We start from the raw sequence: 57,671 nt of genomic DNA, 5'->3' as shown, positions 1-57,671 counted from the left end.
TATTTCAACGGTGTTCTCTTCATGGACAATCTGAGTAGCTCCTTTGTTTTGTGTCTCTTCAGGGCCATATACAGGTAATTCAGGGTATTGTTTGAGTAGCCCGGGAACACCGCCAACGTGATCATCATGGTGGTGTGTCAGTAGAATCGCAGCCGGAATAAGTTGATTTGCTGCTAGAATATCAATCACAGGTCGTGATTCAGCAGGATCGATAATGGCACAATGTTTGTTTTCATCACAAAGTAACCAAATGTAGTTATCTGAAAGGGCGGGTATCCTGATAAGATCCATTATATGCCTCATTTTTATAGTAGGTTTATAAGTAGGTTGAAAGGAAGATGACATGCGATCAGCACGTTCAATTAAGCAAATAACCCTCCCTGTTTCTTGGGCCGCATTACCGTGGGGAGAATATTACCGCGTCGCTCTGGAACGTCAATTGGAACCGTGGTGGCCCAAAATCTTTGGTTTTCATTTAGTGAAAATCGGCAACTTAAGTGCCGAAATTGATACTCGTTCCTGTTTGGTCAGCCATCAAGTCAATATAGGGTTACAAGGGCAAAATATGAATGTCATTACTGATCCCAGTTACCTCCCTTTTGCAACTAAATCTGTCGATGCTTGTTTGTTGGCGCATATGTTGACTTATAGTATTGATCCACATTGGCTTTTGAGAGAAGTCGATAGGATCATGATAGATGATGGTTGGTTGGTTATCAGTGGTTTTAATCCAATGAGTATATTAGGTTTCAAGAAAATGATTGCTCCGGTATATCGTCGGCAATCTTGTAAAGCTCAAATGTTTTCAACGCTGCGTCAATTGGATTGGCTGCGTCTTCTTAATTATGAAGTTATCCATCATGCCAACTTCCATGTTTTACCGTGGCAAAGCGGAACGCGTTTTGATAACTCCTGCATGTCAATATTGGGTTGTCTGAATGTAATTATTGCCCGCAAACGGACAATACCGTTGACATTAAACCCCATGCGGGCAACATTGATGAAACCAAGATTCAGTAATGCACTGGGGGCGGCGAAAAATATTCACCGACACGATGAGTGGGGGGGTTAATTTTCGCTTTCGATATAGCCATCATCCGTTTGAGTAGGGTTATTCGCGGCTGTGCGAGCCAGCTCATCACACCGTTCATTTTCCCGATGTCCGGCGTGGCCTTTGACCCAGCGCCAATCAATGTCATGCCGCGAGATAGTATTATCGAGCCGCTGCCAGAGATCGACATTGACGACGGGAGATTTGTCTGCTTTTTTCCAGCCGCGTTTTTTCCAGTTATGGATCCATTGAGTGATCCCTTGACGCACATACTGGCTGTCTGTCGTCAAGATTACGGTACAGGGACGTTTGAGCGCTTCCAATCCTATTATGGCTGCCATTAATTCCATGCGGTTATTGGTTGTGTGAAAATAACCGCCACTCAACGTTTTTTCTTGCTGTTGGTAGCGGAGTAAAACGCCATATCCGCCAGGACCAGGATTGCCGAGGCAAGAACCATCGGTGAAAATTTCTACCTGTTTGTTCATTTTTGGTAGACTCTTCCTATATTATCTTTAATCAAAAATCTAAGTCTGACACAAAAAAACATTATGAGCACTGCTATTACCCGCCAAATAGTCCTCGATACCGAAACAACCGGTATGAACAAGTTAGGTGTTCACTATGAGGGACACAACATCATTGAAATTGGTGCCGTGGAGGTTATCAATCGTCGTCTGACAGGACGCCATTTTCATATTTATATCAAGCCAGAACGCTTAGTTGATCCCGAAGCGTTTGAAATTCACGGTATTAGTGATGAATTTTTGCAGGATAAACCGAAATTTGCTGATATCGCTGATGAATTTATTGAGTTTATCCGTGGTGCTGAGTTGATTATTCATAACGCAACGTTTGATATCGGCTTTATGGATTATGAATTCAGTAAATTGAATCGAGATATTCCACCCACTGCTGAGTTTTGTACCATTACAGATAGCTTGGTCTTGGCGAGGAAACTTTTCCCTGGTAAGCGTAATAATCTCGATGCGTTATGTGACCGTTACCATATCGATAATTCAAAACGTACTCTCCACGGGGCATTACTCGATGCCGAAATTCTGGCTGATGTTTATCTGTCAATGACAGGTGGTCAGACATCATTGGCTTTTTCGATGGAAGGAGAAACGTCAGGCAGTACGCAGGTTGCAGAAATCCAAAAGATTACTCGCCCACAGGCAGGGCTGAAAATTGTTTATGCTTCCGATGAAGAATTAATTCAGCATGAATCTCGTTTGGATTTGGTGGAAAAGAAGGGGGGAAGCTGTCTTTGGCGTATAAAACCTGAGCAGATACATTGATAAACTGCGGCAAAATGGTGGTAAATGCATAGTTGAGGCTAAAAAACGTGCAAGCAAACTATTTTGTTATAAAAAGCGATTGACGGATTTTATCGTAACCCGTATTATCCACCCCGTTCTCAACCAGAACACCACGCGGTGCGGTAGTTCAGTTGGTTAGAATACCGGCCTGTCACGCCGGGGGTCGCGGGTTCGAGTCCCGTCCGCACCGCCAGAATTTATAAGCCCTGAGTTTTTGACTCGGGGCTTTTTGTTTTTTTTATAATGATTATTAGCTGTTATTTTTTATCTACAAAAGTAGATTTATAATATTTTTATGGTTTTATTTTTGGTGTTATACCAATTCAACTTCAAGATGCGTGTTATATTTCCCCGCGAAGCGGGGAAATATAAGGCCTCGCGTCGTCTTGCGGATTGCAACTTGAAGTTTATCGCGTATAGTACTTAATTAAACTAACTTTGATCTTTAGGTTTATTTCCTGATCTTTATTTTAATTGTTAATGACTTGATCCTCTTTATTATAAGTAAAAGTAGCATCTTGAGAGTAATCGGCAGGAAGATCTATCTGTATTATCGGTATTATTTTTCCAGTGACATTATAAAATTCCTTTTGATCATGTTGCGCACCGTTAAGCCCTCCTGGAAGATAAAAAAAGGCTTCGATGGGTAATTCATTGGGAATATTTTGGGACCAGGTCGCCAATATTAACTCATTATTTATTGCTAGCGAGAGCTGTAAACGCGCCTGAACTCCCTGTATGAAGGCATCAGCATGATTTTCCCCTGACTTAATGCTCACATCAAAACCACACTGACTCTCTTCATCGCTTCCATTTTTTATCCACTGTTGGGCAGTAGTAATTCCAAGTTGTTGACAAGGAGCACTGCGGGGAATACCCGGAGTAGCGCCACATCCTTTGTCATCTCTGTCGGCAGAAACTGCATTGATAGGGAAGTAGCAAAGAGCTTCGGGATGTTTTTTATTATTTGCCGATGCGGATAAATAAGGAGCAAAAATGAAACCATTTGTGTAACCAGCATCTAATGTAATAAGTTTAGAATCAGTTCTCAAATAAGAAAATGAGACACCACCGCTACTTTGTGAGTGTGGACTTGGATTCCAAGAATAATAGTAATCTGAAGGGACTGTTCCTCTCAATAAAATCCCGGAGCATAAAAATGCCGGATGATCTCCATCTCCACAGTTATTTCCAGTATCGTTGTATCTTTGGGTTAATTCTGTTGCGAGATTATAACCAGAGTTTGTATTTATTGAATTAACGTCAGCAAAAGCTATTTGCAATCCCAATAAATATAAAGAAATAAAAATTATTATTTTCCTCATGTTATTCCCTTAATATTTTTTAGTGTCATGAAATGATGGTGAATCTATAACCTCACCTTTTTATAGTATTAATTCAAATTACTTTTTTTTATCATCTAATAATTTAATTTTATTGAGCTGATGACCTATTTTTATGGGTTATTTTTATATTTTGTGATAATTTTTTTAAAATAAAAAATAGAATAATGATAGCTATCCATGAATGGTTTATTTATAAGTTTTTATTTTGTTTTTTTATTTTTTATAGAAGAATTATCTATTCCCAATAGACTGTCAATCTATGGCATGTAAGCAAGAGAATGTATCCCTGGAACAGAGATATCACCAAAATTGCTGTTGACATCAAAATATATTACAAGTGAATTTTGTTCGTTATTCTCATCTTAATTTGGCTGAAGAACTCGCCTTTTTGACCTTGATTAACCTATTGGGTATCGTGTCTAATACGTAGTTTTTTATTGCGCAAGTCACGCTGGGAAATCATTCCTTATTTGCGCAATAACACCTTCAGTTGTCCGCTTTATCTCGATAGAGCACCAAAGCAACGAGGTAAATCAAAGAATTATTGTCAAGGAGAAATTAAGATAGTTCTCCTTATCATCTGGCATTAATTTCTGGTATTAATGATTGCGGTTTGTATGCTGCGCTGCGAAAATTAGTTCTTAGTTCACTAACGCTTTTATCCGACTTGGAGTAAAGAATGACCACTCGTAAAACCCTTGCTAATGCTATCCGCTTCTTGAGCATGGACGCTGTGCAGAAAGCAAAATCAGGGCATCCTGGCGCACCAATGGGAATGGCTGATATTGCCGAAGTGCTGTGGCGTGATTATTTAAACCATAACCCTTCTCATCCTGGCTGGGTTGATCGTGACCGTTTCGTGTTATCCAATGGTCACGGCTCCATGCTGATATACAGTCTTCTGCACTTGACGGGTTATGATGTTTCTATTGACGATTTGAAGAATTTCCGTCAACTACACTCTAAAACTCCAGGCCACCCAGAATATGGTTATACTCCGGGCGTAGAAACTACGACTGGCCCATTGGGACAGGGTATTGCCAATGCCGTCGGTTTTGCGATTGCAGAACGCACACTGGCAGCGCAGTTCAATCGTCCGGGGCATGATATCGTCGATCACTATACTTATGTATTCATGGGTGACGGCTGTATGATGGAAGGCATCTCCCATGAAGTTTGCTCTTTGGCGGGTACACTGAAACTGGGCAAATTGATCGCATTTTATGATGACAACGGCATTTCTATCGATGGTGAGGTAGAAGGTTGGTTCACCGATGATACCGCAGCACGTTTTGAAGCCTATGGCTGGCATGTTATCCGTGGCGTAGACGGCCATGATTCTGACGCGATTGCGGCGGCTATTGAAGCAGCCCGCAAAGAGACAGGCAAGCCATCCCTGTTGATGTGCAAAACCATCATCGGCTTTGGCTCACCAAACAAAGCAGGCAAAGAAGAATGTCACGGTGCCCCGCTGGGGGATGCTGAAATTGAAGCAACCCGTAAGGCACTGGGGTGGGAATATCCTGCGTTTGACATTCCTCAGGACATTTACGCTGGCTGGAACGCCCAGGAAGCAGGCAAGGTTAAAGAAGCCACTTGGGAAGAGAAATTTGCTGCCTATGCACACGCTTATCCAGAACTGGCTGCTGAATTTAACCGGCGTACCCGCAGTGAGTTGCCAGCGAACTGGGAAGCTGAGTCCAAGGCATTCATTGAAAAGCTGCAACAGAACCCGGCTTCTATTGCGAGCCGTAAGGCATCACAAAATGCACTGGAAGCCTTCGGTAAAGTTCTGCCAGAATTCATGGGTGGCTCTGCTGACTTAGCACCAAGTAATCTGACCATATGGTCTGGTTCTAAGCCTTTGAACGATGTGCAGGACGGTAATTACATTCACTATGGTGTGCGTGAATTCGGTATGTCTGCCATCATGAACGGTATCGCATTACATGGTGGTTTTGTGCCTTATGGCGCAACATTCCTGATGTTCGTGGAATATGCCCGTAATGCTGTACGCATGGCGGCTTTGATGAAAGTGCGTAGCATCTTCGTTTATACCCACGATTCCATCGGGCTGGGTGAAGATGGCCCAACTCACCAACCCGTCGAACAAATTGCCAGCCTGCGCGTAACGCCAAATATGAGCACATGGCGTCCATGTGATCAGGTTGAATCTGCGGTGGCATGGAAATATGCCATTGAGCGCAAAGATGGTCCAACGGCATTGATCTTCTCCCGTCAAAACCTGGCACAACAGGATCGTACTACTGAGCAATTAGCGAATATCGAGAAAGGGGCTTACATCCTGAAGGATTGTGCAGGCCAGCCTGAATTGATCCTGATTGCTACGGGTTCCGAAGTGGAATTGGCGGTGAAAGCGGCTGAGCAACTGACCGCTGAAGGTCGTCAGGTTCGTGTGGTTTCTATGCCATCAACCGATGCTTTCGATAAGCAAGAGGCTGCATATCGTGAAGCCGTATTACCAGCGGCCGTTTCTGCCCGTATTGCCATCGAAGCGGGTATCTCTGATTACTGGTTCAAATATGTTGGTATCAATGGTGCTATCGTCGGTATGAATACTTTCGGTGAATCTGCACCTGCTGATATTCTGCTCAAAGAATTTGGCTTCACGGTTGAAAATGTAGTAGCCAAGGCAACGAGTTTGTTGAAATAACCGGCAAATAACCCATATTAAGCGCATTCGTATCAATTTTAGAGCGAATGCGCTCTTTTTTTGTTCGATTTTTCCTCCATCATGTGACGAATGACGCTTGCCATCACTCTTGTTTTCTCGTAATCTGCTTCCATAGTGGCTGAACCGTTTCAGTTAACTGTGTGATTTAGTTTATAAAATGTCTTGTATGTCACAATCTGGTTAATTTTGTGATGAATTATCAGTACAAGCAGACATTGCTCAGTTATCCTAAGCGGTTGCGTAACTACAGAGAAATTCAGGGAGTAACATGACTATCAGGGTAGCGATTAACGGTTTCGGGAGAGTTGGGCGCAGCGTGTTGCGTGCTCTTTACGAATCCGGGCGTCAAGCTGAAATTTCAGTGATCGCTATCAATGAGTTGGCAGATGCACAAGGCATTGCTCACTTATTGAAATACGATTCCAGTCATGGGCGTTTTGCATGGGATGTACGCCTGAATAATGATTTACTGCAAGTAGGAGAAAACAGTATTCGGTTATTTCATCAACCGAATATCTCAGCCCTGCCGTGGAAAGCGCTGGATATTGATATTGTACTTGACTGCACGGGTAAATATGGTGAGCGGGCAGACGGAGAGTCTCATATCGCGAGTGGGGCTAAAAAAGTCCTGTTTTCACATCCAGGGGGAAATAATCTGGATGCGACTGTGGTATATGGTGTCAATCACCATTCATTGGTTGCCGAAGATCGTATTGTTTCTAATGCATCCTGTACAACAAACTGCATTATTCCAATCATCAAAGTGTTGGATGATGCGTTCAATATTGAATCAGGTACGGTGACAACCATCCACGCATCAATGAATGATCAACCCGTGATTGATGCTTATCACTGTGATTTACGTCGAACCCGGGCGGCTAGTCAATCCATTATTCCTGTTGATACAAAACTGGCTGCGGGGATCACACGTGTTTTTCCTAAATTCAATGATCGGTTTGAGGCGATTTCTGTTCGGGTGCCCACTATCAATGTGACGGCCATTGATTTAAGTGTCACCGTCCGCTCGGCAGTGAATGTTGAAGATGTGAACCAGATCCTGCAAAAATCAGCGGTCAGGGAGTTTCGTGGTATAGTGAATTACACGGATTTGCCGTTGGTTTCAACGGATTTTAACCACGATCCCCACAGTGCTATTGTGGATGGCACACAAACGAGGGTGAGCGGGAAACACCTGATTAAAACCCTGATGTGGTGTGACAATGAGTGGGGCTTTGCCAATCGTATGATTGATACGACGCTGGCAATGGCCGCAACCGGTTTCAAATAATCATTTGTTGTGTCACAAACGGCACACAGCAGAAGATTGAGTAATTTTATAAAGAATCAATGAGAGGATTCACCATGTCTGTAATTAAGATGACTGATTTAGATCTGGCGGGTAAACGTGTCTTGATCCGTTCTGATCTGAATGTGCCTGTAAAAGATGGCAAAGTTACCTCTGATGCACGTATCCGTGCATCTTTGCCGACGATTGAGGCTGCGTTGAGTCAGGGAGCCAAGGTCATGGTTACTTCTCACCTGGGACGTCCGACTGAGGGGGAATACAACGAAGCGTTCTCACTGCAACCTGTCGTTGATTATCTGAAAGAAGCACTTTCTTCTCCTGTTCGTCTGGAAAAAAACTATCTGGATGGTGTTGACGTGGCGGAAGGCGAACTCGTTGTTCTGGAAAACGTTCGCTTCAACAAAGGTGAGAAAAAAGACGATGAAATGTTGTCGAAGCAGTATGCTGCACTGTGTGATGTGTATGTAATGGATGCTTTTGGTACTGCACATCGTGCTCAGGCATCCACTCACGGCGTTGCCAAGTTTGCTCCAATTGCTTGTGCTGGTCCGCTGCTGTCTGGTGAGCTGGAAGCGTTGGGTAAGGCACTGCACAATCCTGCTCGTCCAATGGTGGCGATTGTGGGTGGCTCTAAGGTTTCAACCAAACTGACTGTTCTTGATTCACTGACCAAAATTGCCGATCAGCTGATCGTCGGTGGTGGGATTGCCAATACGTTTGTTGCCGCAGAAGGGCATAATGTTGGCCGTTCACTGTACGAAGATGATTTGATTCCTGAAGCGAAAAAACTGATGGAAAGCTGTGACATCCCGGTTCCTACCGATGTTCGTGTTGCGACAGAATTCTCTGAGACTGCGCAAGCGACGCTGAAATCGACCAGCGAAATTAAAGATGAAGAGCAGATCCTTGACCTGGGTGATGCTTCTGCCGAACGTCTGGCTGAAATCCTGAAAAGCGCCAGGACCATTTTGTGGAATGGCCCGGTCGGTGTGTTTGAATTTCCTAACTTCCGTAAAGGAACCGAAATTATTGCCCGTGCAATTGCTGAAAGTGATGCTTTCTCAATCGCAGGTGGCGGTGATACCTTGGCGGCAATCGATCTGTTCGAAATTGCTGACAAGATCTCTTACATCTCTACTGGTGGTGGTGCTTTCCTTGAGTTCGTTGAAGGCAAAAAACTGCCAGCCGTTGTGATGCTGGAAGAACGTGCTAAAAGTAATTAAGTTGTGATAACAGGCAGCATTGGCTGCCTGTTCAATGTCAATACAGGACCACGTAACATGTCTAAAATTTTTGATTTCGTAAAACCGGGTGTCATCACTGGTGATGATGTTCAAAAAGTCTTTGCCATCGCTAAAGAAAACAATTTCGCGTTGCCAGCGGTTAACTGCGTTGGTACTGATTCCATCAACGCAGTGTTGGAAACGGCGGCAAAAGTACGTGCTCCGGTCATTATCCAGTTTTCCAACGGTGGTGCCTCTTTCATTGCCGGTAAGGGGCTGAAAGCAGAAGGTCAGCAAGCGGCGATTATTGGTGCTATTTCGGGTGCTCACCACGTTCACCAGATGGCAGAACATTATGGTGTGCCGGTTATCCTGCATACCGATCATTGTGCCCGTAAACTGCTGCCATGGATCGACGGGCTGCTGGATGCGGGTGAGAAACACTACGCACAAACTGGCAAACCGCTGTTCTCCTCTCATATGATCGACCTGTCAGAAGAATCTCTGGAAGAAAATATCGAGATTTGCAGTCAATATCTGGCACGCATGGCAAAAATCGACATGACACTGGAAATCGAACTGGGTTGTACTGGTGGTGAAGAAGATGGTGTTGATAACTCCCATCTGGACAGTTCTTCCCTGTACACCCAGCCGGAAGATGTGGCTTATGCGTATGAGAAACTGAACGCTATCAGCCCACGTTTCACCATCGCGGCTTCTTTCGGTAATGTTCACGGTGTATACAAACCAGGCAACGTTAAACTGACGCCAAAAATCCTGCGCAACTCACAGGATTACGTTTCTGAAAAATTCAACCTGCCACACAACAGCCTGGACTTTGTCTTCCACGGTGGCTCAGGCTCTACCGCAGAAGAGATTCAGGAAGCCGTGAGCTACGGTGTAGTGAAAATGAATATCGATACCGATACCCAGTGGGCAACTTGGGAAGGTATTCTGAATTACTACAAAAAGAACGAAGGTTACCTACAAGGCCAGTTGGGTAACCCAGAAGGCGCAGATAAGCCTAACAAGAAATTCTACGACCCACGGGTTTGGCTGCGTTCTGCTCAGGCTTCTATGGTTATTCGTCTGGAGCAGGCCTTTAAAGAACTGAATGCGGTTGATGTGCTGTAATAAATTGTTATTTATATGAAATTTATTATTTATACTCGATGAACTTCAAGTTGCAATCCGCAAGACGACGCGAGGCCTTATATTTCCCCGCGCAGCGGAGAAATATAACACGCATCTTGAAGTTGAATTGGTATAGTTCATGTAAAAGCTGGCTAAGTTCTTTTTGAATTAGCCAGCTCAACTGGATATTTCCCCACCTGTTATTTGACTTATTAACGTGCAGAACATTTGTTTAATCAAGCAGGGTTAGGCAAGTTACGCTTTCATAATCTTGTTCAACCACGGCACCATAAAGGCCATAATCACGGCGACAATCAGTGTGGCAATCCCAATTTTGCCAAATACACCCGTATAAATTGGCAGGGTTTGAAGTGGGTCCGTCACGCCTTCCGGTGCGGCAGTAAAGGTTGCTACATAACTCCCCAATACTGATGCCGTAGCTTGTGACAGGAACCACATGCCCAGGATAAAACCAGTCAGGTAGCTAGGAACAAACGTTGCTACCATTGCCAATCCCAATGCACTAATCATTAACTCCCCGATGCTCTGGAACAGATACACCAGTACGATAATCCATGGGGATGTAATACCACTCTCATCGGCAAATAAACCAGAGGCGGCGGCGGTCAGGAAGCCCAGGGAGCATAAGAACATGCCGAAGGTGAATTTTGTTGGCATGGAAAAATCTTTACCTTTGTTACCCAGTTTAGTGTAAACCACGGCCAGGATAGGGCTGACGATGATGATCCAGAATGGATTCAGTGCTTGAAAACTAATGGGATTGATATTAAAACCCAGAATCTGGTGGTGAACATTATTGATGGCGAAGAAATTGAGGGAGGTTGGCATCTGGTTATACAGGATAAAGAACACGATAGCCTGAAGCATCAGAATAAATGCCACAAACATTTTATTGCGACCGACTCTGTCTTGTTTGAATGCCTGCCAGAAGAAAATCACCACAACAATGGTGGAGATCGTCATGAGGGCAATATTGGCAATTTTGATGTTGTGCAATAACCATGTACAAATGCCAATCATAGTGACTGTACCAATCAAGACCAAAAATAAGGTGGTATAGCGCAAAGGGGCATGGTCTGGCTCTGAACCGATGTTATGTACTATACGACGGCAGGCGATATAAACCAGCAGGGCAGTAATCAGACCGATACCACAGATATTGTAGGTGACTGCATAACCATATTTTTCGGCAATAACGGGGGCAAAAGAGAGGGAAACCAGAGAGCCAAGATTGATGGACATATAAAATAGCGTGAATGCACCATCCAAACGTGGGTCTTGCGGCTGGTAACATTTTGCCAGCAGACTGGCAGGGTTAGCTTTGAAAAGGCCATTACCGACAGCGACGGTTCCCAAGGCATAAAAAATCAGCTCAGGATTTATGATGGAAAGGCCAATCATAAAATAGCCTATTGCCAGTATGATAGTCCCTAAAACAATGGTACGTTTTGTCCCCAGTAAGTGATCACCAACATAACCACCGATGGAAATCAGGCCGTAGACCAGCGCAGTAAATGCACCAAAAGTGATAAATGATTGTGCTTCTGAAAAACCGAGCTGTTGAACGAAGTAAACAGCCAAAATGCCTTGAACACCGTAGTAGCCAAATCGTTCCCACAGTTCTACAAAAAATATCATGAAGAAAGGTTTGGGTTGATCCCATAAACCGATCGGCGCGGTTTTACTCATAGTGATGCCTCTGTTTGCTATCATTAGATGGGCAATACACTCAGATAAAAATATATTCAGATAATTATACTGCTGTTAACATATTTGTAACTTAAATGTATCACTTAGGTTGTGATTTTGTTTATTTATTCAAGGTGATCGTAAAACAAGGGAGGTTAATGTACTGGTATGACATCTTCTCAACGATTGATCACAATAACTAAAAAGAGTAATACCAGATCTGGCAGAATATTCACCAAATTAATATCAAAAGTTATTAATAAGGGAGTTTTGTGCTCGCAAATAAATCAATTTGCTTGTCATTCAATCTCTGTTGTTTGTTATTTGTTTAAGCGAGGTAGATGAAATAAAAATGATTATGAAATTGAATTTCTTTTATTTATATAAAAAGTTTTAATTATGTATTTTGAGGTGGGATTGAGGATTTTCAGACTGAAATTTTTGGCCAATATTCAGTGCTAAGTCTATATCAATCCAACTTCAAGATACGTGTCATATTTCCCCGCACAGCGGGGAAATATAAGGCCTCGCGTCGTCTGGCGGATTGCAACTTGAAGTTTATCGAGTCTATTAAATATCCATTAAAAAGATATTGATAAGAATTGAGAGATGAAAGCTCTTTGTTAAGGAGCCTTCATGTCGGGAGGTTGTGTTAAGAATATTTCTGTTTTAATGCGCTGTTTTTAAACAACGGCTGCCATATTTTTATCCATCACTGGGTGAAAATTACGCTTAAAGTAAATAAGGCCATGACCTTCTTCACGAACAAGGATCTGTTTTATTTCCACCAGATAGACATAGTGAGTACCGACTTCCTGTACTTGCTTAATACATCCCTCTAAATTGGCGAGTGCCCCTTGTAGCAAGGGTTGTCCCAGTATGCCAGTTTTCCAGATATCCCAATTAAAGCGCTCTTCCATGCTGATACCCGTCATGCCCGCGAAATGGCGTGCCATCAATTCCTGTTCATGATCCAGGATATTGACACACAGATGACCATTTTCCTGAAATACCGGATTCATGGCGCTATCGCGATTAATACATACCATCAGAGTCGGAGGCGTATCTGTCACTGAGCACACCGCCGTTGCAGTCATACCGCAACGTCCCGCAGGACCATCCGTGGTGATGATATTCACCGCAGCGGAAAGGCTTGCCATCGCATCCCTGAAACGCAAGCGATGTTTATTTTCTACAGACATACTAGCTCCTGCTCCTGATTTATTTCAGCAGCTTATCTAACAGGTTAATATCACAGTTATTGTGTAAGTGGGGACGGGTCCAACCCTTCACATCATAGTCAGAAAGGCAGCGATCGACCAATGCCATCATTTTCTTCATATTGCCGGAACCATGGGCGTGACGCAGGCATTGCAGGCGAATTTCGTCCTGACTGCCGGCATAATTAATTTCGTATAATTCATGGCGACCACCGAACTCACTGCCAATGGCATCCCACATTAATTTCAAGATTTTGATCCGTTCCACATGATCAATACCATTTGAGCCACGGACATATTTTTCAAGATACTTATTGATCTCAGGATTATTCATGTCACGCACACTGGATGGCAAATAAATCAAGCCGCTGGTGACATTGCTTTCAATGATATTCTTGATTTTTGTGTAAGCCATGGGAGCCATCACGCGATAAGTCTGAATTGCTTGAGTATCAGGCAAATAAGCGCCATTTTCCCACGGCTTGGCTTCTGCCCACATCGCATCGGTCAGTGACCAGAACAGATTGCGCCATGCAACGACTTCTCCCAAATCAGCCTGAACACCGCGGAATTCCACCACGCCAGTGCATTCAAGGCTTTTTTGCAACAGTGCCGTCATGAAATCGAGCTTAACGGCAAGACGTACACAGGCTTGCATGGGGAACAGCCGTGCAAAACCACTTTGCACCGCCCAATTACGGGCGCGATCAAAATCGCGATAAATTAACACGTTTTCCCACGGAATTAATACCTTATCCATGACCAGAATGGCGTCATTTTCATCAAACCGACTGGAAAGGGGGTAATCAAAGGGGGAGCCAGTCGCACCGGCCACCAATTCATAAGAGGCGCGGGAGATTAATTTCACGCCATCGGCATCCATTGGTGCAACAAACATAAGGGCAAAATCAGGATTATCTCCCATAACTTGTGCAGAGCCAAAACCGATAAAATTATAGTGCGTCAGGGCTGAATTGGTGGCAACGACTTTGGCACCACTGACAATAATTCCGGCATCTGTCTCTTTTTCTATCTGGATAAAAACATCTTTGACCTGATCTGCGGGTTTATGGCGATCAATCGGTGGATTAACAATCGCATGATTGAAATAGACACAGCTTTCCTGAATGCGCTTATACCAGATACGGGCATTGTCAGCGAATTGTCCATAATATTCAGGATAAGCACCCAGTGAGCAGCAGAATGCCGCTTTATAATCGGGTGAACGCCCCATCCAGCCATAATTTAGGCGTGACCATTCAGCAATAGCATCGCGCTGCTGGCGGATATCATCAGCGCTGGTGGCGAAACGGAAGAATTTGTGCGTGTAGCCACCACTACCGGTATCGGTATCCCAGCAGAGTACATCGTGGGTTTCCGGGGCATGAAGGGCATCATACAGTTGACCGATTGAAGCAGCCGCATTGCGGAAAGCCGGGTGTGTTGTGACATCTTTGACCCGTTCACCATAGATGTAAATCTCGCGGCTATCCTGAAGTGAATTCAGGTATTCTTTACTGGTAAATGGGCGTTTATGATCAGCACGCAAATTTTCTAGTCTCATAGCAACCTCATGCTCCAAAAAATCCCCTTATTTTGATTTGTTATCCATATGGGGGGTGGTTGTTAATTTTATGTTTGTTTCACTGTTTGATTGAAGCGATTAAACGGCTCTTTTAGAAGAGACTTTCGGAGGATTTACTGGTACTTTTCGATAAAAGCAGAGAGTTTGTTGCGTAAATGTGACCGGCTTTGTGTTTTGGTAATCATTATTTTTTGCTTGCTTATCCCGGTTTATTCCCCAATTACATTTCTCTCCCGCCAGACACTCGGTGAACACCCCACTAACCGATTAAAAAATCGGGTGAAGTAAGCAGGATCTTTAAACCCAAGCTGATACGCTATCTCAAATACGGGACTATCACTAAACAGCAATAACCGTTTTGCTTCCCGCAGTAGTCGGTCAAAGATCAGCTTTTTTGGTGGTCGATTGGCAAAGCGTCGGCACATATCCTTTAGGCGTGATTCTGTAATTCCCAATTTTTCTGCATATTCTGGCACGGCAAGATGCTGGTGATAGTGTTGATCAATCAATCGGTTAAAGCGCTGAAACAGTTTCAATTCTCCTCTGACACCACCGCAGTGATGATCGTCAAGGGGAATACTACGTAGCAAAAAGGTAAACAGAGATTGAGCCAGGAAAGTTAGTGCTTGTTCTCGTCCGGTGAATGGGTTGGCAGACTCACGCCCAATCAGTGCCCAATAATGGTTGAATGTTTCCAATTCATCATATTTATCCGCGACGGAAAGACAGATAGCCGGAATATCAACCAGTTCTCGATGGGTGGGATAAAGTGAACCGAGCAATGGAGTGATCAGCTCCTGACGGACGGTCAGTACATAACCGTCCGTATCTTCCTGCGTAAAAAAGGCGTGGGGAACAGAAGGTGGCGTCAGGATAAACAGAGGGGCTTGTACGGAATAATGCTGTGCGTCTAATTGCAGTTCGATTCGTCCTGTCACCAGATAATGGAGTTGGAAAAAACCGTTATGGCGATGCGCCTGCATATTACGCCCGAAAAATGCCGCCATACGACCAAAAGTTTGGTAGTGAACATCATCCGATCCCCGAGTTTCGTCATAGTCCTTGCTGATATCGATATTAGTGATGATGGATTTATTGGCTTTGGGCACATTGGATACAGTCATCAATTTCCTCCTGTATCTTATTGTTGGCTAAGGTATCAATGGTTGCTCATTATTTATGCGCTTGCCTGTGGCCGTGAATGTTTCATCGGGATCAGAAAAACGATTAATGCACCGATGATGAGTAATCCGGCTACGAAATAAAGCCCGGTGTTAAAATGCCCTGTTTGATCTTTTAACCAGCCGATCAGTAAAGGACTGACGGCAGACCCCACATTACCCGTAGCATTGATCACCGCGATCCCCACGGCGCGGGCACGCAAGCTAATCGATTGATCTGGCGTTGTCCAGAATACCGCCATAGCGGTAAACGATCCGGTGGAAGCCATAATGATCCCCAACAGTTGCACTATGCTGTTATTAGTCAGTGAAGTTAAAATCCAACCTGCGGCGGCAAACAGGTAGGGTAAGGCTGTGTGCATTCTGCGTTCTTGCCGGCGGTCTGAGCGGCGGCTCCAGTAAACCATGCCCAAGATCGTGCAGAATTGTGGAATGGCAGTCAAAATGCCGATCATCACATGGCTGCTGCCCTGATTGAAACTTTGCATAATCTGTGGCGTCCAGATATTAATGGCACTTAAGGTGTTGGTCAGGCAGAAATAAGCGAAGGTGTACATCAATACCATTGGGGTAAAAACTTCGCGCCATAAGCGGTTTTTTTGTGGTTGAATCTGTTCATTGGGCTGGGTTATAGAAAGCTTATCGTTTTCTATCATCTCGTGAAGGCACTGCTTATCTTCACGAGTTAACCATTTGGCCTTTTCTGGTGAATCATCCAGATAACACCAGACAGCAAAACCAAGTAAAACAGAAGGGAAGCCTTCCAGCAAAAACAACCACTGCCAACCACGCAGATCCCAGATGCCATCCATTGCCAGAATATAACCGGAAATGAGTGAACCAAACGCCATCGTTACGGGCATGGCAACCATAAACAGCGCATTGGCACGTGCGCGATAATAGGCCGGAAACCAATAAGTCAGATAAACCAAAATCCCCGGCAAAAAGCCTGCTTCCGCAATGCCCACCAGCATCCGCAGGATATACAGGCTCGTGGGACCCGTGGCAAACATTGTGGCGGTGGAAGCGATCCCCCATAACACCATGATGGTCGCAATCCAGCGACGAGCTCCCACAATACTCAACATCACATTGCTGGGAATGCCGAAAATAACGTAAGTGGCGTAAAACAGCGTAGCAGCCAAACCGAACATGGTGGATGTTAAACCGAGATCTTTTCCCATCGTCAAACCAGCAAACCCAATATTGATACGATCCAAAAAAGAGAAAACAAACAGGACAAAGAGAAAGAGGATCAGGCGGCGGAATAATTTATTGATGACACTTTGCTGTTGGGCGGTCAGTTTTTTAGGTTGATGGGGGGGATTTTCGGATTTTGGTATAGTATCAGGTGAAATGCTCATCGCTGTTTCCTTGTTTTGTGAGTGGCTTGATTTTCCTTTGGGCGGGGATTTGAAATCTATTAGTTATATGTGCTTGTTTGCTCAGAGATTAGGAACTTCAATTGCTATGGCTGGTGTCGTGATCAACATCAGCCATTCCGGGGCATTGTTTTTTGTCGATGATTGGCTGATTATTTGCCGAAATGCTTTGCCAAAGCATGGGCTGCTCCGGTTAATAGGATGGTATCAACCCCTACGGCAACGAACAGCGCCCCCAAATTAAGATAATGTTTAGCTGCATCGACATTGGTCATCAAAATGCCGGCAGCCTTGCCGGCAGACTGGATCTGAACAATGGCTTGGTCGATAGCAGCCTGAACTTCAGGATGTTGCGGGTTACCGATGTGGCCCATATCCGCACTGAGATCGGCCGGGCCGATAAACACACCATCAACGCCTTCGACAGCCGCTATCTCCGGTAGGTTTTGCAGGGCCTCACGGGTTTCTGCCTGTACTAATACACAAATTTCGTCATTGGCACGAGACAGATAGTCAGGAATGCGGTTCCAGCGGGAAGCGCGTGCCAGAGCACTGCCTACGCCACGAATACCCGTGGGGGGATAGCGAGTCGCCCTGACCGCGTCACGCGCTTGCGCCGCATTTTGAATCATCGGGAACAATAACGTCTGGGCACCAATATCCAGCAACGGTTTGACGATCACTGGATCATTCCATGCCGGACGAACAACCGGCTGGCTTGGGTAAGGAGCCATGCCTTGTAATTGGGCAAGAATGGTGGAAATCTCATTGGGCGCGTGTTCACCATCAATCAACAGCCAATCAAATCCTGTTCCTGCCAGTATTTCCGCGCTATACCCGCTGCATAACCCAAGCCATAATCCGATTTGTGGGTGCCCTGCTTTCAGGGCATGTTTAAATTTATTTGTTAGCTGATCCATGGTGTTACCTCGACAGATTTAAACAAAGTGACAGCTAATTGACCCTAACACGCCATAATCCACATGAAAGGTATCACCTTTACGTGCCGGGACTGGACGGGTAAAAGATCCAGCCAGAATAATCTGGCCTGCTTCAAGTTGAACACCATGTGGTGCCAGTTTATTGGCAAGCCATGCCACACCATTGGCGGGATGATTGAGAACTGCGGCTGCCACGCCGGATTCTTCAATCACACCATTACGGTAGAGCAGGGCACTAACCCAGCGCAGATCCAGTTCATCTGGCTTGATCGGCCGCCCCCCGATAATCACCCCACCATTGGCGGCATTGTCAGAAATCGTATCGAATACCTTGCGTGGACGCTGCGTTTCGGGATCGATGTTGTGACAACGGGCATCAATCAGTTCCAGGGCGGGAATGACGTAATCTGTTGCGTTATACACATCAAACAGCGTACAGTTCGGGCCTCGCAAGGGTTTTGCCAGCACAAAAGCCAGTTCGGTCTCAATACGGGGCACAATAAAGCGTTCACAAGGAATATCACCGCCGTCTTGAAAAAACATATCATCCAGCAGGGCACCATAATCCGGTTCATTAATCTGTGAACTGGCTTGCATGGCTTTTGAGGTCAGACCAATCTTATGTCCCTTGAGAATTCGGCCCTCCTTGATTTTTAAATTCACCCATTCACGTTGAATGGCGTAAGCATCCTCAATTGTTATCTCTGGATAGTCCAATGAGATTTGTCGGATTTGCTCACGGCTTTGCTCTGCCTGATGTAAACGGCGTGCGGCGCGTGATACGATTTCTTGCTGTAGCATAGGGGTTAAGCTCCTTTCGCTTCCAACCCGCCAAAACAGAGGTATTTCACTTCCAGATAATCCTCAATACCGTAACGTGAACCCTCACGTCCCAGCCCCGATTGCTTGATACCGCCAAATGGCGCGATTTCGTTGGAAATCAAACCTTCATTGATACCTACCATGCCACTTTCCAACGCTTCCGCCACACGGTAAATTCGGCCAATGTCACGGGAATAGAAATAAGCAGCCAGGCCAAATTCAGTACTGTTAGCAATGCGGATAGCCTCGTCTTCATCACGGAATTTGAACAGTGGAGCCAGAGGGCCGAAGGTTTCTTCGTGAGCAACTAACATGAATTCAGTAACATCTGTCAGTACCGTTGGCTCAAAGAACAACCCCCCCAGCGTGTGGGATTTTCCTCCCGTCAGGATGCGTGCGCCGTTGGAAACGGCATCACTGATATGCGCCCGTACTTTTTCTACAGCCGCCTGATTAATCAGCGGGCCTTGCTGTGATGCGCTATCAGTGGCTGGCCCCACCCGAAGCTGTTTGACTGCATGAGCCAGACGTTCGGCAAAAGCCTCATAAATACCTTCCTGTACCAAAATACGGTTGGCACACACACAGGTTTGCCCGCTGTTACGGAATTTCGCCGCCATTGCGCCCGCTACCGCCGCATCAAGATCGGCATCATCAAACACGATAAAAGGCGCATTGCCACCCAGTTCGAGGGAGAGTTTTTTCACCGTATCGGCGCTTTGTGCCATTAATAACTTGCCAACCCGCGTAGAGCCGGTGAACGAAAGTTTGCGCACGATAGGGCTTGAGGTCAGCACTTCACCAATGGCTTTGGCATCCATTCCCGTGACGATATTGAAGACGCCAGCCGGAATGCCTGCCTGTTCCGCCAGGACGACTAAAGCCAGCGCAGAAAGGGGCGTTTCAGCCGCAGGTTTCAGAACCACCGTACATCCCGCCGCCAGTGCAGGGGCCACTTTACGGGTGATCATCGCATTGGGGAAATTCCACGGTGTAATAGCCGCAACGACGCCAATCGGTTGTTTGATGGTGGCGAGACGGCGGCCCGGCATTGGCGAAGGCAATGTTTCGCCATACATGCGTTTGCCTTCTTCCGCAAACCATTCGATAAAACTGGCACCGTAAGCAATTTCGCCCATTGCCTCGGTGTGGGATTTGCCTTGTTCCATGCTCAGTATTTCTGCTAAGGCGGTTTGGTTTTCCATCACCAGATGGAACCATTGCTTGAGCTTTTGGCTACGCTGTTTTGCTGTCAACGACCGCCATGCAGGCAGGGCATTATGGGCGGCTTCAATGGCAGACTGTGTCTCTTTGGCGCCCAGGTCACTGACATTGGCAATGACTTTACCATTGGCAGGGTTAATGACTTCAAAAGTTGCTTTATTTTCCGCGTCAACCCATTGACCGTTGATATAGGCCTGTTGACGCAGCAATGGTATATCCAGATGATTCGTCATAGTTTCTTCTTCTCACTAAAATCGTTACTTTTTTGTTTTAAACAGGCTATGAACATTATTGGATTTATAATTCAGCACCGGATCAAGTTCTTCCATCGTGAAAGAGAGGCCCAGATAACGCAGTGCCATCAATTCACTGAAATGCGCCTTGATTAAGTCAAACAACATTTCTCCGACTTTTTGTTGATCCTCAAGGTTGCGTCCGGCACCTATTTTCAGTGTCATATGAACGAAGGCGTAATCCTGCTCACCATCCGCCATTTGCCAGGTATCCAACCAAATGGCACGGCTGCGGATACCGCCCAGCGGAAAAATGCCTGTATCCGCCAGCGCCTGATTCACTTTAGCAAATAATGCCGGCAATCTGGCTTCATCACGGATATTTTCAGTACATTCAGCATAAAAATGTGGCACGGTTTTCTCCTGTCAGGCATCCGTTTTCTTTTGGTTAACAAAATAATCCGGCAGCGGGAAAACCGCGTTAACCTGCCCCGTCCCGGAACTGGCAAACAATTCCGTCAAAAATTCCACCTTGCCGTCATACTTGTCCCATCCGAGCAGTCCCAGCAACATCACGGTATCATGCATGTTGCCTTCTCCCCGGCAATATTGCGCATATTCCGGTAACATTTTGCAAAATTCTTCGAACTTGCCTTCTTTCCAAAGCTGCACGACCCGGCGATCCATCTGCTCATCGAACTCACGGGTATAGCTGTTCATGCCTTCTTCGGCCCGTTGATCGTCAATGAAACTGTGTGACAGCGAACCGCTTGCCAGTACCGCAACCGTGCCATTGTATTTCTCAATCGCCCGTAAAATCGCTTCTCCCAGTTTACGGCTGTCGTCAAACGCATGGACAGTACAAAAGGCAGAAATTGAAATGACCTTGAAATGGCGGTCGCTGTTCATATAACGCATGGGCACCAGCGTGCCATATTCCAGTTTCAGGCTTGGGATCTCGTGTGACTGAGCGCGAACACCCATCTGGCGTGCTTCTTCTGCAATCATTCTGCCTAACGCCGGGTTGCCGTCATACTCATAGGTCATATCGCGGATAAAATGTGGCAACTCATTACTGGTATAAATGCCGGAAAAATGGTCGGAACAGTTAATATGATAGGCGCTGTTAACCAGCCAATGCGTATCGAAAATAATAATCGTATCAACGCCCATCTCACGGCAGCGCCGGCTGATCTCTTTGTGCCCGTCAATAGCGCTTTGTCGGCAACCGTGATGCTTGCCTGGCAATTCAGACAGGTACATAGAAGGGACATGTGTAATTTTCGCTGCTAACGCTAACTTTCCCATAAACCCTCACCTGGTATCAGGATGGCAGTTATTCAAGCACCCCAACGAGGAATTGGGTGCTTTCCCATTGAGATACAAACGTTTTTCACTTCGGCAAACACGTCGAAACTGTATTCCCCGCCTTCACGCCCCACACCGGAAGCTTTTATGCCGCCAAATGGTTGACGCAGATCTCGAACGTTCTGGGAATTGACAAACACCATGCCGGCCTCAATATTACGTGCCAGACGCAAAACCTTGCTGACATCCTGTGTCCAGATATAAGAGGCCAGGCCATATTCCACATCATTAGCCATGCGCAGCCCGTCTTCTTCGCTCTTAAACGGCAGCAGACAAGCGACAGGGCCGAAAATCTCTTCCTGTGCCACCCGCATACGGTTATCCACATCCGCCAATACGGTAGGGCGCAAGAAGTGGCCATTTTTTAGAGGGGCAGGTAAATCGGCAGGTTTATCGGGACCTCCGGCCAGCAGTGTGGCACCTTCTTCGATCCCCAACCGAATATAATTGGAGACTTTTTCCCAGTGTGGCTGGCTTATCAGGCTGCCAACCTGGGTTTGCGGATCCTGGGGATCACCGACACGTAGCTGATTAGCGCGTTCAGCAAAGCGTTTGACGAATTCGGGGTAGATACTTTCCTGGATAAAAATGCGGGAACCCGCCGTACAGCGTTCACCATTGAGAGAGAAAATGGTGAACAGGGCGGCATCCAGTGCGCGTTCAATATCTGCATCCTCAAAAATGAGGACAGGGGATTTTCCGCCTAATTCCATAGAGTATTTTTTCAGTCCGGCATTTTGCATGATCAGGCGACCCGTTGCGGTCCCGCCGGTGAAAGAGACCGCGCGCACATCATGATTTTTTACCAGCGCATCGCCTGCGGTGTTACCGTAGCCCTGTACCACATTTAACACCCCGGCCGGAATGCCGGCTTCCAACGCCAGTTCGCCCAGACGGTTGGCTGTCAACGGGGAAAGTTCGGACATCTTCAAAACCGCCGTATTTCCCAGCGCCAGACAGGGTGCGACTTTCCACGTCGCCGTCATAAAAGGCACGTTCCACGGGGAAATCAGTGCGCAAACGCCAACAGGCTGGATTAATGTATAGTTGAGCATGGTGTCATCGACGGGATAAGTGCGCCCGTTCATCTGCTGACAAATTTCAGCGAAAAAACTGAAATTCTGCGAAGCCCGTGGGATCAAGACATTTTGTGTCTGATGGATGGGAAGACCCGTATCCTTGGTTTCCAGCGCAGAAATAGCGGGAACATTTTGGTCGATTAATTCACCCAAACGGCGCATCAAACGAGCGCGTTCTTTCATTGGGGTATTTGCCCACTTGGGGAACGCTTCTTTGGCCGCCGCAACGGCTTGGGTAATCTCTTCCTGCCCGCCGGATGCAACCTCAGCCAGCACCTCACCTGTTGCAGGATTAGTCGTTGTGAAATAGGTTTTGCTGCCGATATTCTTGCCATTGATCCAATGGTTAATCATGGTCATGACAAACGCTCCTCATATTCTTGCGGGCTGACAATGCGATTAACTAAGCGTCCAACACCTTCGACTTCCACGATAACTTCATCCCCGGGAACAACGTTGGACAACCCTTTGGGGGTTCCGGTGGCGATCATGTCGCCGGGTTGCAATGTCATAAAATCACTGAGATAGGTGATTAAGAAAGGAATGTCGAAGATCAAATCGGCGGTTGTGCCTTGTTGACGGAGTTCACCGTTTACCCATGTTTTCAAGGTCAGATTATGCGGATCAGCGATCTGCTGTTTATCTATGATCCACGGACCGATTGGGGTGAGCGTATCGCGGCTTTTTACCCGCAGGTTTGGCCGATAGTAATTTTCCAGATAATCACGAATGGCGTAATCGTTACAAACGGTATAACCCGCAACGTAGTTCATGGACTCTTCTCTGGAAACTTTGTGAGCAGGTTTACCCATCACGACAACCAATTCTGCTTCATAATGCATATATGCCACATTATCAGGACGGACAGAAACCTGCCGGTGTCCGGTTAAGCTATTGGCTGCTTTGATAAATACCAGTGGCTCTTCTGGTGGCTTAAATTCCAGCTCTGTTGCGTGATCGGCATAATTTAGCCCCAATGCGAACAGTGTGCCGCTGGCGGGGGGAAGCCATATAACCGCTTCACCGCTGACCGTATTTCCATCTGGCAAGAAGACATTTTCCTGTGCGTCAACGGTAACAGTGAGATCCTGACCCTGATAATGAATTTTGGCGTATCTCATACCTGACCTCCTGACAATACAACCGTATTTTCTAAGTCAGGGAAGCCTTTGGCCTTGACCGTGACCTTATCGGCAGGATGAAGAGTAACGCGCTGATGAGGCGTTCCCAATAGAATTGCATCGCTTTCGTTTAAGGTGGCGAATTCGCTTAATGCTGCCAATAATTCAGCGGCTGAACGGACGAGATCTTGAGTAGACCAACGATCAACTTCCTGGCCGTTGATTTCAGTCACAATATCGAGTGATGCTACCGAGTTGATCCTGGTCATTTGGCCTATCGGACAAAAACCGTCCCGACATTTTGCTTTAATGGCAGGGCGGTAGAATGACGTTTCAGGCAGGCTAACTTCGTTTGCCAATGCGTAACCAGCAATATACTGTTCGGCATCCTGAACAGAAACTTTGCGGGCTGTTTTTCCAATCAACAGCGCTAGAGTTGCGCCGCTTTGTACCGTTTCCCCGACAGGATGCGGAATAATATCCCCTGAATTAATCACGGTATTGCGGGGTTTGATAAACCAAATAGGCGTTTTGGGGGGTGTTTTATAAGGTTCTTGGTTAAATGCCTCATGCCAGAAACGGATCTGGCTACTATGATTGAGGGCAACGGCAAAAACAGTGCCTTTCATGGACAGCTCCTTGAAACCTGAATGACGTGTTGCAAAATCACTTGTTAATATATTAATAAGACATGTGTTGGCAATCTTCAATATGTTAAGGGGATTGTTAGTTTTAATTGTGATCTATGTAACAACACTTTATTGTTGATCATTTTTACTACATAAAGATCAGCCTGTTATATTTTTAATCAAGGTCATTTGGGATTGGATTTAACTTTTAATTAACTTTTTGCGGATGGGATGATTTTATTTATTTGTTAATGTTGAAATCTTTCCCCTTTGTGGATGATTTTGAGCGTGTTAGGCTTTTTGGTGTTCATGTTGTCTGTAATACATAGCATGGGCGTTAAACTTATAAAGAATGACTGGCGATTAACTAAAGAGTCACTTTTACTTATGCATGAATCCTTGACAATTGCATTGCTTCAAGCGAGAGAAACCGCTATGGGTTTTTTTCGGCCTATTTTGAAGAGCTATAATTTAACTGAACAACAATGGCGTATTATTCGTGTACTTGCGAGTAGCCGTTCTATTGATTTTCATGACTTAGCTTGTCTTACTTGTATCTTGCGTCCAAGCCTGACAGGTATTTTGACACGTATGGAGCGTGATGGACTTATCTTCCGCATGAAGCCTATGAATGATCAGCGTAAGCTGTATGTTTCTTTGACTCCGGCAGGCCAGGAACTCTATGAGCAGGCAAAAGGGCAGATCGCTGAGGGATATAAGGCGATTGAGAACGCTTTTTCTCCAGAAAAATTGGCCCAACTTTTAGGGCTATTGGATGAATTTATTACTATCGGGAACCTCTCTCAAGCAGATTTGGATGAAGAATGCAAACTGTAGGTTGAAGGTTTATTAATAAGTTAACAAAGCAAGAAATCAAGCGCAGTGCCAAGTACAGTATAAAGGCCGCCGTAATGAATTGCATAAGCGCATTGATGCAGTATATTGCGGCGGCTTTTCTGTATCAGTCGAATGGCAGTGTCATCATTTAGCTGGAAGAATTGTCTCCTGTTATACCCACTATGCCGACAAAACAATTTTCAGTGCTTTCTCTTGAGCTGCATTACCAACTATTTCATAAGCGGTCTCTATTTCACTCAATGGATAATGGTGAGTGACCAGCTTTTCAGGTGCAATTTTGCCGGATTGAACACTTTTCAGCAGCATGGGAGTACTGCTTGTGTTTACCAGTCCAGTCGTAATGGTAATGTTTTTTATCCAGAGGCTTTCCAGATGCAGGTCAACAGATTTGCCGTGGACACCAACATTAGCAATGAATCCACCCGCTGCAATGATGTCCTGACATATTTTGAAAGTTGCGGGAATACCCACACACTCAATGGCGACGTCTACACCAATACCGTCAGTCAGTTTATTGATAGCTTCTACGACGTTTTGTTTTGCCGGGTTGATAACCGTGTTAGCCCCAAGCTGCCGGGCAACACTGAGGCGGTTATCATCAGTATCGATCATGATGATATGTGCCGGAGAGTAAAATTGTGAGGCCAGTAATGCTGATAGCCCGACGGGACCCGCACCAATTAGGGCGATGGTCTGGCCCGGCTGGACCTTGCCATTGATAACACCCATTTCAAGACCTGTTGGCAGGATGTCACTGAGCATTAATGCCGCGTTTTCATCGACACCGTCTGGCAGACGATGCAGGCTATTATCAGCATGAGGAATACGCACTTTTTCTGCCTGAGTACCATCAATTTTATGCCCCAGGATCCAGCCACCCTCTTTACAGTGCGCATAAAGCTGGCGTTTACAATAGTTGCAACTCCCGCAGACGGTGATACAGGAAATAATGACCTTATCACCGACTTTGATATTGCGAACCGATTCCCCAATTGATTCAACGATCCCAATACCTTCATGACCCAATGTTCGGCCTTGCTCGACAGTAGGAACATCTCCCTTGAGGATATGCAGATCTGTACCACAGATGGTGGTTTTGACAATACGGACGATAGCATCTGTTGGTTCAATGAGTTGGGGTGGTGCTTTTTCTTCCCAGCGTTTTTTTCCGGCTCCATGATAAACAAGTGCTTTCATATAACCCCCTTCACAGGTAATGGTTGTGATTTTATGGTGTTAAGAATGACAGTAACCCAGAGCACACGATTGACGTTATCTGTTGCCTAAAGTTTAGCAGATGTAAACATTTTCGATTTTCAGAGTACTCTCTGAGTCAGTCGTGAAATAAAATATGGCGAATATGTGCAGGAAAACGTTCGTATTTGAAACATGATTAACGTTTTTTCAGATAGTACAAAAAACAGCACAAAACAGTAGGGCTATGGTGAAAATTATCAAGTAAGGTTGGCTTTCTAAACAGTAAATTATCAATAAACCTAACTGACAAAGTGACGGTTCCTCATCCAGCTTTGATAACTGATATAAGGAAAGCCAACATGATGTTTAATGAAGCCAGCGGAACAAGCAAATTAAAAGGTAAACGTGTTGTTGTAACAGGCGGAGGACGCGATTTTGGGCAAGCAGTTTCTGTTTGGCTGGCGCGTGAAGGGGCATATGTTGATCTCTGTGCCCGTCAGTTAGCCAGTGCGGAAGCAACCTGTGAGATTATTCGCCGTGAAGGAGGTATCGCCAGAGGTTATCAATGCGATATGAGTCATGCCCACTCCGTTAGCGATTTTGCTATTCAGTTGCTACAAGACAATCAACCTATCGATATTTTGATCTTAAGTGCAGCTCAATGGCTGGAGGGGCGGTTAGGGGAAGGTGACAATGACGCCGATATTGTCAGTACGGTGAATTCAGGTATAACAGGTTCTATCTTGCTGACCAAAGCGCTATTGCCGAGCTTGCGTCAATCACAGGGTGCCGATATTGTTGCTATGGTATCGGTTTGTGGTATTCCCCAATTTACCGAATCTGTCGCTCATCCGGCATTCTTTGCCGCCAAACATGCTATGAGTGGCTTTAGCCAGAATTTAGCTCATCATTTAAGCAAAGAAAATATTCGCGTGACCGGGCTTTATCCGCCTGACTTTGAACTTAATGGTTTTGATGAAGTTCTGGATAACCAGAAAAAAATGGGGAGGCAATTGCTTAATGGCCGTTCAGTATGGGAAACCATCCGGTTTGTTATCACCCAACCCCGTCATTGTCACATTAAAGCTATTTATTTCCAGGGGCCGACTTTTCAGGATGTTGAATAAGTGGTGATCAATAAGCAGGCGTAATAATTTGGCGTGATTCATAGGCTTGGTTAGCATAACGATCACGCCGTTTTTTCACCTAACGGTTAGATTAACTCGCCTCTTTCAGAAAATCGTAGTTCTCTGTCCCCAGATATTCCAGCTCTCCATTTGGCAACCAGCGTACTTGCTCACCAGTGCGATAAAGCCATTTATCCTTGGTATATTGAACAAATGGATTGGTAATCAGCTGTTTTTCTGCCAATGCTGATTGCTCCAAATATTTATTATTCAATTCTGGCCCGGAGAGATAAAGTTCGCCCTTTAACCCCATTGGCACCATCTGTAATCGTTCATTCAACACATAGACTTGGATGCCTGATATTTCAGCAGATTGTGATTGTCCGATTGCCTGTTGATAATGTTTCCGTATCACATCGTTCACCCGGGGATTGTGTCGTTCTGACCTTGTGTCGCCTGGTTGTTGTGGACTACCGTATTCCAGTAATGTCTGCGCCTGATCAGGTGTTAGCAAAGAAAACTGTGATATTGGCGTTTCGGGATGAGACAGGGCATTAACCAACAATTGCTGGAATTGTTCACCTAACGCTTTGATTTGTTTAGCATGGAAAAGGTTAGGATGGTAGCGGATACGAAAAGCCCAATGCCCCTCTTCCAGATGATATTCCAGTATCCATTCTGTAACGGCTAAATCGTTATTGAAACGACTACCGTAATGGACCTCACATCCGTCTAATTCCAGATTGAGATCCTTAAAACTGGCCTGATTGATACCGACATTGAGATTATTGATAAGATTGGTGGGCACAGCTTGGAATATAGGCAAACTTGACAAACGCAGATCAGGCTGCACCTTCAATGATGCACTATAATTTAACGTGGCCTGATAGAGAGAATTAAAACTATCCGTCTCATTAAAACGCAGAGGGAAAACAACGGCATTGATTTGTGCACCAAGCGAAACAGACTCCCCGCCGGCGACTGCAACGGGATAGATAAGGTGAGCGTCACCCGTTCCGGTATACTGGGCCACTAATGTTGCCCATAACGTTTTAAATACGAGGAACGGTTTACAAGGGGATAAAGATTTTGAGAGGTTCTCCCAATCTTCCAATGACAAATTGAAACGAAATTCATTAGGTAATTCAGGTTCACCTATCGCTTGTTGAGGCAAATAGGGTAATGGGTTACGGGTAGTCATGCCTGACAGGCACTTTTTCCAGTATTGTTCGGGGTTATATTTGCCCAACAACTGTAAAAGTTGATGATCTTGTACAAATTTTTCTGACGCTTGTTGCAGCGTCATAGGGGAATGGCGCAGAGGACGTTGGTTGTACAGATCAGCGATATTATGAAAAAACTCTTCTATCCCCTGCCCGTCACCGATGATATGGTGCAGTACAATGAATAAGTGAAATTGCTGTTTTGCCTCTTTGAGTAAACCAAAACGAACGACTGGCCCTTTTCTGAGGTCAAATGGCCGCAGAGCAAACTGATTCAATTGTTCTTCGTTATTAGAAAGGTAGGTAAACTCAATATTATCTGAGCCTAATACCCAATATAATTCATCATTTTTTTCTTCAATCCGATATTTGAATAAAGGATAAATATTAATAAATTCTTGCAGAGCCAATTTTAATCTACTTTCATCTAGATTTCCTTTAATGCTCTGTTCTATAACGATATTGTATTTAGGTGATTGAGGTTCAAGAACCCATGATTGCCAAAAAAAATGAATAAATGGAGAGGCTAGAATCTTATCCATGTGAGTACTCCGCTATGATTCTAAATTATATTCAATACAGCTTGATATATTCGATAAACTTCAAGTTGCAATCTGCAAAACGACGCGAGGCCTTATATTTCCCCGCTGCGCGGGAAAATATAACACGCATTTTGAAGTTGGATTGGTATATCTGCTTATTGAGCATACTCAGCCTGTATTTTTGTTAGATGAAAAAACAGCTAGTTAAATCCATTCCAATAATGAAGCTAATCACTATTGCAGGAAGTCATTTATTGACATTAAATGTCATTGTTTCGTGACATTCTAATAATTTGATTATTTTGTCTGGCAAAGGAGGGGGTTTTTTGTCAGTGCATTGATTTGTAATAAACTTATCCATTGATGCAGTTGTGCCATTATTAGCTATTTGTTTGGAAAGGATACCTATAGATTGAAAACAATTAAAGATTATTTTAAGTAAATCAATATCCATAAAATATTAAGAACTAGAATTTTAGGCACGGCTATTTAATAGCGATGCTGATCATGATAGGCGTGATCAATATGCCTTATTTACCCGCATGGTGAAACGGCTCGTCAGTTCAATGAAGACGTTCAATCTGGTATGGTCGGTGTGAATATCCCCATCCCAGTACTGATGGCATTTCATAGCTTCGGTGGCTGGAAGTGTTCCATTTTTGGGCCACTGAATATACATGGTCATGACGGGGGGCGCGTCTATACCCGCATGAAAACCGTCACTAGCCGTTGGCCCGCCAGTGTGCGTTTAGAACATCACGATAGCCATTTTGTGATGCCGACGATGGAGTCGCTATGTCATGAAAAACAGAGCAATAAAGACGAAGAAAATGACGATGGCTCAAGCCTTAGTCAAATTTCTTAACCAGCAATATATCAATGTTGATGGGGAGGAAGCCCCCTTTATTCGAGGTGTGTTCACAATATTTGGTCACGGTAATGTGGTGGGATTAGGGCAGGCATTGGAGCAGGAGCCTGGGCATCTTCGTGTTTATCAGGGCTGTAATGAACAGGGGATGGCACATATTGCAACGGGCTTTGCCAAACAGAAAAAACGTCGGCAGATGTTTGCCGTCACCTCTTCTGTTGGGCCTGGTGCGGCCAATATGGTGACGGCTGCCGCAACGGCAACTGCGAATCGTATCCCATTACTGTTGTTGCCGGGAGATACCTTTGCTTGCCGCCAGCCAGATCCCGTTTTACAACAGATTGAACAATATGGTGATGGCACCATGAGTACCAATGATTGCTTCCGTCCAGTATCCCGCTATTGGGATCGCATTTCGCGCCCGGAGCAGTTGATGACAGCCCTGCTCCACGCCATGCGGGTATTGACGGACCCGGCAGATACGGGGGCTGTCACGATCTGTCTTCCGCAAGATGTTCAGGGCGAAATATGGGATTATCCAGATTACTTCTTCCAGAAACGGGTTCACCAAATTGAACGTCGTCCAGCTTCTCAGGTGCGCATTCAAGAGGCAATGGCACTGATTCAGCGCAAGAGAAAGCCGCTGTTGATTTGTGGTGGTGGCGTACGTTATTCCGACGCGCATGAAGCTTTCCGCCATTTTGCTGAAACCTTCCATCTCCCATTTGCTGAAACGCAGGCGGGAAAAAGTGCGATTGTGGCTGCCCATCCACTGAATTGTGGCGGCATTGGCACGACAGGTTGTTTGGCGGCGAATCAGCTGGCTAAAGAAGCCGATTTGATTATCGGTGTTGGCACCCGTTTTACCGATTTTACGACGGCCTCAAAGTCGCTGTTCCAACACCCAGAAGTGGAATTTCTTACCATCAATGTTGCAGAATTTGACGCCGGCAAACTGGATGCCGTAGGTGTTCTGGCGGATGCCAGAGAAGGACTCAATGCCATTGCACAGGCTCTGTCAACAACAGCATGGCGTTCGGCGTGGCAGCAAGAAATTGTTCAGGCGAAAGCAGCCTGGCAGCAGGAATTAGAACGATTGTTTTCCATTCAATATCAGGCTGGATTCAAGCCAGAGATTGCGGGGCATTTGGATGAAAAATTGGAAGAGTACAGTGCAACATTGCAAACCAATCTGACCCAAACCCGTGTACTTGGCTTGATGGATCAGTATCTGGAACCCAATGCCATCATTGTGGGGGCTGCGGGTTCTCTGCCGGGCGATTTACAGCGCGTTTGGCAACCGAAAGTGCCTGATACTTATCACCTTGAATATGGCTATTCCTGTATGGGATATGAAATTGCTGCATCATTGGGGGCAAAACTCGCGTGTCCTGAACAGCCGGTTTACGCAATGGTTGGTGATGGTTCCTATTTGATGCTGCACAGTGAATTACAAACGGCTATTCAGGAAGGTATTAAGATCACTGTGCTGCTGTTTGATAATGCGGGATTTGGTTGCATCAATAACTTACAGATGAGTCAAGGCATGGGGAGTTTTGCCACGGAAAATCGTTATCGCAATCCGCGAAATGGCCGGTTGGATGGGGGGTTGATACCGGTGGATTTTGCCAGGAATGCGGAAAGCTACGGCTGCAAAAGTTATCGAGTGTATGATGAACAACAATTAATTGCTGCGTTGCAGGATGCGCAGAAGCAGCCCTGTGCGACATTAATCGACATTAAAGTACTGCCTAAAACCATGACGCATGATTATGAATCATGGTGGCGAATAGGAACTGCACAGGTTGCTGATAATCCAGACATTGCCGCATCAGCGGAAAAAATCAGGGACTATGTGGAGAAAAAAGTGCGTCAGTATTAGTTGCGATACGGGATTTATTGATCAGAGTTATTTGAGGGCTGGGCGAAAAAACCACAACGTACACATATGTACAAAGGAGCATTCATGTTCAATATTGCATTATTTGGCGCTGGACGAATTGGGCAGGTTCACGCGCTTAACATCGCTGACCATAAAGAAACTTGCCTCTATTCTGTGATAGATCCACATCTGACAAGTGCTAAGGCATTGGCACACCACTATCAGGCTAAAATACAGATCACTGAAGAAGTGATGTCAGATCCTGCTGTTCATGGCGTCCTGATTGCATCAGCAACGGATACCCATGCCGATCTGATAGAACTGGCTGCCCGACACAATAAAATGATTTTCTGCGAAAAACCGGTTCATCTTGATCTGGCACGGGTTCGTCAATGCCTGGCGACGGTAAAAGCGTGTCAGGTTCCTCTGATTGTCGGGTTTAATCGCCGCTACGATCCGCAGTTTCGTCGGCTGAAAAACCTGTTTGATGCCGGAACCGTTGGCAAGGCAGAATCGCTGCTTATTATCTCCCGTGATCCTTCTCCTCCACCCGCTGAATATGTGCGGGTATCGGGTGGTATGTTCAGGGACATGACCATTCATGACTTAGATATGGCTCGTTTTATCATTGGTGAAGAACCATGTGCTATTTATGCTCAGGGGAGCAATCTTGTCGATCCTGCTATAGGTACGGCGGGCGATATTGATACCGCGTTTATTGTGATGAAATTTCCATCGGGGGCAATGGCGACCATCACTAACAGCCGTCGTTCTGGATATGGTTATGATCAACGATTGGAACTGCATGGTGAGCAGGGGCTTCTGACCGCCGGAAATATCAAGGAAAACAGTGTGGCGTTCTGGGGGGAAAACGGTTGTACCACCGCCAAGCCTGTGCATTTCTTCTTGCAGCGTTATCGTGAAGCCTATATTGCGGAATGGGATCATTTTGTTGATGTCATGGCTGGCAGGGCAATACCTGAGACGAGCGGTATCGATGGAGAGCGGGCTTTATACCTCGCAGACAAGGCGCTCGAATCTCTGCAATCCGGTAAAGAAATCAGGCTATAACGATAAATTACAACAACAAACACTGTTGGAACATTTATTTCATAAAAGTCATCCTGTCTGTTCCAGCAATCATAACTGTGGCCGACCGTTTTGTACCCAATAGATTTCAGGGAAGTGTATACAGAACAGGTGGATATTACCCCCTGAGCGATGGTTAAACCGGCAGGTTGCCTTATTACACTGATTGTTGTTTTCAGGTGTGTTTTCCTTGCCGAGAACATGGCAGCTTATGGGATGGCGCTCTACTATGTATTAGCAAAATAGCGTATCCGGTAAGAGGTGAATCAATGGAACAGCATAGAAAGTTGGATGTGATTTGCATGGGACGTATTGCGGTTGATCTGTACGGTCAACAAATGGGTTCCCGTCTGGAAGACATGGCAAGCTTTGCAAAATACTTAGGGGGTTCTTCCGGGAATGTTGCCTATGGAACCGCGCGTCAGGGATTAAAATCTTCAATGCTGGCAAGGGTGGGTGATGAACACATGGGGCGCTTTTTACGTGAAGAATTGGAGCGGGTGGGTTGTGATACCCGCCATTTGATCACCGATAAAGAGCGGCTGACGGCTTTGGTTTTACTCGGCATTAAAGATAACGACACGTTTCCGCTGATCTTTTACCGTGATAATTGTGCTGATATGGCGATCACCCGAGATGATTTCAGTGAAGACTATATTGCATCTGCCCGTTGTCTGGCGATCACCGGAACTCACCTTTCTCATCCACAAACGCGTGATGCTGTTTTGACTGCACTGACTTACGCCCGCCGCAATGGTGTCAAGACGGTTATGGATATCGATTATCGTCCGGTATTGTGGGGACTGACTTCATTGGGCGACGGTGAAACTCGCTATATCGCCTCAAAGCAAGTGACAGCACAATTGCAGGAAGTGCTCTCCTTATTTGACTTAATTGTGGGAACCGAAGAAGAATTTCATATTGCTGGTGGCTCTACGGATACTGTCGAAGCTTTGTGTCGAATACGGACACTGACGGCTGCAACATTGGTTTGTAAGCGGGGAGCATTAGGGTGTTCGGTCTTCACTGCCAATATTCCTGATACCTTAGATAAGGGGGTCACTGTCCGGGGCGTCAAGGTAGAGGTTTTGAACGTTTTGGGGGCTGGGGATGCCTTTATGTCCGGTTTATTGCGTGGCTATCTTAATAACGAAAGTTGGGAACAGGCTTGCACTTATGCCAATGCTTGTGGCGCTTTGGTTGTTTCCCGTCATGGGTGTGCGCCCGCCATGCCAGATAAAACGGAGTTGGATAACTATTTAATGCGAGCAACTTTAATGCGAGCAACTTTAATGCGAGCAACGGAAGTACGATGTCCAGATCTAGATCCACATCTCAGCCACCTGCATCGGGTTAGTCATCGTCATAAACAATGGGATGAATTATGTATCATGGCATTTGACCATCGTATCCAGTTTGTTGAAATGGCACGCCAGGTGAATGCCAGTCTCGATCGCATTCCGCAACTGAAAAAACAACTGTTCCGTGCCAGCCAGGAAGTCAGCACAGAAGCCCACTTGGCAGGAAAAGCAGGGATATTATGTGACAGCAGTTTCGGTCAAGATGTACTGAATGCTGCAACCGGGAAAGGGTTATGGATTGGTCGTCCGATTGAACTGCCCGGCTCCCGACCACTTTGCCTCGAACACGGTAATATTGGTTCCCAGCTGGTTAGCTGGCCGCAGGAACATATTGTGAAATGTTTAGTGTTCTTTCATCCAGAAGATAGTCACCCATTGCGTCTGGAACAGGAAAAAACGATACAAGAAGTTTATACCGCCTGTTGTCAGTCTGGTCATGAATGGTTGCTGGAAGTTATCTTGCCAGTCGATATGCCCCATTCTGATGGGCTTTATCTGCGAGCACTCCAGCGTTTTTACAATCTTGGTATTAAACCGGACTGGTGGAAATTACCACCGATGCAATCTGCAACCTGGGACCAAATCGCTGCATTAGTTGAACAGCATGATCCTTATTGCCGTGGGGTTGTGATCCTTGGCCTTGATGCACCGGAAACAATCTTAAAGGCCAGTTTCAATGCAGCGGCGGGTAAATCTATCGTCAAAGGTTTTGCCGTTGGCAGAACGCTGTTCGGGCAGCCGTCACTGCAATGGCTGGCGGGAGAAATAGATGATGAAACGCTTATCCAGAAAATAAAAACTAACTATCACAACCTGATTAACAACTGGCGTCAGCGTGGATAGCCGAATAACAAAGCTAAAGAACATCCCTTTTTTCATCTTACAGGAGGAGCCTCATGGCTGTTCAACTTGGCATCAACCCCTTGACCTGGACCAATGATGACTTGCCGTCTCTGGGGGCAGAAACACCGTTGGAAACGTGCCTGACAGAAGGGCGACAGGCAGGATTTGCCGGTTTTGAGCTGGGCAATAAATTCCCTCGCCAGGCACAGATTTTAGGCCCCATTCTGGCCGCTCATGATTTAAAACTCGTGTCTGGCTGGTATTCCGGTGAACTACTAACACGCAGCGTTGAAGAAGAGATTGGCGCAGTTCAGCTGCATTTGACCCTGTTGCGGGAATTGGGGGCTACTGTGATGGTGTTTGCCGAAGTGAGCTATTGCGTTCATGGTAATCAGGATAAGCCAGTGCATCTCCGACCACTGTTTCCGGCAGAGCGTTGGCAGGAATATGGTGAAAAACTGACAGAATTTGCCCGTTATACTCAGTCACAAGGCGTACAGGTTGCGTATCATCATCACATGGGAACGGTGATTGAAAGTGCAGAAGACATCGATAGCCTGATGGAAAATACGGGTGAAGAAGTGGGATTGTTATTGGATACCGGGCATTTGACCTTTGCGGGGGATGATCCGTTAGCTGTGGCAAGACGTTGGTGCTCACGTATTAATCATGTGCATTGCAAAGACATTCGTCCAGACGTGTTAAAAGATGTCAAAAACCGGAAAACCAGTTTTCTTGATGCGGTATTAAGTGGTGTTTTTACCGTACCAGGAGATGGCTGCATCGATTATCCCGCTATTTTTGCGATCTTGAAAGCGAATAACTATCACGGTTGGCTGGTGGTTGAAGCAGAACAAGATCCCGCTGTTGCCCATCCACTGACTTATGCCACGCTGGGATATCGCAATTTGCATAAATTTGCCAAAGAAGCGGGATTGATTTAAATGCGGAGATTGGGGGAGGTTAAATGTCTAAACTACTGTCAAAATACCACGCACCAAATCAGAGTAAACAGACGCAACATATTACGCCGGAAACAGCAAATTGGGGATATGTTCATTTTGCTGTTTATGAACTGAATGTAGGGGAAACTATCACCTTACCCGCTTCGGAAAATGAAACGTGTTTGGTGCTGGTGGCAGGAAAAGCCACGGTAGTGACGCCTCAGCAACAGTTTGAAAAAATAGGGGAGCGCATGGAACCATTTGAGCGCAAAAAGCCTTATGCCGTCTATGTCGCACCTCATGAAACGATGGAAATCGTTGCCGAGACTCGACTTGAACTGGCGGTATGTCAGGCGAAAGGAAAAGGCAGTTATCCCACCCGCTTAATCGCCCCACAAGATATTGGGGCTGAACAGCGTGGCAATGGTCATAATCGACGCTATGTTCATAATATCCTGCCAGATGATCAACCGGCGGAGAGTCTACTGGTTGTTGAAGTCTATACCGATGAAGGATGCACCAGTTCTTACCCTAGCCACAAGCACGATACTGACAACGAGCCGCAAGAAACTTATCTGGAAGAAACATACTACCATCGCCTGAATCCACCACAGGGTTTTTGTGTCCAGCGAGTCTATACTGATGACGGCTCGTTGGATGAAACAATGGCGGTTTATAACAAGGATGTGGTGATGGTGCCCAAAGGGTATCATCCCGTGGCGACCATCGCGGGTTATGACAGTTATTACTTAAATGTTATGGCTGGCCCGACACGTAAGTGGTTATTTACCTGGGAAAAAGATCATCAATGGGTTAATGGCAAAGAATATGCGGAGAAACATGGTGACCGTTAGGTATTGCTCCCCATTTGGGGAGCAATATCATAGATGCATTATGCTAAACGCACTTACAAACTGATTTGAATAACCCATAGGCTAAACTTGCCAGCAATAGTGAATTAATTGCTGGAACACCCCATTCTGCCTCCAGACCAATCACGCTGCCGATAACACTGGCAATAATGGCAGCCCAGCCGATGGTTGGTGTTTCAGGCGGAAGTGCGCCTTGTTCTCGGCTCTTATCTAATATCTTGCGATGGGAACGCAGAATATAGTAATCAACCAACATGATCCCAATAATGGGCGGGAAAACAACGCCCAACACAGTCAGGAAATCCACAAATCGTTCCAGGATACCCAGAATAGAAAGTAGCGTTCCAAGTATGCCAATAACGACGGTCGTTGGAGGATAACGGAGTTTTTTGCCAGTAATACCCTCTGCGGCGCTGATAATGCCTAATGATGAAGAATACAGATTCAAGTCGTTGACCCTCAACGTGGAGAAAACGACAACCAAAAGACCTGCGCCGCCTGCCACCTGCGACATAATAGTAACAACATCTGACGTATTCAGGGCCTTTGCGATAAGGATCGCCAGGCCATTAATCACAAATTCTCCTGCAATAATGGTCAGCAAGGTGATCCCCAAAACATGCTTGCCTGATTTGGTGTAGCGAGTCAGATCAGGCGTCATCAAACTTGCAACAATTGCACCACCTACGACGATCGTGATACCTGCACTGATGGTTAAGGCATCACCAGAATGGGGTAATTTGATAATTTCATGTAGCTGTTGACCCGTATTACCTGACAGTACGGTAGTGGAGATATAAGCAACCAGCAAAATAAACAGAGGAACAGCGATCCTGGCGGTAAAACGTAATGCCTTAAAGCCAAAGGCGACCAGTGTTGTCAACAAAGTGCCGGAGAAAGCTGCTGACCAGCCAAACCCGAGTCTATCGCCGGAAGCAAAATTAAGGGAATGGGCGAAAATGGCGTTTTGGATACCAAACCAGCCTAATAAGCTGATTGCAACTACGAGGCCAATTAATACAGATCCTATGCGGCCAAAACCACACCACCGGGCCAACAGGCTGCCGGATAAGCCTTCGCGCATTCCCGCAAAACCGAGTCCAAACGTGACAATGCCAAAGATCAGGCTGCCGATGAAAATAGCAATAAAGGCATCGATCAAAGCCATAGAGTCACCGAGTACAGCGCCAAGCATAAATTGATCTAATGCTGTCAACATGCCCATATGCACAATAGCCACGCTTAACAGTGATACACGTTGTGTTTGTGGTACTCGCTTTAGTGGGCAGTGCTCAATTTTTAATACTCCCATCATTTTTGACTTCTTTAGAGAAATAGAACGCCTTTTTCAATTAGACGTTCCGGTATATAGCTATCTAATTGTAAGTGTCTGCAAAACTCCTCAAATTGCTGGAGTGAATGAACGTTCGCTTTTTGATAGATGTTGTAAACTCTATTTTCTATCGTTTTGTGGCTAACGTTGTATATTTGGGCAATTTCCTTATTTGAGCGTCTTTGCAGCATGAAGAAGATAATATCCAGCTCACCACGAGTAAACAGGTTTGTAGTTGCTTCTGTAGTGAGAGTGCTGGGTTTGTGGCGATTAATGTATTTTAAGGGAGAGAAGCTACTTAATGGTTTAGCATTCCAGACTATCCCGATACACTCTTTTTCATCGTTATATACGGGAAATTTTTCACTGATGAAAGGGGCCAAACTGTTTTTCCCGTACCAATAATGTGTTTCGATAATGGAAACTCTATCTTTTGCTTCCTCGGTTCTCCGGTCATGCTCTTTGAGATCTTGTGAAAATTGGTCGTCAGACCAATCAGTTGGAAATTCACAGTCTAACTTACCTTCAATATCAAAGTATTCTGGTGTGTTGGTGTAAAGATAAGCCGCTTTATTCATATAGATATGTCTGGAATCCAAATCCTTAATACCCCAAGGATCGCTGAGATGTTCCATCATGGCAATTAGCCCCTTGAAATAGGGTTCATTATTTTTATAGGATAAACTCATCTCTATCTCAAATAATTGTTAGTTTATTCATTGTCAATAAGGACGTTTGTATTTATATATTTCTACTTGTATTGATTCCATATTCATCAAGGTTAATTTTCCACGGTAATTGTTAAGTTGAAATTTAAAATATCGCTGCAAGTCATGTTTCATCTGTTTTTGTCTGCTTTGATGCTATTTATTATCTATTTTTGCTCATCTTTCCAAAAAGATAACTTACCCGATTAATATTTTCTATACCAATCCAACTTCAAGATGCGTGTTATATTTCCCCGCGCAGCGGGGAAATATAAGGCCTCGCGTCGTCTTGCGGATTGCAGCTTGAAGTTTATCGGGTATATATTAAATGATTCTACCCAAGAAAAAACTGTTATCACTTTTACTGTTCAATAGCAAGAGTGGTTTTCACCCTTTCCTGCGCTTACAAAAAGAGTTTAGTCTAAAAAATAATATAAATTATATAGTTATAAATTTCCGGGCGTGAGTATGTATAAGAAGAAAAAAATGGAACACCTGAGAAAAAACTTGCAATATTTACTCGATTCCAGAGGGGAAACAAGAGTATCGCTCTGTGAGCAAACAAATCTTAATCGTACGACTATCTATAACATCTTAGAAGATAGGGTTCAAAACGTTCACTCTTCCACAATACAGAAAATCTCCAATTTCTTTGGCATATCATATAGTGAAATAGAATCAACTGATATCGCAGAAAAAGAGCGTTTGGATGGAACCATTTCTTATGAAGGGAATATGAATCCCTGTGCTGTTCCGTTATTTATGCAATCTGAATGTATTACTTCTGAATTTTTGGTCAGTAAGATAGGCTCCCTGATGGTTGGACGGCAACTGACTTATTATTTTGGTACAGGGCCTAATATTGTTGCCGTTTTACTTGAGGATGATTTATCAGGCAAACATAATTCAGGAGATTTATTAATAATCAGGAGAGGTAATTACACGAGTAACAATCCAAAGCTATGTTTCGATCCAAAACTGCAACAGTTCCATATCAAAGAATCGAATAGAGAGAGTTTGGATAATTGGATAATCATTGGAGACATAATGGAAGAAAGGTTCGGATATGGAAAAAACGGCCTTATCACATAGATGTATCATATGAATATTTATACAACTTAGCGCTTAATAACCATGCTATGTATAAGGCAAATAATATTCTTGATTTTTTCCTTGTTGTTAAGAACAGATATATTCTGATTTGAATAATATTTAATAATATCAATTGGTTAGTTTTACTTATTTGTTTTTTTGTTTATTCATCCTTAAATAATGACACACGTATTCACCATCAAAATCAACATTTGTGTTTTTATGTGTTGATTTTGATATTTGTCTGGTGTATTAATTTCATCATCAAAACATAAGATAAAATTTATACTTTGTCTGGACGTTAGATTAGAGAGACCCTTCTCCTTCTATGTGGACAAATTATTTTCATTATTTTGAATTAAAATGTTACTCGCCCACACCAGGGAAATGTTAGTTCGTTTTTTAAACTGTTTTTTTGAATTAAAATAGAGTAGCCAGTCTCTTAATCGAAGATGTCTGATTAAGAGACTGGAGCTATCATTAAGCCAATATACGACAGGCTAATGTAGCAATAACTTGCAAGGTGTCTTATGCCAGAGGCAGGTAAATATCAGTGACGGCTTCGGCTTCAGTCACCGTTGGGAACAACTTTACGCGTTCAAAAAAGAGCGGGAAATCCCGAACTTCCTGATTGTGTTCCGATAACCAATTTGTATACAAATAATTGACTATGGAGGTGATTCCCTCATCTGAGCCTGTGTATCTAATATAAGCACATTTTCCTGATGGGATTGTTTTTAATGCAATTCTTGCATTCTTAACCGCAAACTTTGGTGAAACCTCTACACACAAATCAAACTGATACTCTTGCGGGTCAATGTTTGCGGGATCTGCATAAACAAAATTAAAAGTTCGGTGACGCTCTGGGGATAACTTATTCGTTATTCTCCACGCTTTGAACGCCCTAATTGTATTGCCAATATTTGATGATGGACCTTTATGTTCCATAACTGCCACGGTGGTTTCTGGAAAATTGACGATTTTTACTTCAACAGGAGATAATTTCTCATTCATCATTTTAGTCCTAATATTATTTATGATTTGGTAGTGTCTGTGCCAGACAGACCAATCAGGTTTTTTTCTGAACTCAATAGGACTTTGACCAACTGAACTTTTGAACGCCCTGGAGAATGCCTCCGGACTTTCATATCCACATGCAAGAGCAATATCTATTACTGAATCATCGTTATACGCCAACTTATAACTCGCTCTTTTCAATCGAATTTGCCTGATATATGCAGCAGCACCGATACCATAAGTTGCAGAAAACAATCTGTGAAAGTGATATTTAGAACAAGCTGCAATGTTACTCAAACTTTCTCCATCCATATGTGTATCGATATGTTCATCAATGTAATGAAGAAGGGCATTCAATCGTTGTTTAATCATCGTCATATATCCAACCTATCGGGTACAAGGAGATGTTATATAGTTTCCTGTAGCAGGACATGATGATTATTGCTGACTTATATTTTTCCTGGATGTTCCTGCCAATAAATAGTCTCTCTTCGAGGTTTATTTATTGCACCATATTTAGATACAAAACAGGCAAAAATAGGAAACAAGCCAATAACAAACATGACCATTTTAAATTAACTTATTGATTTAAATTTAAATTATTTTTCTGGATTGAAGTTGATAATGATTATAGTATTGATAACTATTACTGACGGTTATCATATTTCTTGGTTATCTTGACTATGCGAAATTTTTTTTCACAGCCATAGAGATATCGTTAATGAATTTAGATTAACCCTCTTACGAATATGTTTATTTTTCCAATAACATGAGAATGGAATCACATGATGGGTGCTACGATTGATAAGGACAATATATCTACCGATCCGTTGTCTTCTGCCCTTGACTGTTGTCGATTATTGTTGCAGTTGATTAAAGGTGAAGCTCAAGAAACGCCTTCTTTATCCTCTGATAGCAAGCTGAAATTTGCAGTCAAAGAATACGGTAAAATACATAATGTTGATATGGCATTATGCCGTTTAAAATTCCATAAGCTGACACCAAAACAGTTACCTTTGGCCTTTCGAGACAAGCAGGGAGGATTTGTTGTATTAGTACGCCTCTCTCCTGATCAGGCTCTGATCCAGTCTCCTTATTCCGCTTCACCTGAAATACTTCCTATTGATGAGCTTGAAGCCAGGTGGAGTTGCGAAGTGATCCAGCTGCGGGAGGGGGGCCACAGGTTCGATGTTTCCTGGTTTATTCCTGCCTTTATTCATCACCGCCACCTCCTCGGTGAGGTACTGATTTTCTCCCTGATGCTGCAACTACTTGCTCTTGTTGCACCTTTGCTTTTCCAGGTCGTGATGGACAAAGTGTTGGTACACAGGGCATTGTCCACCCTGGATGTGCTGGTGATAGTGCTAATCGTGGCAGGGGTGTTCGAGGTGATACTCCGAGGATTACGTGAATACTTGTTCGCTCATACCGCTAACCGCATCGATATTGCCTTGGGCGTTAAACTCTTCCGGCATTTGCTGGGTCTGCCTCTGCTCTACTTTAAGCACCGTCAGGTAGGCTCTATCATCACTCGGGTGCAAGAGCTTGACAGTATTCGTGACTTTTTGACTGGCTCTATGCTGACCTTATGTGTGGATGTTGCATTCACCTTTGTCTTCTTCGGGGTAATGGCCTGGCTGTCATTGCCTCTGACTTGCGTAGTGTTAGCGTTATTACCACTCTATTTCTTGTTGGCCTGGCTGAGTTCAAAACCGCTGCAACAGCGGATTGAACAGCAGTTCCAGACTGCGGCCTGCAATACCTCCTTTTTGAACGAATCCGTTAGCGGTGTCGAAACCATCAAAAGTCTGGCGGTGGAACCCAATATGCAGCGGCGTTGGGAATCCCAGACCGCAAATATGGTTGAAGCCAGTTTTCGTACTCAGGTTCTTAATAGCTTCGTCAGCCACGGAGTGATGTTGCTACAGAAAGTAACGAGTGTCGGGATTATCTGGTTAGGGGCGAATATGGTTATTGCTCTGGAACTCACCATTGGTCAGCTAATCGCGTTCAATATGATGGTGTCACACATCAGCCAACCTATCGCTAAGTTGATCGACCTGTGGCAGCAGTTTGTCCTGACCAGAGTCGCTGTTGACAAACTTGGCGACATGCTCAACCTGTCTGTTGAGCAGGTACAGGGAGATATTTATCCCCGGAAGCCGCTCAACGGTGATTTACAGCTGCGTAATCTGGTGTTCCGTTACCAACCCGACCAAGAGCCTGTACTGAAAGGGATAACTCTGCATATCAGGGCGGGCGAGTCTTTGGGAATAGTCGGTCCTTCCGGCTCAGGAAAAAGTACCCTGGCCCGCCTGCTACAAAGACTTTATGCGCCAGACGGAGGAGAGATCTTGCTCGATGGCATTCCTCTACATCAACTCAATCCCACCTGCCTGCGTAGCCAGATCGGGGTTGTGTTGCAGGAGAATTACCTGTTCAAGCGCAGTGTGCGCCATAACATTGCACTCAAGGATCCCACCGCTTCGTTGGAGGAAGTGATAGCCGCTGCCAAATTAGCGGGTGCTCATGATTTTGTCCTTCAGTTGCCTCTGGGTTATGACACCGTGCTGGCTGAAGCGGGTAGCTCTCTGTCCGGGGGGCAGCGCCAACGCATTGCTATCGCTCGGGCATTGATGGCTAACCCCAGTATTCTGATTTTCGACGAGGCGACAAGCGCCCTTGATGATGAGTCTCAAGCCTTAATCCAGGCCAATATGGCTGAGATTTCCCGGGGACGCACCGTTATCACCATTGCTCACCGCTTGTCTACAGTGCGTGATTGTGACCGTATAATCACGTTAGAACAGGGCCGGATCACTGAATCGGGCAGCCATCACCAGCTGCTGGCTAAGGGAGGTTGCTACGCCAGACTGTGGCAGTTGCAACAGGCATTACGCAAGGAGGTGGTGTGATGTCGTTCAAGCATCTGAAAACCGTATTTTTGGCCTGGCGTCAAGAACGTTGTGCACCCGAGGCACCGAAGCGTACCCGTGACGAGTACGAGTTTCAGCCTGGCTATCTGGAGATCGTCGAACGCCCTCCGGCACCTTGGGCAAGGCTGACGGCGGGGGCACTGACTCTGTTACTGCTAATCGCTTTGGTCTGGTCAATGGTTGGCCGACTGGACATCCATGCTAATGCTGTGGGGAAATTACTTGTATCCAGCAATTCGAAGGTCATTCAGCCCCTTGAGACGGGTGAAATTGCCGAGATATTAGTTCGTGACGGCCAGAAAGTAAAAGCGGGAGATGTACTTATTAAACTCAACACCCTGGGCGTTGAAGCTGAATTGAAGGAGTTGCAGGCGCAGATTAACGTCAAACAGTTGGAGCAGGCGAGATTGCAGGCTCTGCTGACCGATGCCCCTATCGAAAATTTTGTCGTTCCGCAAAATATCCCGCCAGCACAGGCCATGCAAGCGAGAGAGCATCTGGCGAGTATCTGGAAAGAAGTGGTTGCCAATCTAAACGGTCTGGATGGCGAAATGAAGATTAATCAGGCGAACCAGTCCGCCCGTCGTGCCGACATCTCCGCGTTGGAGCATCTTGCAGCCAATATCAAGGTACGTCTTGAAGCGCACCGGATCCTGGCTGCCAAAAAGCTGCTATCAAAAGTTGAGCTACTGGGGCAAGAGAAAGAAAGGCTGGAGGTAGAACGTTCTCTTTCTCAACAACATGCCGAATTGGCTGTCCTTGAAGAGCAATATCAGGGATTGCAGGAAAGCCGAGAGCGCTATCTGGCGAAGATCAACCGTGAATATTATGACCAGTTGAATGAAGCACAGGCCGCAATCGCTGTTATGGCACAGCAGTTAATTAAAACGCGTGAAAGGTTGCGCTTGTATACCCTGCGGGCACCGGTTGATGGTGTGGTGCAGCAATTGGCGATCCACACGCTGGGGGGCGTCGTGCAATCGGCCCAACAACTGATGGTGATCGTACCTGATGATACTCTGTTTGAAGCCGAAGTGATGGTGTTGAACAAGGATGTGGGATTTGTGCACGCAGGTCAGCCGGTGGAAATTAAGGTCGATGCTTTCCCTTATACCCGTTATGGCACTGTACGGGGCAAGGTGGCTCATGTCTCTAAGGATGCAGTTAAGGATGAGCAACTGGGGCTGGTATTCCCGGCACGGGTTCGAATGGAACGAACCTCTGTTGCAGTGGATGAGCGTGAAGTCCCATTACAAGCAGGTATGAGTGTTACCGCCGAAATCCGTACCGGGGATAGACGGGTAATCGACTACCTGATCAGTCCGTTGCAACAGTACCAGTCCGAAGCCTTGAAGGAACGATAATGCCAGCTATCGAATCTACCCGATTAGAGTCATTTAGCGGAGACGAGTCCACAGTCGTAGATAGTGGTCTTTTGGCTCTGGCCTACGCCGCCCGCCATTTCAATGTGGCAGTGGAGCCGAAGTTATTGAGTCACCGTCTCGCCCGTACCCAGGGTAACACAGACTACCAAGACCTTTGCCGTTGTGCCCAGTGGATCGGATTGAGGGCTCGCTATATCACCACAGATATGAGCCGTCTCGAACACCTTCCCCTGCCTGTCTTATTGGATACAGAACAGGGTTGGTTAGTACTGGAAAGGGTTGAAGGTGAGTTTGTTGTCTTGTATCAGCCAGACTTGAGTAAAGAGAAACATTATCCCCGGACTATTCTTGCTGACCATTGGCAAGGCAGGGTTGTGTTACTGGCGGAGGCAGTCGAGCAACCGAAACGACAGAAATTCGGCTTTAGCTGGTTTATACCTTCCATTCGTAAACATGCCGCCCAGTTTAGAAACGTGCTCCTCGTGTCTTTGATGCTACAGTTGGTTGCCTTAGTCACCCCTATGTTGTTCGAGAATGTGATCGATAGGGTTCTGGTCAGTCGCAGCCTGTCAAGCTTACAGGTGCTGGGATTTGCCATGCTTATCCTGGCCGTGTGCGAGCCTGTTTATCGTTTTCTCCGCTCCTGGCTGTTCGCTAATCTTGCCAGTAAAGTCAATTCTGAGCTTTCCAGTCGTCTCTATCAGCATTTAATCACCCTGCCATTGGATTATTTCCGGCAGCGTCAAACGGGAGAAATCATCGCCAGAGTGCGCGAAATGAGCCAGATACAACAGTTTCTTACCGGTTCGGCACTGACAATGGTACTGGATTTGGCCTTTGTCGGCTTGTTTGTGGCGGTGATGTTCTTCTATGCCCCTGAGCTAACATGGCTGGTGCTCGGCTCTCTGGTGCTCTATTCCCTGTTCTGGATGGTTGTTGGACCTGTGCTGCGTACCAGGGTATTGCGGGAATATGAGTTAAGGGCTGACAACACGGCTTTCCTGATCGAATCAGTGACCGGCATTGAAACGATTAAGACCAGCGCTACTGAGGTGGGTTTCTCGCGCCGTTGGGAGCGCCAGCTATCTGCGTTTGTCCGTGCCTCATTTCGCGCCAAAGTAGTAGGACTCCTCGCCGGACAGGGAATAGGGCTGATCCAGAAACTGACCTCCGCCCTGCTACTGTGGTGGGGAGCTATTATGGTGATGGAGGGAAAACTCAGTCTGGGGGAGCTGGTGGCCTTTAATATGCTGTCGGAGCACGTTACCCAACCGATCCTGCGCTTAGCTCAGGTCTGGCAGGACTTTCAACACACTTTAATCTCATTGAAGCGGCTCGGTGACATCCTCGATGAAGAGGGAGAAAACGGTAGCGGAGGTCTGGCTTCAATCCCCAGATTACAAGGAGGGGTGAGTTTCAGAGGTGTACGCTTTCGCTACAGCGAGGAAGGTCAGGAAGTATTGCGTAACCTCAATATCGAAATGAGTCCCGGTGAATTTGTTGGTATTACAGGGCCATCAGGTTCGGGTAAATCCACCCTGACGCGGTTGTTACAGCGCCTTTATATTCCCCAGCACGGACAAGTATTAGTGGATGGCATCGACTTAGCGATTGCGGATCCGGTGGAGCTGCGTCGCAACATGAGTGTCGTACCACAAGAGAGTTTGCTGTTTTCAGGATCGGTCGCAGAAAACATCCGTCAATGTCGACCGCAAGCCAGTGATGCTGAAGTGATTCAGGTAGCAACGTTGGCTGGAGCAGACGAGTTTATTCGCAGCTTGCCACAGGGATACAACACGCAGGTTGGTGAGAAGGGCGTGCTCTTGTCTGGTGGACAGCGTCAGCGTATCGCTCTGGCCAGGGCTTTGCTAACGAATCCAGGCATTCTGCTGCTGGATGAGGCCACAAGTGCCTTGGATTATGAATCGGAAGCAGCGGTGATAGCTAACTTGCAGCACATTGCTCAAGGCCGCACTGTGATCAGTGTTGCTCATCGCCTAAATACCTTGCGCCATGCTGATCGGATTTTAGTACTCGATCAGGGGCAAGTCGTTGAGCAGGGCAGCCACGAGCAATTGCTCGCCTTAGACGGGCTTTACGCCCGGCTGTGGGCCTTGCAGATGAAAGAAAAAGTAACCCCGTAAAGATCATCAGTAGGATTTTTTTATAAGGAGAATTGTCATGCCCAATAACAGCTACCTATCGCTGCTTGTTTCCGCTCAGGCGATACCCCGTCAGGGTAGCGCGAATATCCGGCAGTTTGCTATCAATCCTGAATTATTTGCAAAATCTAACACTATCAGTGCCGAGACACTGGTTAGAGCAGGGCGGCTTCCGGCAGAGGGAGATGCCAAATTGGTGAAAATTAAGTCAGGCTTATATGAGATTGAATACGCGGATCGAAGCCCGAATGAGATAGCCGGGAGTGATGCTGACAGCGTGCCAGCCTATTTCCTTGGCTACAACGGAGCAAACCAGGCTAATACGTTGCCAGCTTATGTAGATATTCCTAAGTATGCAATTCCGGGAAGTTTTCTGTTCACGGGATCTTTGTCAGGCTGTTCACTGGTGGTGACCGATCTTGATGCTGATACTTACCGGGTCTATCACGACGGACGGGTCAACAGTTCGTTGCTATATGATAACGTGGTCATGGCAGTGGACTTTAAGGATTATCAGGTAGCAAACACCGCCGAAGGTCTTGCTGCGGCATACATGCAATACGTTGAGGGTAAATGGCAATTGGTATTCCAGCGCCAGGAGTATCAACGGGACGGTCTGAATATCTGGCCGACATTGCGTCGTGGTGAGGAACCCATATTGATTCAGGACGCTGACAGCCAGGCGATTGAGCGCAGCAAGGCCCAATTCGCCACTTATCGTGAGAAGATCCATCAAAAACTGAAAAAGGCGGCTGCACAGTTTGGCGTGTCAGTTGAAGGGATCTCTGAGGGTGTATATGAACAGGGAGAATTTTCTCCCCATCATCCGGCAATTGCTGGATGGATTGGGTTGCGTGACCGGGTCCAGGCTGCGATCGGAGCAGAAACTCAGCCGTTGGTGGATAGCCGGAATAAACTCTATGAAAATCGAAGAAAAACCAGAGACCGTTCTGAGATTTCTCGGATTGATGAAAAGATAAGGTATATCAATATCACGCTGGATCACTACAAGGAGCAATACGATTCAGTTTTGCGTGAAGTGTTTTCCGTGGAACAAAGCTGGTTGTGGCAGCAGATCAAGTCCAAAAACGGTATAGATGCGGTAGTGAGGATTGATGATACCTCTATCCAAGGCGGTGGGCAGGAACGCGATTATAACGTGGGCGAGCGTTATGCTATTGCCGAAGCTTACCAGCGAAGTGGGCCGAAGAGTCCTGAATTTTCCGATGGCTTGCAGAACGTTCAGGATACGACCATTCCAGGTTTTAACGATGGAATGTCAATCCTAGAGATGAAAAAACTGTTTCTTGACAGCCCACTTACCCCTAAACAGCGAGGGGCTTTGAGCGCTCGCATCACTGAAGTTAGCCGGGCTGAATATATTGACAAAATATTGAAACAGACAGCGGTGTTCAGCGAGGACTTTCAGCGTGCTGGTAGCAGCTTCAGTCGTCTGATACCCCAAGATTTTTATCTGTCATTGGTTGGAGACGCATCTGGTGGTCGCTGTTATCCCCTGGTCAGAGCTATGGCAGTAGCACTAGCCAGCGGTGGTGAAGCACGTATCAATAGTCTGGTGGAAAAACTCTTCTTTGCCGCAGCTTCCCCTCAGGCGGGCAGTTCTACGCTGCTAAAAAACAGTCTGGTAAGGCTGCACTCTAATGTTGAGGCGAGTCAGGCGTCAAAAGCGCTGGAAGAGAAGGTTACCTTGCCTAAGGTTGTTTCTTTGTTGCAGGAAGCGACTGGAACTTCGACGTTCGCCCTCAATACCCAAAACCATGCCATGATGGTGGGGAGCACTGTCGACGCTAAAGGGCGTCGTTACTATTTCTATGATCCCAATTTCGGGATTTTTGCATTCGATAACTCAGTCAATTTTTTACGTGCTATGGAAAAACATTTAGTGAAGCGTGGATTGGCTGTTCACTATAGTGCGTTTGGTAGTAAGTCTGCGCCTACCTTCAATCTGGTGGAGATCGATCCTGTCAAGATGGCAAGAGTACCCGTAGACTATGGCTTAGATGTTGCTGATTTGACCCGTCCTGACGAACTTGCCACTGTGATAGAACAACGCCAGTGGGTCAAGCAAGCCGTCAATGCCCAAGTGAACATTGCCGAGGATACTCAGTTACGCACCTCATTGGCTACCCTTGATACAGAGCAGTGGGGAGCAAAATTCGATAAGGCCATGACAGCGCTCGCTCAGGAACATAAGTTTGACCATCGTTGGATACCAGTAATTAGCAGCATTAAGGAACAGGGGGAAGGTCGTTACAGTGTCCAATTCATCAATCGCGATCACTTGGAAGAGACGCGTTTGGTGAGCAGCAACGATGCCACTTTTTTCGAATTCCGCCATTTCGTCGATGAACATATGCTCACGCTGGGCAAGCATTTTAACCTTGAACGCGGCCAGTTACGGTTCAATGGAATTGACGGTGAGGCAGCTCCGGTTGATGGGCTGAATGCTGGGTTTGCAGTACAGACGCTAATCCAGTGGCTTGCCGACAAGAATCGCAATGATGCGGCAAATGGGAAAGTTTCGCCTGATTTGGCCACCGCACTCAAGATCCATAGTTACCTTAACTACGCCCAGATGATTCACGCAGGTGCGAACGATGTCACCAACGTTATCGAGTTGGTGCGCACGGCGTTACGTGGTGAAGTGATGGTCGCTGAAACCTCGCTCAATCAGTTTTCTTCAACTCTGGCTCATACTGCCAATGAAGGCATAGGTGTGCTGCTTGGTGGAGCCTTGGTTGGGTTGGATGCCTATGAGCTAGCCCATGCCGAAACGGATACCCAGAAGGCCGTGTTCGGAACCCAGCTAGCGTTCGATTCGGCCAGCTTCGTGACAGGTACTGCCGGGGTGGGTGCCGGGCTGGTTGGTGCCTCGACGGCCTCTGCTGTACTGGGTGGTGCCGGCGTGATCCTTGGTGGGCTTGCCGTGGGCTTTACCGCGCTGGCGCAAGCGTTTGGTGCCGTTGCTGAGGATGCAAAAGCGGTGGGCCGTTACTTCGATATGCTCGACAAAGCCTACACGGGCAATGGTTACCGGTATGATAGTGAGAAAAAGGTGCTGATACCATTAGCCGGGGCTGTGATTAAGACGTTGGATCTGCGCAATAATCAGATTGATTTTGACAGCCAGTATATTTATCGCACCCATTCAGGCTCTACTGGTTCAGGAAAAATCAATTATTTCTTCTGGATCGGCGATTTTCCCAGAATGGTTCATGATCGCAGCCAGGCGATTGAAGTCCGTAGCGGCATCGGCTACAAAGGTGTCTCTCATAAACTCGAGCACAGTGACAGTAGCGTATTAATCCTGCCGGGGACACCTAAGTCCTTCATCAGGTACGAATATATGCAACTTCCCGGGGCAACAACGCGGCATGATACGGGTTTTGATGTTATTCGCAGACTCGAAGAGGATAAACGCTTCGATTACGATTTCTACATCTTCCCGGGAGAAGCAACGATCCGCAGGATCCATCAGGAGTATGTAGCAACACCGATCGAAGTCGTGCTCGATCAACACGACAGGAAACTGATAGTGCCTGAGCTTCCTAAAGAACTGCACGGCTATCTGCATTACGAGATTAAAGGAGCCGGAGGTGAATACCTGATCGGGTTGAATGAAGGCACCAGTGTGAAGCTCATCAGTGACGTCTCCAACGCAGATGGCAGCCGCAATGTCCCGTCGCGCTGGATCATCGATAGCAGCCAACTCGCCAGTGATACTATCAGCGTCTCGAAGAGCCGATTGGTAGTCGGTGGCGTCGTGGTCGAACTCGATCCCTCTCAGAATGGTCAAATATTGGTAGTCAACGGCAAAAATGAAGTGAGTGAAGTCGATTTTTCCAATCTGACAACGCAGGTGATAAGCGAAGATGCGGGCAAGTGGCAAGTGCCCGGCCAGCAAATTGAGCAACATCTCAATTTGCTGGCCAAGGCGCATCAGTTGCACGGGCAGTATGTGGTAGTGGAGAACTACAATCACAACGGGCATGATGTTGGTCGGGCTTTCTATGACGTCTCCAGGAAGCGGATGCTATTCACCGATACTCTTCACGAGCAAGCTAAACATGCCCAGCTGGGGGCGGTGATGGGTGACTATGCTTATTTCTACGACGCCGATAACGCGGTCGCGTGGCGGGTAGACATTGCCACGGGACAAGTTAACGCGCAGTTTGAGCCATGGTTCAACCAGAATGCAGGCAGGATTAGTCGGTTATGGCAAGAAGGTGATGCAGTCTACCTGGCGCGCCGTTATCAGTTGGAAGAGAGAGAAGCTGAGTTGAGCTACCGGATCATCGATGACCGCATGGAGTTAGTTAGCGTGGTGGGTGATGAAAAGTTACTCCGGCTTTCGGCAAACAGAGATCGGCATGGTGACGAGCTTAAGACTATACTTCGAGGTTACGAGAGCAATAGCACTCAACGTGAGACTTCGGTGTATACCCTGGGTGCACGGCTGATCCGACCGACCAGTGCCGAGTTGGTCACCCTATTCGGAACGGATACGGCTGGTGTGGCCCATCGCTACTGGGTACGCACCAGCGATGGAACACTGATTAAACCGAATCTGGCACCACCGAAAGAACAAACCTTGTACTTTAAAGGGCATGAACAGATCCGCAGTGCCTGGCAGATCCCAGCTGACCTTGTGTTAGCGGGCACGATTTCCCGTCCCGCAGGTACGGAAGTGTTCTTCTTCTACAGTAAAGAGCAGAATGCTTTGTTCCGTCAGGAAGGCCCAGGTCAGGCTGTTCTTGACGCTAATCAACCCACTGCCTTGCGTATCAACACACCACCGTTAGCCAACGTAGTCAACCTGAATGGTAGCCTGCTTGCCATCACTGAGGATGGGCGCGTAGCGCAACTTGATGCATTGGGGCAGCTTAACTACGAAGCAGTTAACGAGCATTGGCTCAAGGGGCGTCCCCACTGGTGGCAGGATCTGGCGAGTGTCACAAATGGTGGAACCACTCTGGCGGTATTTGGAGTCAAGGGCACCGATGGCAAAAGCGTGTTACCCGTGTGGTATCACAATGGAAAAGTGGTCGTGGCGTCAGCAGCACTACAGGATAAATTGCTACAGTTCCTGGGATTCGACGCTGATGGCACCGTTGCGCGGCTCTTTGAACCGGAAAGTGGTAAGTTATATCACCAACCAGCTATGACTACGAATGCATTGGCTACTGCCTTTGGTTCTGGCTTTGTACTTAATGCTTCGGCACAACTTCCCGTTGCCAGTGAGTTGACACCTGAGTTGTCTCTTAAGGCGGCACAACCGGTCGATGCCGGAATGCGTCTGATCACCGTCAAGGGTGAGATATTGGTACGAGCTAATAATGGTGAATTGCGGTTAGTTGGTGTTGATAAAGAGTGGCATCAGAACAATGCGGCTAATTTGTCACAGGCACTCACTGAACTTACCGCTCGGTGGAATGCCAAAGGGGTACTGACCTTACAAAATAACAATATGCAAGACTGGTTTGATGTTGATAGCGGTCAGGTATTTTCAGGCAAGGGCATTCCCGTCTCAGGTAATCTGCGCTTCCTGGGAATCGACGCCAAAAATAAGGCGGCATATGTGTATAACCCGATGACTCAGGCGTTATACCAGAGCGATAGCAGTGGGGTAAAAATACTCAATAAATCCATTGGAATGGAGCGAATCAAGTCATCCTTATTACTTCAAGGCGGCGAAGCCAGTGATAATCTAACGCTACCGATCATTGATGGTGTCGATAGTCTGGTGCTGTATGGTGGAGCCAATCATGATACCTATCGATTCAGTAAAGAGATGTGGGCTCACTACCGTAAGGTGATCATCGACAATAACGATCCGAGACAGTCTTTAGATCGTCTGATCTTACCGATAGCCAATCTGAAAAGTGTTCTCGTGAACCGACACGATGATGATTTGATGTTGACTGACTCCGGTAATGGAACAGCATTGGTGGTGCGTCAGGTTTTTGGTAATCAGGCCAAATCTCATCAGCATTTGCATATTAATTTGGAGGGAACTTCGTCGGCGATTAATGTGACACGTCTAGTCGAGAACATGAGTAAGCAAGGAGATATGTTGATGGATTTATCCTGGGCCAGCAGGCGACCCAATATTGCTGCTCATACCGTTACTACTGTTTCAGAGGCGGAAAGCCCGAGTCTGGTGAAGTTAAGCGAGGCGATGGCTTCATTCCCTGATATGGGTGGTGTTTACGAACACCTACGGCAAAATATACAACCGGCTAAGGCCGAGCAGCCGCTTTTGTTGCCTAACTCCAACTCTGTCATAGGGTAAGAACGAGAAATAACAGGAGAGGCTAATTGTCTCTCCTGTTGCTATCAGGTCATGCTCCCAACGATCAGATATTGTGATAAACCCCGCTTTTTATTGATCAACGGTTTTTGCCTATAGGCGGGCAGGCACATCATTGGCAATATAATATTTTGCCTGGCTGCGGGGCAGAGGAGAAATTCCCCTGATTTTATCAGCAATCTTTTCAGCCATCATGATTGTCGTGGCATTTAAATTACCGGTAATAATGGTTGGCATAATAGAGGCATCGATAACACGTAGATTTTCAATGCCATGCACGCGTCCTTGACCATCCACGACCGCCATTTCATCAGTCCCCATTTTGCAACTGCATGATGGGTGAAATGCCGTTTCGGCATGTTCACGAATAAAGGCATCTAACTGCGCATCTGACTGATTTTCAACACCGGGACTGATTTCACGCCCACAATAGGGTGCCAGCGCAGGTTGTGCCATAATTTCCCGTGTAATACGAATAGCTGCGCGGAATTCTTGCCAATCCTGTTCTGTTGACATGTAGTTGAATAAAATACTGGGATGCTGACGCGGATCTCGTGACTTAATTTTCACCCGACCACGGCTTTGGGAACGCATAGATCCGACATGAGCCTGAAAACCATGTTGATTGATGGCATTACTGCCATTGTAATTAATGGCAACGGGCAGGAAATGAAATTGAATATTTGGCCAGGCAAATTTTTCATCAGTACGAATAAAACCACCTGCTTCAAATTGATTGCTGGCACCAATACCTGTTCCTTTGAATAGCCATTCAGCGCCAATTTGAGGTTGGTTATACCATTTTAATGCCGGATAAAGAGAAATGGGTTTGAGGCATTCATATTGCAAGTACATTTCAAGGTGATCTTGCAAGTTTTGCCCAACGCCTGGCAAGACATGCACCGCAGAAATACCAAGCTCGTTTAATATTTCTTCGGGACCAATACCTGAACGTTGCAAAATCTGTGGAGAGGCGATCGCACCAGCACAGAGCAACACTTCTTTACGTGCTTTTGCCCGGGTTAAAGTTGCGCTATTACCTTGATAAAAATTGACACCAACGGCGGTTTTGCCTGCGAATTCGAGGGTATCAGTCAACGCATGAGTCATGATAGTGAGATTGGGGCGTGAACGTGCTTGATCCAGATAGCCACGGGCTGTGCTGGCACGGCGTCCTTTAGGGTTCACGGTGCGATCCATCGGCCCAAAGCCTTCTTGTTGATAGCCATTCAGATCGGCAGTACGTGGATAACCCGCCTGAACACCTGCCTCTACCATTGCGTGAAAGAGTTCATTATTTTCTGCTTTGGGTGTCGTGACACTGACAGGCCCGTCTGCACCATGATAGTCATTTGCGCCAATATCTCTTGATTCCGCTTTGCGGAAATAGGGAAGACAATCAAGATAAGTCCAGTCTTCCAGCCCAGATTGTGTTGCCCAATGATCAAAATCCAGTGCATTGCCACGAATGTAGCACATGCCATTGATGAGTGAAGATCCACCCAGCCCTTTACCGCGTCCACATTCCATGCGTCGGTTATTCATATGGGGTTCGGGATCGGTTTCATAAGCCCAGTTATAACGGGTTCCCTGCAAGGGATATGCCAGCGCCGCTGGCATTTGAGTACGGAAGTCGAATCGGTAATCGGGTCCACCTGCTTCCAGCAGCAGGACCGATACATTGGCATCTTCCGTTAAACGAGTTGCAAGCACGTTACCCGCTGAACCAGCACCGATAATAATGTAATCAAAAACCATTGTTATCTCCTCTGTTTCAGACGTGGATTAAAATAGGGATTCAAAATTGCCTAATTCCACCTGTATTGATTTGGTTTGTGTGTAGTTTTGTAGTGTGACCAGCCCATTTTCCCGGCCAACACCAGAATGTTTATAGCCACCGACAGGCATGGCTGCCGGAGATTCTCCCCAGGTATTGATCCAACAAATTCCGGCTTCTAGCTGGTGGATCACGCGATGTGCGCGGGAAAGATCTTGAGTGACTAATCCTGCGCCCAGGCCATAATGGGTGTTATTGGCTCGGACAATGACTTCATCTTCCGTTTCATAAGCCAGGATAGACATCACTGGCCCAAAGATTTCTTCCTGTGTAATCAACATATCATCGGTACAGTCACTGAATACTGTCGGTGCAACAAATGCACCTTTCGCCAATTCGCCCTCCATCAGACGTTCGCCACCACAAAGCAGGCGGGCATGGCTGTTTTTACCGCTTGCGATATAGCGTAAAACCGACTCCATATGTGGAAAACTTACCAACGGACCAAAGTTAGTGCTGGGATCAAGAGGTGAACCTATTCGGATGCGTTTAACACGCTCAAGAATTTTTGTTTCAAATTGTGAGAGTAATGCTTTGGGGACAAAGACGCGTGTCCCGTTTGTACAAACCTGACCTGAACTGAAAAAGTTTGCCATCATGGCAATATCAGCCGCACGATCCAGATCGGCATCATCAAAAATGATCAGCGGAGATTTTCCACCTAATTCCATCGTGACTTCTTTTAAAGTTGAAGCGGAAGCATTTGCCATCACTTTTTTGCCGGTCACAATACCGCCGGTAAAAGACATTTTGGCGATTTGAGGGTGGACAGCCAGATAATGCCCGACTTCATGGCCGGCTCCGGTCAAGACATTGAAAACACCATCTGGCAAACCGGCTTCGGTATAGATTTCAGCCAACTTCAAAGCGGTAAGGGAGGTGACTTCACTCGGTTTAAAAATCATGGCATTGCCGGCAGCCAGAGCGGGGGCTGATTTCCACAGGGCAATTTGAATCGGGTAGTTCCATGCGCCGATGCCGGCTACGACGCCCAATGGTTCACGGCGTGTATAGACAAAAGAAGATTCACGTAATGGGATCTGCTGACCCTCAAGGGCTGGGATCAGGCCCGCATAGTATTCCAGCACATCGGCACCTGTGACGATATCAACCTGCCGGGTTTCAGAAAGGGGTTTGCCGGTATCCCGTGTTTCCAATTCAGCCAGTTGATCATTGCGTTCACGCAGGATATTCACCGCCTTGTGTAAGATCCGTGACCGTTCCACCGCCGTCATGGCTGCCCAGATTTTCTGTCCTTTATGGGCGCTTTCAACTGCTAAATTAACATCTTGTTCTGTTGCAGACTGAAATTGAGCAATAACTTCACCATTAGCTGGGTTAATTGCATCAAAAATGGTGTTATTAGGATCGGTACTATCAACGTAAGCACCGTGGATATAAAGTTTTTGTAATCCAAAATGGGTCATAGATTCTATATGAACGCATCCCGTTTGCAAGACAAAAACCACGCTGACATCGACGGTAGGTTGCAG

General features: G+C 46.1%; 40 protein-coding genes, 1 tRNA gene and 2 pseudogenes (1 of these 43 running past the window's edge). 20 read left to right on the top strand and 23 right to left on the bottom strand.

What is annotated here, in order from left to right:
• Positions 1–291: the 5' portion of a hydroxyacylglutathione hydrolase gene (gene gloB / locus AAY47_RS06890; RefSeq protein ID WP_047768201.1), read on the bottom strand. It extends 465 nt beyond the left edge of the window; only the first 291 of its 756 coding nucleotides appear in the window; the start codon lies at positions 289–291; its stop codon lies off the left edge, out of view.
• Between the two features lie 52 nt (positions 292–343).
• On the opposite strand from gloB, the gene AAY47_RS06885 reads away from it, so the two are divergent.
• Positions 344–1,072, top strand: a complete 729-nt coding sequence (locus tag AAY47_RS06885; protein ID WP_047768199.1) for a class I SAM-dependent methyltransferase — start codon at positions 344–346, stop codon at positions 1,070–1,072.
• Here the strand turns inward: AAY47_RS06885 and rnhA are convergent.
• A pseudogene (gene rnhA / locus AAY47_RS06880) lies at positions 1,069–1,601 on the bottom strand (ribonuclease HI). The gene AAY47_RS06885 and the pseudogene rnhA sit on opposite strands and share 4 nt — an antisense overlap.
• 1 nt (position 1,602) lies before the next feature.
• Here rnhA and dnaQ point away from each other — a divergent pair.
• Both dnaQ and AAY47_RS06870 read left to right on the top strand, forming a co-directional pair.
• On the top strand, positions 1,603–2,352 hold the full coding sequence (gene dnaQ, locus AAY47_RS06875; protein WP_047768195.1) for a DNA polymerase III subunit epsilon: 750 nt from the start codon (positions 1,603–1,605) through the stop codon (positions 2,350–2,352).
• A 137-nt stretch (positions 2,353–2,489) separates the two neighbouring features.
• A tRNA-Asp gene (locus AAY47_RS06870) sits at positions 2,490–2,566 on the top strand.
• A gap of 277 nt (positions 2,567–2,843) precedes the next feature.
• On the opposite strand, the gene AAY47_RS06865 is transcribed toward AAY47_RS06870, so the two are convergent.
• Positions 2,844–3,698: a hypothetical protein gene (locus AAY47_RS06865; RefSeq protein WP_053014216.1), complete on the bottom strand. Its 855-nt coding sequence runs from the start codon at positions 3,696–3,698 to the stop codon at positions 2,844–2,846.
• A 700-nt stretch (positions 3,699–4,398) separates the two neighbouring features.
• Here AAY47_RS06865 and tkt point away from each other — a divergent pair.
• The 4 genes from tkt (at position 4,399) to fbaA (ending at position 10,077) form a co-directional block, all read left to right on the top strand.
• Complete coding sequence (gene tkt, locus AAY47_RS06860) at positions 4,399–6,393, top strand: transketolase (RefSeq protein ID WP_047768193.1); 1,995 nt, start codon at positions 4,399–4,401, stop codon at positions 6,391–6,393.
• Positions 6,394–6,682: 289 nt separating this feature from the next.
• A complete protein-coding gene (gene epd / locus AAY47_RS06855) occupies positions 6,683–7,702 on the top strand; it encodes an erythrose-4-phosphate dehydrogenase (protein WP_047768191.1) in 1,020 nt (339 codons plus the stop codon).
• A 74-nt stretch (positions 7,703–7,776) separates the two neighbouring features.
• Positions 7,777–8,943: a phosphoglycerate kinase gene (gene pgk, locus AAY47_RS06850; protein ID WP_047768189.1), complete on the top strand. Its 1,167-nt coding sequence runs from the start codon at positions 7,777–7,779 to the stop codon at positions 8,941–8,943.
• Between the two features lie 57 nt (positions 8,944–9,000).
• A complete protein-coding gene (fbaA, locus tag AAY47_RS06845) occupies positions 9,001–10,077 on the top strand; it encodes a class II fructose-bisphosphate aldolase (protein WP_047768187.1) in 1,077 nt (358 codons plus the stop codon).
• 255 nt (positions 10,078–10,332) lie between these two features.
• Here the strand turns inward: fbaA and dtpB are convergent, their stop codons facing one another.
• The 13 genes from dtpB to AAY47_RS06780 form a co-directional block, all read right to left on the bottom strand.
• Positions 10,333–11,787 (bottom strand): dipeptide/tripeptide permease DtpB, encoded by a 1,455-nt coding sequence (gene dtpB, locus AAY47_RS06840; RefSeq protein ID WP_047768185.1) that lies wholly within the window; start codon positions 11,785–11,787, stop codon positions 10,333–10,335.
• Positions 11,788–12,470: 683 nt separating this feature from the next.
• A complete protein-coding gene (hpaC, locus tag AAY47_RS06835; protein WP_047768183.1) occupies positions 12,471–12,989 on the bottom strand; it encodes a 4-hydroxyphenylacetate 3-monooxygenase, reductase component in 519 nt (172 codons plus the stop codon).
• A 19-nt stretch (positions 12,990–13,008) separates the two neighbouring features.
• Entirely contained in the window at positions 13,009–14,571 is a 1,563-nt protein-coding gene (gene hpaB / locus AAY47_RS06830; RefSeq protein ID WP_047768181.1) for a 4-hydroxyphenylacetate 3-monooxygenase, oxygenase component, read from the bottom strand.
• A 230-nt stretch (positions 14,572–14,801) separates the two neighbouring features.
• Positions 14,802–15,716, bottom strand: coding sequence for a 4-hydroxyphenylacetate catabolism regulatory protein HpaA (gene hpaA, locus AAY47_RS06825; RefSeq protein WP_047768179.1), 915 nt, complete (start codon positions 15,714–15,716; stop codon positions 14,802–14,804).
• Between the two features lie 53 nt (positions 15,717–15,769).
• Positions 15,770–17,137 (bottom strand): 4-hydroxyphenylacetate permease, encoded by a 1,368-nt coding sequence (gene hpaX / locus AAY47_RS06820; RefSeq protein WP_047768177.1) that lies wholly within the window; start codon positions 17,135–17,137, stop codon positions 15,770–15,772.
• A 170-nt stretch (positions 17,138–17,307) separates the two neighbouring features.
• Positions 17,308–18,075 carry a 4-hydroxy-2-oxoheptanedioate aldolase gene (hpaI, locus tag AAY47_RS06815; RefSeq protein WP_047768175.1) on the bottom strand — a complete coding sequence of 256 codons (768 nt, stop codon included), beginning with the start codon at positions 18,073–18,075 and terminating at the stop codon, positions 17,308–17,310.
• Positions 18,076–18,093: 18 nt separating this feature from the next.
• The gene (gene hpaH, locus AAY47_RS06810) at positions 18,094–18,897 is read right to left on the bottom strand and encodes a 2-oxo-hept-4-ene-1,7-dioate hydratase (RefSeq protein WP_047768172.1); all 804 of its coding nucleotides are present in this window, start codon (positions 18,895–18,897) and stop codon (positions 18,094–18,096) included.
• A gap of 5 nt (positions 18,898–18,902) precedes the next feature.
• Positions 18,903–20,375, bottom strand: coding sequence for an NAD-dependent succinate-semialdehyde dehydrogenase (locus tag AAY47_RS06805; protein ID WP_047768170.1), 1,473 nt, complete (start codon positions 20,373–20,375; stop codon positions 18,903–18,905).
• Positions 20,376–20,399: 24 nt separating this feature from the next.
• On the bottom strand, positions 20,400–20,789 hold the full coding sequence (locus tag AAY47_RS06800) for a 5-carboxymethyl-2-hydroxymuconate Delta-isomerase (protein WP_047768168.1): 390 nt from the start codon (positions 20,787–20,789) through the stop codon (positions 20,400–20,402).
• Between the two features lie 12 nt (positions 20,790–20,801).
• The gene (gene hpaD / locus AAY47_RS06795) at positions 20,802–21,683 is read right to left on the bottom strand and encodes a 3,4-dihydroxyphenylacetate 2,3-dioxygenase (protein WP_047768167.1); all 882 of its coding nucleotides are present in this window, start codon (positions 21,681–21,683) and stop codon (positions 20,802–20,804) included.
• Between the two features lie 32 nt (positions 21,684–21,715).
• Positions 21,716–23,182 (bottom strand): 5-carboxymethyl-2-hydroxymuconate semialdehyde dehydrogenase, encoded by a 1,467-nt coding sequence (hpaE, locus tag AAY47_RS06790; RefSeq protein WP_047768165.1) that lies wholly within the window; start codon positions 23,180–23,182, stop codon positions 21,716–21,718.
• Positions 23,179–23,943: a fumarylacetoacetate hydrolase family protein gene (locus tag AAY47_RS06785; RefSeq protein WP_047768164.1), complete on the bottom strand. Its 765-nt coding sequence runs from the start codon at positions 23,941–23,943 to the stop codon at positions 23,179–23,181. Before AAY47_RS06785 ends, hpaE begins: the two co-directional genes overlap by 4 nt.
• Positions 23,940–24,572: a fumarylacetoacetate hydrolase family protein gene (locus AAY47_RS06780; RefSeq protein ID WP_047768162.1), complete on the bottom strand. Its 633-nt coding sequence runs from the start codon at positions 24,570–24,572 to the stop codon at positions 23,940–23,942. Before AAY47_RS06780 ends, AAY47_RS06785 begins: the two co-directional genes overlap by 4 nt.
• Before the next feature lie 387 nt (positions 24,573–24,959).
• Between AAY47_RS06780 and hpaR the strand changes: the two genes are divergently transcribed.
• Positions 24,960–25,409, top strand: coding sequence for a homoprotocatechuate degradation operon regulator HpaR (gene hpaR / locus AAY47_RS06775; RefSeq protein ID WP_047768160.1), 450 nt, complete (start codon positions 24,960–24,962; stop codon positions 25,407–25,409).
• A gap of 180 nt (positions 25,410–25,589) precedes the next feature.
• On the opposite strand, the gene AAY47_RS06770 is transcribed toward hpaR, so the two are convergent.
• The gene (locus AAY47_RS06770) at positions 25,590–26,627 is read right to left on the bottom strand and encodes a zinc-dependent alcohol dehydrogenase family protein (protein WP_047768158.1); all 1,038 of its coding nucleotides are present in this window, start codon (positions 26,625–26,627) and stop codon (positions 25,590–25,592) included.
• Between the two features lie 359 nt (positions 26,628–26,986).
• On the opposite strand from AAY47_RS06770, the gene AAY47_RS06765 reads away from it, so the two are divergent.
• Positions 26,987–27,754 carry an SDR family oxidoreductase gene (locus AAY47_RS06765; RefSeq protein ID WP_235428304.1) on the top strand — a complete coding sequence of 256 codons (768 nt, stop codon included), beginning with the start codon at positions 26,987–26,989 and terminating at the stop codon, positions 27,752–27,754.
• Between the two features lie 91 nt (positions 27,755–27,845).
• Here AAY47_RS06765 and AAY47_RS06760 read toward each other — a convergent pair whose 3' ends face one another.
• Positions 27,846–29,519 carry a condensation domain-containing protein gene (locus AAY47_RS06760; protein WP_047768157.1) on the bottom strand — a complete coding sequence of 558 codons (1,674 nt, stop codon included), beginning with the start codon at positions 29,517–29,519 and terminating at the stop codon, positions 27,846–27,848.
• 527 nt (positions 29,520–30,046) lie between these two features.
• On the opposite strand from AAY47_RS06760, the pseudogene AAY47_RS22620 reads away from it, so the two are divergent.
• From AAY47_RS22620 to iolB, 6 genes and pseudogenes are all read left to right on the top strand, one after another.
• Positions 30,047–30,309: pseudogene (locus AAY47_RS22620) on the top strand (aldehyde dehydrogenase family protein); the annotation flags it as partial.
• 25 nt (positions 30,310–30,334) lie between these two features.
• On the top strand, positions 30,335–32,269 hold the full coding sequence (gene iolD / locus AAY47_RS06755; protein WP_200897753.1) for a 3D-(3,5/4)-trihydroxycyclohexane-1,2-dione acylhydrolase (decyclizing): 1,935 nt from the start codon (positions 30,335–30,337) through the stop codon (positions 32,267–32,269).
• A gap of 84 nt (positions 32,270–32,353) precedes the next feature.
• Positions 32,354–33,340, top strand: coding sequence for an inositol 2-dehydrogenase (gene iolG / locus AAY47_RS06750; RefSeq protein WP_047768152.1), 987 nt, complete (start codon positions 32,354–32,356; stop codon positions 33,338–33,340).
• A gap of 287 nt (positions 33,341–33,627) precedes the next feature.
• On the top strand, positions 33,628–35,562 hold the full coding sequence (locus AAY47_RS06745; RefSeq protein WP_047768150.1) for a bifunctional 5-dehydro-2-deoxygluconokinase/5-dehydro-2-deoxyphosphogluconate aldolase: 1,935 nt from the start codon (positions 33,628–33,630) through the stop codon (positions 35,560–35,562).
• A 53-nt stretch (positions 35,563–35,615) separates the two neighbouring features.
• Positions 35,616–36,506, top strand: a complete 891-nt coding sequence (iolE, locus tag AAY47_RS06740) for a myo-inosose-2 dehydratase (RefSeq protein WP_047768148.1) — start codon at positions 35,616–35,618, stop codon at positions 36,504–36,506.
• 23 nt (positions 36,507–36,529) lie between these two features.
• Positions 36,530–37,360, top strand: coding sequence for a 5-deoxy-glucuronate isomerase (gene iolB / locus AAY47_RS06735; protein ID WP_047768146.1), 831 nt, complete (start codon positions 36,530–36,532; stop codon positions 37,358–37,360).
• A gap of 43 nt (positions 37,361–37,403) precedes the next feature.
• On the opposite strand, the gene AAY47_RS06730 is transcribed toward iolB, so the two are convergent.
• Together AAY47_RS06730 and AAY47_RS06725 are read right to left on the bottom strand one after the other, a co-directional pair.
• The gene (locus AAY47_RS06730; protein WP_047768217.1) at positions 37,404–38,690 is read right to left on the bottom strand and encodes a cytosine permease; all 1,287 of its coding nucleotides are present in this window, start codon (positions 38,688–38,690) and stop codon (positions 37,404–37,406) included.
• 14 nt (positions 38,691–38,704) lie between these two features.
• Positions 38,705–39,400: a helix-turn-helix transcriptional regulator gene (locus tag AAY47_RS06725; RefSeq protein WP_047768144.1), complete on the bottom strand. Its 696-nt coding sequence runs from the start codon at positions 39,398–39,400 to the stop codon at positions 38,705–38,707.
• 486 nt (positions 39,401–39,886) lie between these two features.
• Here AAY47_RS06725 and AAY47_RS06720 point away from each other — a divergent pair, with 486 nt between their 5' ends.
• A complete protein-coding gene (locus tag AAY47_RS06720; RefSeq protein ID WP_047768142.1) occupies positions 39,887–40,510 on the top strand; it encodes a helix-turn-helix domain-containing protein in 624 nt (207 codons plus the stop codon).
• Between the two features lie 528 nt (positions 40,511–41,038).
• Here AAY47_RS06720 and AAY47_RS06715 read toward each other — a convergent pair.
• Positions 41,039–41,905 carry an AraC family transcriptional regulator gene (locus AAY47_RS06715; RefSeq protein WP_047768139.1) on the bottom strand — a complete coding sequence of 289 codons (867 nt, stop codon included), beginning with the start codon at positions 41,903–41,905 and terminating at the stop codon, positions 41,039–41,041.
• A 407-nt stretch (positions 41,906–42,312) separates the two neighbouring features.
• Here AAY47_RS06715 and AAY47_RS06710 point away from each other — a divergent pair, with 407 nt between their 5' ends.
• The 4 genes from AAY47_RS06710 to AAY47_RS06695 are packed head-to-tail and all read left to right on the top strand — an operon-like array spanning position 42,313 to position 54,323.
• The gene (locus tag AAY47_RS06710; protein ID WP_235428303.1) at positions 42,313–44,442 is read left to right on the top strand and encodes a peptidase domain-containing ABC transporter; all 2,130 of its coding nucleotides are present in this window, start codon (positions 42,313–42,315) and stop codon (positions 44,440–44,442) included.
• Positions 44,442–45,827 (top strand): HlyD family type I secretion periplasmic adaptor subunit, encoded by a 1,386-nt coding sequence (locus tag AAY47_RS06705; RefSeq protein WP_047768137.1) that lies wholly within the window; start codon positions 44,442–44,444, stop codon positions 45,825–45,827. Before AAY47_RS06710 ends, AAY47_RS06705 begins: the two co-directional genes overlap by 1 nt.
• Positions 45,827–47,992, top strand: coding sequence for a type I secretion system permease/ATPase (locus AAY47_RS06700; RefSeq protein WP_047768136.1), 2,166 nt, complete (start codon positions 45,827–45,829; stop codon positions 47,990–47,992). Before AAY47_RS06705 ends, AAY47_RS06700 begins: the two co-directional genes overlap by 1 nt.
• A 37-nt stretch (positions 47,993–48,029) precedes the next feature.
• Positions 48,030–54,323: a TcdA/TcdB pore-forming domain-containing protein gene (locus tag AAY47_RS06695; RefSeq protein ID WP_083446752.1), complete on the top strand. Its 6,294-nt coding sequence runs from the start codon at positions 48,030–48,032 to the stop codon at positions 54,321–54,323.
• A gap of 111 nt (positions 54,324–54,434) precedes the next feature.
• On the opposite strand, the gene betA is transcribed toward AAY47_RS06695, so the two are convergent.
• Together betA and betB are read right to left on the bottom strand one after the other, a co-directional pair.
• Positions 54,435–56,099, bottom strand: a complete 1,665-nt coding sequence (betA, locus tag AAY47_RS06690; protein ID WP_047768135.1) for a choline dehydrogenase — start codon at positions 56,097–56,099, stop codon at positions 54,435–54,437.
• Between the two features lie 27 nt (positions 56,100–56,126).
• Entirely contained in the window at positions 56,127–57,605 is a 1,479-nt protein-coding gene (gene betB, locus AAY47_RS06685) for a betaine-aldehyde dehydrogenase (protein ID WP_047768214.1), read from the bottom strand.
• Positions 57,606–57,671 lie beyond the last annotated feature (66 nt).

This window comes from Xenorhabdus griffiniae, assembly GCF_001028135.1.
Taxonomy (GTDB): Bacteria; Pseudomonadota; Gammaproteobacteria; order Enterobacterales; family Enterobacteriaceae; genus Xenorhabdus; species Xenorhabdus bakwenae.
Note: the sequence above shows the minus strand (reverse complement) of the source record. Positions and strands in the feature narration are given on the sequence as shown.

Bases quoted from the DNA above. Each gene is read 5' to 3' on its own strand.
- AAY47_RS06885 (WP_047768199.1), top strand. From the start codon at position 344: ATGCGATCAGCACGTTCAATTAAGCAAATAACCCTCCCTGTTTCTTGG.
- dnaQ (WP_047768195.1), top strand. From the start codon at position 1,603: ATGAGCACTGCTATTACCCGCCAAATAGTCCTCGATACCGAAACAACC.
- AAY47_RS06865 (WP_053014216.1), bottom strand. From the start codon at position 3,698: ATGAGGAAAATAATAATTTTTATTTCTTTATATTTATTGGGATTGCAA.
- tkt (WP_047768193.1), top strand. From the start codon at position 4,399: ATGACCACTCGTAAAACCCTTGCTAATGCTATCCGCTTCTTGAGCATG.
- epd (WP_047768191.1), top strand. From the start codon at position 6,683: ATGACTATCAGGGTAGCGATTAACGGTTTCGGGAGAGTTGGGCGCAGC.
- pgk (WP_047768189.1), top strand. From the start codon at position 7,777: ATGTCTGTAATTAAGATGACTGATTTAGATCTGGCGGGTAAACGTGTC.
- fbaA (WP_047768187.1), top strand. From the start codon at position 9,001: ATGTCTAAAATTTTTGATTTCGTAAAACCGGGTGTCATCACTGGTGAT.
- dtpB (WP_047768185.1), bottom strand. From the start codon at position 11,787: ATGAGTAAAACCGCGCCGATCGGTTTATGGGATCAACCCAAACCTTTC.
- hpaC (WP_047768183.1), bottom strand. From the start codon at position 12,989: ATGTCTGTAGAAAATAAACATCGCTTGCGTTTCAGGGATGCGATGGCA.
- hpaB (WP_047768181.1), bottom strand. From the start codon at position 14,571: ATGAGACTAGAAAATTTGCGTGCTGATCATAAACGCCCATTTACCAGT.
- hpaA (WP_047768179.1), bottom strand. From the start codon at position 15,716: ATGACTGTATCCAATGTGCCCAAAGCCAATAAATCCATCATCACTAAT.
- hpaX (WP_047768177.1), bottom strand. From the start codon at position 17,137: ATGAGCATTTCACCTGATACTATACCAAAATCCGAAAATCCCCCCCAT.
- hpaI (WP_047768175.1), bottom strand. From the start codon at position 18,075: ATGGATCAGCTAACAAATAAATTTAAACATGCCCTGAAAGCAGGGCAC.
- hpaH (WP_047768172.1), bottom strand. From the start codon at position 18,897: ATGCTACAGCAAGAAATCGTATCACGCGCCGCACGCCGTTTACATCAG.
- AAY47_RS06805 (WP_047768170.1), bottom strand. From the start codon at position 20,375: ATGACGAATCATCTGGATATACCATTGCTGCGTCAACAGGCCTATATC.
- hpaD (WP_047768167.1), bottom strand. From the start codon at position 21,683: ATGGGAAAGTTAGCGTTAGCAGCGAAAATTACACATGTCCCTTCTATG.
- hpaE (WP_047768165.1), bottom strand. From the start codon at position 23,182: ATGACCATGATTAACCATTGGATCAATGGCAAGAATATCGGCAGCAAA.
- AAY47_RS06785 (WP_047768164.1), bottom strand. From the start codon at position 23,943: ATGAGATACGCCAAAATTCATTATCAGGGTCAGGATCTCACTGTTACC.
- AAY47_RS06780 (WP_047768162.1), bottom strand. From the start codon at position 24,572: ATGAAAGGCACTGTTTTTGCCGTTGCCCTCAATCATAGTAGCCAGATC.
- hpaR (WP_047768160.1), top strand. From the start codon at position 24,960: ATGCATGAATCCTTGACAATTGCATTGCTTCAAGCGAGAGAAACCGCT.
- AAY47_RS06770 (WP_047768158.1), bottom strand. From the start codon at position 26,627: ATGAAAGCACTTGTTTATCATGGAGCCGGAAAAAAACGCTGGGAAGAA.
- AAY47_RS06765 (WP_235428304.1), top strand. From the start codon at position 26,987: ATGATGTTTAATGAAGCCAGCGGAACAAGCAAATTAAAAGGTAAACGT.
- AAY47_RS06760 (WP_047768157.1), bottom strand. From the start codon at position 29,519: ATGGATAAGATTCTAGCCTCTCCATTTATTCATTTTTTTTGGCAATCA.
- iolG (WP_047768152.1), top strand. From the start codon at position 32,354: ATGTTCAATATTGCATTATTTGGCGCTGGACGAATTGGGCAGGTTCAC.
- AAY47_RS06745 (WP_047768150.1), top strand. From the start codon at position 33,628: ATGGAACAGCATAGAAAGTTGGATGTGATTTGCATGGGACGTATTGCG.
- iolE (WP_047768148.1), top strand. From the start codon at position 35,616: ATGGCTGTTCAACTTGGCATCAACCCCTTGACCTGGACCAATGATGAC.
- iolB (WP_047768146.1), top strand. From the start codon at position 36,530: ATGTCTAAACTACTGTCAAAATACCACGCACCAAATCAGAGTAAACAG.
- AAY47_RS06730 (WP_047768217.1), bottom strand. From the start codon at position 38,690: ATGGGAGTATTAAAAATTGAGCACTGCCCACTAAAGCGAGTACCACAA.
- AAY47_RS06725 (WP_047768144.1), bottom strand. From the start codon at position 39,400: ATGAGTTTATCCTATAAAAATAATGAACCCTATTTCAAGGGGCTAATT.
- AAY47_RS06720 (WP_047768142.1), top strand. From the start codon at position 39,887: ATGTATAAGAAGAAAAAAATGGAACACCTGAGAAAAAACTTGCAATAT.
- AAY47_RS06715 (WP_047768139.1), bottom strand. From the start codon at position 41,905: ATGACGATGATTAAACAACGATTGAATGCCCTTCTTCATTACATTGAT.
- AAY47_RS06710 (WP_235428303.1), top strand. From the start codon at position 42,313: ATGATGGGTGCTACGATTGATAAGGACAATATATCTACCGATCCGTTG.
- AAY47_RS06705 (WP_047768137.1), top strand. From the start codon at position 44,442: ATGTCGTTCAAGCATCTGAAAACCGTATTTTTGGCCTGGCGTCAAGAA.
- AAY47_RS06700 (WP_047768136.1), top strand. From the start codon at position 45,827: ATGCCAGCTATCGAATCTACCCGATTAGAGTCATTTAGCGGAGACGAG.
- AAY47_RS06695 (WP_083446752.1), top strand. From the start codon at position 48,030: ATGCCCAATAACAGCTACCTATCGCTGCTTGTTTCCGCTCAGGCGATA.
- betA (WP_047768135.1), bottom strand. From the start codon at position 56,099: ATGGTTTTTGATTACATTATTATCGGTGCTGGTTCAGCGGGTAACGTG.
- betB (WP_047768214.1), bottom strand. From the start codon at position 57,605: ATGACCCATTTTGGATTACAAAAACTTTATATCCACGGTGCTTACGTT.